This window comes from Streptomyces sp. NPDC058289, from assembly GCF_042880975.1.
Taxonomy (GTDB): Bacteria; Actinomycetota; Actinomycetes; order Streptomycetales; family Streptomycetaceae; genus Streptomyces; species Streptomyces stoeckheimensis.
In genome coordinates this window covers 1-50,558 of sequence record NZ_JBHVYI010000044.1, presented here as the reverse complement: position 1 = coordinate 50,558, position 50,558 = coordinate 1, and the positions used below count along the sequence as shown (strand labels likewise).

Annotated in this window: 44 protein-coding genes and 1 riboswitch; of the genes, 20 read left to right on the top strand and 24 right to left on the bottom strand. The window is 70.7% G+C overall.

What is annotated here, in order from left to right; translation table 11 throughout:
• Positions 1 to 179 precede the first annotated feature (179 nt).
• From ACFVX6_RS22645 to ACFVX6_RS22615, 7 genes are all read right to left on the bottom strand, one after another.
• On the bottom strand, positions 180 to 6,833 hold the full coding sequence (locus ACFVX6_RS22645) for an RHS repeat-associated core domain-containing protein (protein WP_389694125.1): 6,654 nt from the start codon (positions 6,831 to 6,833) through the stop codon (positions 180 to 182).
• A gap of 156 nt (positions 6,834 to 6,989) precedes the next feature.
• On the bottom strand, positions 6,990 to 8,261 hold the full coding sequence (locus tag ACFVX6_RS22640) for an ABC transporter permease (RefSeq protein WP_389694163.1): 1,272 nt from the start codon (positions 8,259 to 8,261) through the stop codon (positions 6,990 to 6,992).
• A 14-nt stretch (positions 8,262 to 8,275) separates the two neighbouring features.
• Entirely contained in the window at positions 8,276 to 8,977 is a 702-nt protein-coding gene (locus tag ACFVX6_RS22635) for an ABC transporter ATP-binding protein (protein WP_389694123.1), read from the bottom strand.
• A complete protein-coding gene (locus tag ACFVX6_RS22630; protein WP_389694121.1) occupies positions 8,974 to 10,458 on the bottom strand; it encodes a hypothetical protein in 1,485 nt (494 codons plus the stop codon). The genes ACFVX6_RS22635 and ACFVX6_RS22630 overlap by 4 nt, the downstream gene beginning before the upstream one ends.
• Complete coding sequence (locus tag ACFVX6_RS22625; protein WP_389694119.1) at positions 10,459 to 11,424, bottom strand: hypothetical protein; 966 nt, start codon at positions 11,422 to 11,424, stop codon at positions 10,459 to 10,461.
• A gap of 73 nt (positions 11,425 to 11,497) precedes the next feature.
• Entirely contained in the window at positions 11,498 to 11,965 is a 468-nt protein-coding gene (locus tag ACFVX6_RS22620) for a hypothetical protein (protein ID WP_389694118.1), read from the bottom strand.
• Between the two features lie 29 nt (positions 11,966 to 11,994).
• Complete coding sequence (locus ACFVX6_RS22615; RefSeq protein ID WP_389694116.1) at positions 11,995 to 12,474, bottom strand: hypothetical protein; 480 nt, start codon at positions 12,472 to 12,474, stop codon at positions 11,995 to 11,997.
• A gap of 457 nt (positions 12,475 to 12,931) precedes the next feature.
• Between ACFVX6_RS22615 and ACFVX6_RS22610 the strand changes: the two genes are divergently transcribed.
• The 5 genes from ACFVX6_RS22610 (at position 12,932) to ACFVX6_RS22590 (ending at position 17,877) form a co-directional block, all read left to right on the top strand.
• On the top strand, positions 12,932 to 13,321 hold the full coding sequence (locus ACFVX6_RS22610; protein ID WP_389694114.1) for a hypothetical protein: 390 nt from the start codon (positions 12,932 to 12,934) through the stop codon (positions 13,319 to 13,321).
• Between the two features lie 222 nt (positions 13,322 to 13,543).
• Positions 13,544 to 15,775, top strand: a complete 2,232-nt coding sequence (locus ACFVX6_RS22605; RefSeq protein ID WP_389694112.1) for a glycoside hydrolase domain-containing protein — start codon at positions 13,544 to 13,546, stop codon at positions 15,773 to 15,775.
• 49 nt (positions 15,776 to 15,824) lie between these two features.
• The gene (locus ACFVX6_RS22600; protein ID WP_389694111.1) at positions 15,825 to 16,568 is read left to right on the top strand and encodes a hypothetical protein; all 744 of its coding nucleotides are present in this window, start codon (positions 15,825 to 15,827) and stop codon (positions 16,566 to 16,568) included.
• Between the two features lie 253 nt (positions 16,569 to 16,821).
• Complete coding sequence (locus ACFVX6_RS22595; RefSeq protein WP_389694109.1) at positions 16,822 to 17,229, top strand: SsgA family sporulation/cell division regulator; 408 nt, start codon at positions 16,822 to 16,824, stop codon at positions 17,227 to 17,229.
• Positions 17,230 to 17,355: 126 nt separating this feature from the next.
• Positions 17,356 to 17,877, top strand: coding sequence for a hypothetical protein (locus tag ACFVX6_RS22590; protein WP_389694107.1), 522 nt, complete (start codon positions 17,356 to 17,358; stop codon positions 17,875 to 17,877).
• 28 nt (positions 17,878 to 17,905) lie between these two features.
• Here ACFVX6_RS22590 and ACFVX6_RS22585 read toward each other — a convergent pair whose 3' ends face one another.
• On the bottom strand, positions 17,906 to 18,637 hold the full coding sequence (locus ACFVX6_RS22585) for a flavodoxin family protein (RefSeq protein WP_389694105.1): 732 nt from the start codon (positions 18,635 to 18,637) through the stop codon (positions 17,906 to 17,908).
• Between the two features lie 238 nt (positions 18,638 to 18,875).
• Positions 18,876 to 19,070: riboswitch (cobalamin riboswitch) on the top strand.
• A 28-nt stretch (positions 19,071 to 19,098) separates the two neighbouring features.
• On the opposite strand from ACFVX6_RS22585, the gene ACFVX6_RS22580 reads away from it, so the two are divergent.
• From ACFVX6_RS22580 to ACFVX6_RS22555, 6 genes are read left to right on the top strand one after another with little or no spacing between them, the layout of a single operon-like run.
• Entirely contained in the window at positions 19,099 to 19,794 is a 696-nt protein-coding gene (locus tag ACFVX6_RS22580; protein ID WP_389694103.1) for an energy-coupling factor ABC transporter permease, read from the top strand.
• A complete protein-coding gene (locus tag ACFVX6_RS22575; protein WP_389694101.1) occupies positions 19,794 to 20,132 on the top strand; it encodes an energy-coupling factor ABC transporter substrate-binding protein in 339 nt (112 codons plus the stop codon). Before ACFVX6_RS22580 ends, ACFVX6_RS22575 begins: the two co-directional genes overlap by 1 nt.
• A gap of 3 nt (positions 20,133 to 20,135) precedes the next feature.
• The gene (cbiQ, locus tag ACFVX6_RS22570) at positions 20,136 to 20,885 is read left to right on the top strand and encodes a cobalt ECF transporter T component CbiQ (protein ID WP_389694099.1); all 750 of its coding nucleotides are present in this window, start codon (positions 20,136 to 20,138) and stop codon (positions 20,883 to 20,885) included.
• Complete coding sequence (locus ACFVX6_RS22565; RefSeq protein WP_389694097.1) at positions 20,882 to 21,730, top strand: ATP-binding cassette domain-containing protein; 849 nt, start codon at positions 20,882 to 20,884, stop codon at positions 21,728 to 21,730. Before cbiQ ends, ACFVX6_RS22565 begins: the two co-directional genes overlap by 4 nt.
• A gap of 18 nt (positions 21,731 to 21,748) precedes the next feature.
• Positions 21,749 to 22,738 carry a hypothetical protein gene (locus tag ACFVX6_RS22560; RefSeq protein WP_389694095.1) on the top strand — a complete coding sequence of 330 codons (990 nt, stop codon included), beginning with the start codon at positions 21,749 to 21,751 and terminating at the stop codon, positions 22,736 to 22,738.
• A gap of 9 nt (positions 22,739 to 22,747) precedes the next feature.
• Entirely contained in the window at positions 22,748 to 23,302 is a 555-nt protein-coding gene (locus ACFVX6_RS22555; RefSeq protein WP_389694093.1) for a PadR family transcriptional regulator, read from the top strand.
• A gap of 44 nt (positions 23,303 to 23,346) precedes the next feature.
• Here ACFVX6_RS22555 and ACFVX6_RS22550 read toward each other — a convergent pair whose 3' ends face one another.
• Positions 23,347 to 23,559 (bottom strand): EF-hand domain-containing protein, encoded by a 213-nt coding sequence (locus ACFVX6_RS22550; protein ID WP_389694091.1) that lies wholly within the window; start codon positions 23,557 to 23,559, stop codon positions 23,347 to 23,349.
• Between the two features lie 254 nt (positions 23,560 to 23,813).
• Here ACFVX6_RS22550 and ACFVX6_RS22545 point away from each other — a divergent pair, with 254 nt between their 5' ends.
• The gene (locus ACFVX6_RS22545; protein ID WP_389694089.1) at positions 23,814 to 24,596 is read left to right on the top strand and encodes a tRNA-dependent cyclodipeptide synthase; all 783 of its coding nucleotides are present in this window, start codon (positions 23,814 to 23,816) and stop codon (positions 24,594 to 24,596) included.
• Positions 24,577 to 25,815, top strand: a complete 1,239-nt coding sequence (locus ACFVX6_RS22540; RefSeq protein ID WP_389694087.1) for a cytochrome P450 — start codon at positions 24,577 to 24,579, stop codon at positions 25,813 to 25,815. The genes ACFVX6_RS22545 and ACFVX6_RS22540 overlap by 20 nt, the downstream gene beginning before the upstream one ends.
• A 116-nt stretch (positions 25,816 to 25,931) precedes the next feature.
• Here the strand turns inward: ACFVX6_RS22540 and ACFVX6_RS22535 are convergent, their stop codons facing one another.
• The 8 genes from ACFVX6_RS22535 to ACFVX6_RS22500 all read right to left on the bottom strand — a co-directional run bounded on the left by ACFVX6_RS22535 (position 25,932) and on the right by ACFVX6_RS22500 (position 35,788).
• A complete protein-coding gene (locus ACFVX6_RS22535; RefSeq protein WP_389694085.1) occupies positions 25,932 to 27,119 on the bottom strand; it encodes a YncE family protein in 1,188 nt (395 codons plus the stop codon).
• Positions 27,116 to 27,934, bottom strand: a complete 819-nt coding sequence (locus tag ACFVX6_RS22530) for a polysaccharide deacetylase family protein (RefSeq protein WP_389694083.1) — start codon at positions 27,932 to 27,934, stop codon at positions 27,116 to 27,118. Before ACFVX6_RS22530 ends, ACFVX6_RS22535 begins: the two co-directional genes overlap by 4 nt.
• 387 nt (positions 27,935 to 28,321) lie before the next feature.
• A complete protein-coding gene (locus tag ACFVX6_RS22525) occupies positions 28,322 to 28,825 on the bottom strand; it encodes an ATP-binding protein (RefSeq protein WP_389694081.1) in 504 nt (167 codons plus the stop codon).
• A 247-nt stretch (positions 28,826 to 29,072) separates the two neighbouring features.
• Positions 29,073 to 29,840 carry an enoyl-CoA hydratase/isomerase family protein gene (locus tag ACFVX6_RS22520; protein WP_389694079.1) on the bottom strand — a complete coding sequence of 256 codons (768 nt, stop codon included), beginning with the start codon at positions 29,838 to 29,840 and terminating at the stop codon, positions 29,073 to 29,075.
• A gap of 85 nt (positions 29,841 to 29,925) precedes the next feature.
• Positions 29,926 to 31,167, bottom strand: a complete 1,242-nt coding sequence (locus ACFVX6_RS22515; protein ID WP_389694077.1) for an Ig-like domain-containing protein — start codon at positions 31,165 to 31,167, stop codon at positions 29,926 to 29,928.
• 132 nt (positions 31,168 to 31,299) lie between these two features.
• Positions 31,300 to 32,094: a L,D-transpeptidase family protein gene (locus ACFVX6_RS22510; protein WP_389694075.1), complete on the bottom strand. Its 795-nt coding sequence runs from the start codon at positions 32,092 to 32,094 to the stop codon at positions 31,300 to 31,302.
• 109 nt (positions 32,095 to 32,203) lie between these two features.
• The gene (locus tag ACFVX6_RS22505) at positions 32,204 to 34,414 is read right to left on the bottom strand and encodes a choice-of-anchor A family protein (RefSeq protein WP_389694073.1); all 2,211 of its coding nucleotides are present in this window, start codon (positions 34,412 to 34,414) and stop codon (positions 32,204 to 32,206) included.
• A 177-nt stretch (positions 34,415 to 34,591) separates the two neighbouring features.
• Complete coding sequence (locus tag ACFVX6_RS22500; RefSeq protein WP_389694071.1) at positions 34,592 to 35,788, bottom strand: Ig-like domain-containing protein; 1,197 nt, start codon at positions 35,786 to 35,788, stop codon at positions 34,592 to 34,594.
• A 402-nt stretch (positions 35,789 to 36,190) separates the two neighbouring features.
• Here ACFVX6_RS22500 and glgX point away from each other — a divergent pair, with 402 nt between their 5' ends.
• Positions 36,191 to 38,383: a glycogen debranching protein GlgX gene (gene glgX, locus ACFVX6_RS22495; protein ID WP_389694161.1), complete on the top strand. Its 2,193-nt coding sequence runs from the start codon at positions 36,191 to 36,193 to the stop codon at positions 38,381 to 38,383.
• Positions 38,384 to 38,488: 105 nt separating this feature from the next.
• A complete protein-coding gene (locus tag ACFVX6_RS22490; protein ID WP_389694069.1) occupies positions 38,489 to 39,232 on the top strand; it encodes a CDP-alcohol phosphatidyltransferase family protein in 744 nt (247 codons plus the stop codon).
• Positions 39,233 to 39,308: 76 nt separating this feature from the next.
• On the opposite strand, the gene ACFVX6_RS22485 is transcribed toward ACFVX6_RS22490, so the two are convergent.
• Positions 39,309 to 39,782, bottom strand: coding sequence for an adenylyltransferase/cytidyltransferase family protein (locus tag ACFVX6_RS22485; protein ID WP_389694067.1), 474 nt, complete (start codon positions 39,780 to 39,782; stop codon positions 39,309 to 39,311).
• Positions 39,783 to 39,954: 172 nt separating this feature from the next.
• Between ACFVX6_RS22485 and ACFVX6_RS22480 the strand changes: the two genes are divergently transcribed.
• Genes ACFVX6_RS22480 through ACFVX6_RS22470 form a run of 3 tightly spaced genes read left to right on the top strand, consistent with a single transcriptional unit; the run spans position 39,955 to position 44,194 of the window.
• Positions 39,955 to 41,160, top strand: coding sequence for a glycosyltransferase (locus ACFVX6_RS22480; RefSeq protein WP_389694159.1), 1,206 nt, complete (start codon positions 39,955 to 39,957; stop codon positions 41,158 to 41,160).
• Positions 41,157 to 42,923, top strand: a complete 1,767-nt coding sequence (locus ACFVX6_RS22475; protein ID WP_389694065.1) for a lipopolysaccharide biosynthesis protein — start codon at positions 41,157 to 41,159, stop codon at positions 42,921 to 42,923. Before ACFVX6_RS22480 ends, ACFVX6_RS22475 begins: the two co-directional genes overlap by 4 nt.
• Complete coding sequence (locus tag ACFVX6_RS22470; protein ID WP_389694063.1) at positions 42,920 to 44,194, top strand: hypothetical protein; 1,275 nt, start codon at positions 42,920 to 42,922, stop codon at positions 44,192 to 44,194. Before ACFVX6_RS22475 ends, ACFVX6_RS22470 begins: the two co-directional genes overlap by 4 nt.
• A gap of 33 nt (positions 44,195 to 44,227) precedes the next feature.
• Here the strand turns inward: ACFVX6_RS22470 and ACFVX6_RS22465 are convergent, their stop codons facing one another.
• The gene (locus ACFVX6_RS22465) at positions 44,228 to 44,809 is read right to left on the bottom strand and encodes a TetR/AcrR family transcriptional regulator (RefSeq protein ID WP_389694061.1); all 582 of its coding nucleotides are present in this window, start codon (positions 44,807 to 44,809) and stop codon (positions 44,228 to 44,230) included.
• Positions 44,810 to 44,899: 90 nt separating this feature from the next.
• Positions 44,900 to 46,408 carry a hypothetical protein gene (locus ACFVX6_RS22460; protein WP_389694059.1) on the bottom strand — a complete coding sequence of 503 codons (1,509 nt, stop codon included), beginning with the start codon at positions 46,406 to 46,408 and terminating at the stop codon, positions 44,900 to 44,902.
• Positions 46,409 to 46,519: 111 nt separating this feature from the next.
• On the opposite strand from ACFVX6_RS22460, the gene ACFVX6_RS22455 reads away from it, so the two are divergent.
• Together ACFVX6_RS22455 and ACFVX6_RS22450 are read left to right on the top strand one after the other, a co-directional pair.
• A complete protein-coding gene (locus ACFVX6_RS22455) occupies positions 46,520 to 47,059 on the top strand; it encodes a WcaF family extracellular polysaccharide biosynthesis acetyltransferase (RefSeq protein WP_389694057.1) in 540 nt (179 codons plus the stop codon).
• Positions 47,056 to 48,183 carry a glycosyltransferase gene (locus ACFVX6_RS22450; RefSeq protein WP_389694055.1) on the top strand — a complete coding sequence of 376 codons (1,128 nt, stop codon included), beginning with the start codon at positions 47,056 to 47,058 and terminating at the stop codon, positions 48,181 to 48,183. Before ACFVX6_RS22455 ends, ACFVX6_RS22450 begins: the two co-directional genes overlap by 4 nt.
• 46 nt (positions 48,184 to 48,229) lie before the next feature.
• On the opposite strand, the gene ACFVX6_RS22445 is transcribed toward ACFVX6_RS22450, so the two are convergent.
• The 4 genes from ACFVX6_RS22445 to ACFVX6_RS22430 form a co-directional block, all read right to left on the bottom strand.
• Complete coding sequence (locus ACFVX6_RS22445; protein ID WP_389694157.1) at positions 48,230 to 48,628, bottom strand: hypothetical protein; 399 nt, start codon at positions 48,626 to 48,628, stop codon at positions 48,230 to 48,232.
• Between the two features lie 14 nt (positions 48,629 to 48,642).
• Complete coding sequence (locus ACFVX6_RS22440) at positions 48,643 to 49,119, bottom strand: hypothetical protein (protein WP_389694053.1); 477 nt, start codon at positions 49,117 to 49,119, stop codon at positions 48,643 to 48,645.
• A gap of 104 nt (positions 49,120 to 49,223) precedes the next feature.
• Positions 49,224 to 49,436, bottom strand: coding sequence for a hypothetical protein (locus tag ACFVX6_RS22435; protein WP_250744801.1), 213 nt, complete (start codon positions 49,434 to 49,436; stop codon positions 49,224 to 49,226).
• Between the two features lie 279 nt (positions 49,437 to 49,715).
• The gene (locus ACFVX6_RS22430; RefSeq protein WP_389694051.1) at positions 49,716 to 50,399 is read right to left on the bottom strand and encodes a hypothetical protein; all 684 of its coding nucleotides are present in this window, start codon (positions 50,397 to 50,399) and stop codon (positions 49,716 to 49,718) included.
• Positions 50,400 to 50,558 lie beyond the last annotated feature (159 nt).

Here is a 50,558-nt window from a genome sequence, read left to right as displayed (position 1 = left end):
CCCACGAGGACGCCTCACGGGCCCCCCCCCCCCCCCCCCCAAAAAACCAACGGGTCGGGGGGGCACAAGGCGTAAACCACGACCCCCCCCTACCCCCCCCCCCCCCCACCCCAAAACCCCCCGCCCCCCCCCCCGGGGGCAAGCGCGGGACGGGGCCACGGGGGTGTCGCGGGTGAGTGTCAGTTGCTGGCGCGCTTCTGCGCGTTGCGGTCACCCGCGAGCTTCTCGTTGAACTTCTTCTTCTGCTGGGCCGCCTTCAGCACCTTCGGGTCGAGGCAGGGCAGACCCGCGGCGACCCTGTCCAGCGCTTCCTGTTCGGCAGCGGACAAGGTCTTTCCACTGGACTGCTTGCCACCCTTCGACTGGGCCACGCTCGAACTCGTGTCCCACGAGGTGCTGTCGTCCGTGGTGGAATCGTAGGTCGTGCCGTAACTCTGGGAGTCACGCCAGCTGTTGATGCCCTCACTGATGGCATAGGCCACCGCGAGGACCACGACCACGACGACCACGGCCACCACGAAGACGACCAGCGCCTCGGGTGCCAGGAGCACGGCCGCGACACCGCCGAGGAGTGCTCCGAAGAACCTTCCGCTGGGGTCGGCGTGGTTGAGCGGGTTGTTGTCGACGTACCCGTAGGCGCTGAGCGACGTGCGCACCGCCGGGTCGACGGTGAGGAACTGCGCCGTCTTCGGGTCGTAGTAGCGGGCCCGGAGGTAGGTCAGGCCGGTCTCGGCGTCCGCGTACTGGCCGGAGTACTGCAGCGGGGTCGACGCACCGGTGTGCGCGCTGACCACGCCGTACGGCGTGTAGCCGTAGGTACCGGCGATCGCGCCGGCGGCGTCGGTCAGGGCGCGGGTGGAGCCGAGCTGGTCGTGGAAGTACCACTGGGTGCCGGTGGCGGCGATCTGCGCGACCGGGGTGCCGCCGGGACCGTAGAGGTAGCTGGTGGTCCCGTCGTAGAGCAGGTTGGGGTCCTGCTCCGCGTCCCATGAGAAGGCGGTGGTCGTGGACCCCACCGTCTTGGAAGCGCGCAGTCCGTTGCCGTCGTAGGCGTAGGTCGACGTGGCGCTGCCGATGGTGGCCTTGGTGAGGCGGTTGGCCTGGTCGTACGTGTACGAGCTGACGGCGCCGGCGCCGGTGGTGGCCTTGGTCCGGTTGCCCTGCTGGTCGAACTGGTACGTGGTGGCACCGGCCGCGGGGGTGCCGCAGACCGGGTTGACCGGTGCGGTGCCGGTGGTGGACCAGCACAGCTGGCCGGCCGCGTCGAAGACCTGGTTGGTGGTGCCGACCAGGGTCGGGTTGCCCGCGGCGTCGTAGCCGAAGCTCGTGGTCGCGGCGCCCGCCGTGGCGGTCTTCAGCTGATCGCGGGTGGTGTAGCCGAAGGTCTGGGCACTGCCCGGTACGCCCGTGGGCGTCTCGCCGCTGAGCTGACCCGCGAGGTCACGGGTGTAGGTCAGGGAGGCGAGGGTGGTCGTGCCCTTCTTGAGGGTGTCGGTCAGCCGCTGGCCTGCGTCGTTGAAGCCGCTGGTGGCGACGGTGCCGTTCGGGAAGGTGGTGGAGTTCCAGTGGCTCTCGGCGTCGTAGCCGAAGGTGGTGGACTTGGTGTTCCAGTCCAGCAGCCCGGTCAGCCTGTTGGCCTTGTCGAAGGTGCGGGTGACGGTGCGGCCGGTGCCGCCGGGGTAGACGATGGACGTCTGGTTGCCGTTGGCGTCGTAGCCGAAGGCGGTGGTCGCACCCGCTCCGTTGGTCTGCGAGGCCAGTCGGCCGAAGGCGCCGTAGGACCGGGTCGTGGTGCCCGTGCCGTCGGTCATCGACGTCTGGCGGCCCGCCGGGTCGTAGGTGATGGCGGTGATGTTCGGCGTGGTGCCGTCGGAGTACGTGGCCGAGACCGGCCGGCCGGCCGGGTCGTAGGCGTACGTGGTCACGCGGTTCTGCGGGTCGGTGGAAGTCACCAGGTTGCCCGCGGGGTCGTAGGCGACGGTCGTGACCCGGTTGTTCGGGTCCTTCCTGCTGGTCTGCCGCGCCTGGGCGTTGTAGCCGTAGACGGTCTCCTTGCCGGCCGCGTCGACGGTCTTGGCGACCGTCCCGTCGGCGTGGTAGACGGTCGTGAGCTTGCTGGTGTCCGCGAGGGTGACGCCGGTCTTCTGGTCGAAGTTGTCGAACGTGTTGACGGTCTTGTTGTTGTTGGCGTCGGTGGACGAGGTCAGGTTGCCGTTGGCGTCGAAGGAGGCCGACACCGTGCGGCCGAGCGGGTCCACGGTCTTGGTGTGGTGGCTCCACGCGTCGTAGGTGAAGCGGGTGCAGCCCTTGGCGGGCGGCGTGCAGCCGGTCACGATGCCCGCGGCGACACCCGCCGGGCTGACCGTGGAGGTCAGCAGGCTGCGGTTGGCGTCGTAGCCGTAGAGCGTCTTGTTGCCCTCGCCGTCGGTGGCGCTGGTGACGTCGCCGGCCGCGTTGTAGGTGTTCGTAGTCGTGTTGCCGCGGGCGTCGACCGTCCGGGTGGCGTCCGCGGGGTGCGCGGCGTCCTCGTAGTGGATGTTCACCTGGTTGGCGGGGGCGGAGCCGCTCACCGGCACCTGGGTCACGCTGGTCAGGAGACCGAATCCGCTGCCCGCAGCGGCGATGTGCCCGGCCTCGTCATAGGCGTAGCCGGTCTTCAGGCCCGCCGGGTCGATCTTGGTGATCAGGTGGTCCGCGTCGTCGAACGCCTGGCTCGTGGTGAAGCCGCGGGCGTCGCTCGCCGAGATCTGGTTGCCGTGGTCGTCGTAGGCGAAGGTCTGGAGGTTCCCCTTGGGGTCGCTCGTCGACGTCAGGCCCATGCTGATCGGGTCGTAGGTGTACGTCCACGTCCCGGCCTCGGGGGTGCCCTCGCCGCGGATCTCCGACGTCAGCATTCCGCTCTGGTAGGTGTAGAGCGTCTTGTGACCGACCTGGTCGATGACCCGGGTCTGCCCGGCCGTCAGGCCCTTGGCGGCGTCCGGACCGTACTCGAAGACGGTGAGGCCGCCCAGCGGGTCGGTCTGGCGCGTGACGCGCTCGGCGGCGTCGTACACGTTCGTCGTGATCGGGGTGGGCGTCGCCGTGGACCCGAACTGCGCGGGCTTGCGCATCGTGGTCATCAGGTGCGCCGCGTTGTAGCCGAACGTGGCGTGGTCGTCGTCCTTGAGCGTCGGGGTGCGGGTGGTGCCCGCGCCGTAGACGTCGGTGAGGTTGCCGGCGGCGTCGTAGCCGTAGGTGACCTTGCGGCCGGCCGTGTCCGACAGGCCCGTGATGTGGGTGCCGGTCCAGGTCAGCGTGTACGCGCGGCCGCCCGGGTCGGTGATCGTGCTCAGCTGGCCGGATCCGTTGTACGCCATGGTGGTGGCGTACGGCGGGGTGGCCTTGCTGCCAGCCAGGTCGGTCGCCGAGAGCACGCGCCCGGTGGCGGTGTCGAAGGTGAAGACGTCCTTCGACTTGCGGGTGAAGGTGTACTTCGTCCCGGACTTGGTCAGGGACGCGTTGTAGCGGGGCGCGCTCGGGGCGTAGGTACCCGCGGTGTTGATGAAGGTGACCTGCGAGCCGTCCTCCTGGCTCACCGTGACGTTGCCGCTGGTGGCGTCGGTGGCTGCGGAGATGTTGTAGGAGTAGGTCCAGCCCCAGCCGAAGGGGCCGTTGACGGCCAGGGAGGCGTTCGGGCCGGCCGGGCTGGACAGGGGGGAGGCGTAGGTGCGCGAGAAGTTCAGCGGCGCGCCGCGGCCGGGGGTGGTCAGGTCGGTCATGGTCTCGCCGAAGAAACCGGTGCTGGTGTCCACCGGGTCACCGGCGGTACGGCGCACGCAGCCGCACTGGGTCCAGGCCGGGTTGCTGCCCTTGGGCGCGTCCTTGATGCCGGGCGGTCCGCCGATCGGCTGGCCCGGGGTGCCGCCCATCGGGATGAAGGCGACGGCGTCGTACGCGACGTCGTAGTCCGCGTAGTTGATGTTGCCGGAGCCGGTGATCTCACTCTGGTTGGTGAGCTTGACGTTTCCGCCGTTCTGCATGGCGAACGTGCCGACCGTGACCCACTCTTCGGTGCCCCAGTCCTGGTTCACCCGGATCTTCCACGGGCTCACTCCGCCGCCCGGATTGATGGTGTAGACGACGTTGGTCGCCGACGCCGCAGTCGACGGGAAGTGCAGCTTGATCTTGTAGTACTGCAGCTTGGGCAGGTTGGGCGTCCAGGTACCGGTGTTGATCTGGTCCGGGTTGGATCCGTCCTCGGTGTGCGTGAACAGCACGTGCCCGCCGAAGCCCACACCCAGCTGGTGGGTGTCCAGGGCGCCGATCGGATCACCTGCGGCGTTGGTGCCGTAGGAGTACGTGAAGGTGCCGCCCTGCGACCAGTTCGGCGCACCGCAGCCCACCCGGTTCAGCGGGGGCTGGCTCTGGGACTCGTCGACGATGATCGGCGCGCCGTAGCCGGCGCTGCCGACCTTGGCGGAGTCCAGGGTGCAGGTCGGCGGGTGCGCGTACGGCTTGACCATGGCCGGCTCGGTCGACCCGGCACCGGCGGTGTAGGCGCTGGTCGCACATGTGGTGGCGCAGTCCGAAATGAACGTCACGGGACTGTGCCACCAGCACTGGAGGCTGGCCAGCGTGCAGTTCTTGGGGTTCTGCTGACCGGTCGGGTCGCACAGGTTGTCGGTCGTGCAGAAGCTGCCGGGCGCCGGGATCTGCAGCCAGGTCTTGCCGCCGTGGTAGTCGGGCTTGGCGTAGGCGGGGTTGTTCCAGCGCAGGATGGGCTGGCCCATCCAGCCCATGATGCGCTCCTGGTACGGCCAGCTCGACGGGTGAGAGGCGTCCGCGTAGGAATTGCGCAGGTACGGGGCACGGGTGGGCGGGTAGTCGGGGTTGGCCGGGTTGTTGGACCAGCCCAGGCCCCAGGTGCCGTCCGCTCCGACGCAGGTGGGGCTGGGAGTGCAGCCCGTGGTGTTGCCGAACTTGGCGTTGGGCTGGATGCCGGAGTTGTACGCCCAGGCGGCCAGGTACCAGTTCTCCAGGTAGCGGGGGTTGGCGCCGTTGACGGTGATGCCCGCGTCGTAGAGCTGGTTCCAGGTCCTCTGCAGGATCTGCAGGCCCGCGGACACGTTCTCCTGGTAGTCGACCGCGATCTTCGTCTGGCCGTTCACCGAGTAGGTGGTGTCGCCCTTGGACATGCCCGTGGTGACCTGGCCCAGACCGTAGCCGCAGTCGGCCTTGGTGTAGTCCATGTGGCTGATGCTGCCGCCGGCGCCGTAGTAGTCGCCGACCAGGACTCCGCCCGCGATGCCGGGCAGGGCGTGCCAGGAGGCCTGGCTGTAGTTGCTCTCCTGCGCGACGATCGCCTGGTAGAGCGAGCGGGGCACCGTGTCGTAGGTGTCCCCCGCCGGGTGCTTGAGCGGCACCCGGGCGAAGTCGCCGTTGGGGGCGTACGCCGCCAGGCCCAGGTTCGCGTACCCGGCCGGGCGGGTGTAGGCGGAGCCGGTCAGCAGACCCTGCTCGGCCATCTCGATGGCCCAGGAGACCTGCGCCGTACCGGGCTGCAGGACCTGCCGGTTCTCGGCCAGTCGGTCCACCGCGCACTTCGGCGGGGTGTCGGCGGCCAGGACCATGGAGTTGACCGCTGCCTGCGGTTCCTTCGTCCACTGGACGCCGGAGCCCGCACTCGGCGCCGCGCTCGGGGACTTGGATCCGGAGGAGAGCGGGACGACCGGCTTCGTCAGCGGGGCCGGCAGCGTGGTGTCCGCACCCTTGGCGGACTTCGCCGCCGGGCGGTTGAGGAGCCTGCCGTCCTTGGTGGCCAGGAGCAGCGGCGCGTCCGCTTTGCTCTCGGCGCCGTCGCCGATCAGGGCGCCGCCGTCCAGGGAGACCGCGGTGACGCCGTTCGGCAGGCCCTTGGCCTGGGCATGAGTGATCCCCGAGCCGGAGGCGACCTCACTGGCGCCCACCGCGATGGAGCGGCCGGAGCGGCCCTGCATCAGGCGCAGCGACTCCTTGGGGCCCTGCCCCACGGAGGAGACCTTTCCGGAGCGCAGCCGCATCAGCTTGGACGGCTGCCCTGCGCGGTCGGACTGGACCGCGAAGTCCACCGTCCCGCCGCCCGCGGGCCGCAGGTCGTACGGGTTGCCCTCGACCTTCGCGAGCACCTTCGGGGCGTCCGAGCCCGCCACGGACGGGGGAATCCGTACGAGAGAGTCGCCCATCACGCCGACCGGGCCCTCGGGGGTGGGGACCACGGAGGTCACCTGCCCCTGCACGGTGACCTTGCTGCGGATCTTGCCCGTGGGCAGATCCACCGAGAAGACCTGCGTACTGCGCTGGTTCTCACCGGGGTTGACGACGAACGTCGCCTCCGTCGCGAGGCCGCAGCCCGGCGAGTGGTACTTCATCGCGACGCCAGTGGCGACCGGCTTGACCGCGCCGCTGCGCAGATCGACCGAGTACGCGAACGCCCCGTGGTCCCGGGCCTCGGCCCGGTTGACGGCGGACGCCGGGAGGACCGTGACGGCCGCGTAGCGTCCGTCGCCCGAAACGCACTGATAGCCCGTCCAGGAGGAATCGTCGATCCCTCCCGGGCGTACGACCGCCAGCTCGCGCCAGGCGTAGCCGCTGGCGCCGGTGCCCACCGCCAGGTGGTAACCCGCGCTGTCACCCCACCCGTTGAGCAGCACATCCGCGGCAGGACCGACCGATTCGGCGGGCGCCTGCACGCCGGGGGCCTTCGCGGCCTTCGGACCGGAAGCCGCGGACGCGGGGCCCTGTGCGGCCGCCAGCAGGGACATGGCCAGGAGCAGCGTCCCTGGTATGCCCAGCTTCGGCCATCTGTATCGCGACACAAAGAACTCCCCATGAAGGAGTACGCACAATGCGCACTCCACGCGCCGCGCTGGATCCACCAGCACGGCGAAACCCCTGCCGGTCCTTGGAACGGACGGACCGGCAGGGAAACCTTTGGGCGGCCGCAAGGCCGGGGGTGGATCCCGGGTCTTCCGTCAGCGCCGCAGTGCTTCTACGGGCTGGATGCGGCTGGCGCGCCAGGCCGGGTAGATGCCGGCCGCCAGGCCCGTGGCCAGGCCGAGTGCGGGGGCGGCGGCGACGATGCCGGGGTGCAGCACGGGCGTCCAGTCGCGGACCAGGGCCACCGCGACGACGGTGATCGTGCCGAGGGCGGTGCCGATCAGCCCGCCGAGGCTGCCGAGGGCAGCGGATTCCGCGAGGAACTGTGCGGTGACGTGCCGGGTACGGGCGCCCAGGGCACGGCGCAGCCCGATCTCGCCGGTACGTTCCATGACGGCGACGAGGGTGGTGTTGGCGATGCCGACCGTGCCGATGAAGAGGCAGATGAACGCGAGGAGGAGGAACAGCTGGTCGAGGTCGGCCGTGACGTTTCCGCGCAGGGTCCTCGGGTCGGGCGGCGGGACGGTCTTGAAGTACTCGGGATGGGCGGGCGAGAGGGCCGTTGCCGCTTCCGTGCCGACCTGGGGCGCCGCCCCCAGCTGGGTGGAGATGAGCATCTTGGCGTTCTTCGGGGCGCCCCAGATCTCCTGGGCGGTGGAACGCGGGACCACCACCGACATCAGCAGGTCGGCCTTGCGCTCGACGTCCTCGACGATCCCCACGACGGTGAAGCCCTGGTCGCCTATGAAGACGGCCGGCTGTGTCTCCAGCGTGGTGATGCCGAGCCGGGAGGCCATGCCGCTGCCGATCACGGCCACGCGCTGCTTGGTGGCGTCGTGCCAGGCATCGTAGACCCGGCCCTGGGACAGGGTGGGACCGGCGGCTTCGAGTGCTCCGGAGGAAGCGGCGACGACCTGGAGGCCCGTACCGCCCGCCCCGCCGCCGACGGGGGTGGACCGGACCGCGTCGCCCTCGCCGAGCCGCACGCTCCAGTAGACGCCGGCGTGCCGTACGCCGTTGAGGCGGGACACCCGTTCGTCGGCGTCGGGCGGGAACGCGAGTTCCACGAACTCGTTCGTCTCCGTGGCCACGTCCTCGACGGTCACCTCGGTCGCCGTCAGGGTGTTGAACCGCTCGTCGATCTGCGAGGAGGCCGTCGCCGTCAGCCCCAGGATGGCCACGAACGTGCCCACGCCGAGGACGGTGCCCACGGAGGTGAGCGCCGATCGGGCGGGGCGTTGCAGGACTCCGGCCAGACACTCCGAGACCAGCTCCCGCCAGGCGAACCGGGACCGCGGCACGGGCCTCACGTACCGGGGGGCGCGACGCAGGGCCGCCGGGACCTTCACGGCCTTCACGACTCTCATGGCCTTCGTGTTCTTCACGGACGCACCAGCTCGCTCAGCGCACCGTCTCGGATGGCCACGGTGCGGTCGCCGCGGGCCGCCACGGCGGGGTCGTGGGTGATGACCACCACCGTCATGCCGTCGCGATGGAGCTCGTCGACGAGTTCCAGGATCGACTCGGCGGTGGCGGAGTCGAGGTTGCCGGTCGGCTCGTCGCACAGCAGGAGCGAGGGGGCCCCGACCAGGGCCCTGGCGATGGCCACGCGTTGGCGCTCCCCGCCGGAGAGGGTGGTCGGCAGCGCGTCCGCCCGGTGGCCGAGGCCGACCCGGTCGAGCGCTTCCCTGGCCTTGGCCCGTCGCTCCGCGCGGCCGCTCCCCCGGTAGACCAGCGCCAGGGCGACGTTCTCCCAGGCGGTGCGGTGCGGGAGCAGGTGGAACGCCTGGAAGACGAAGCCGATGCGCTGGGCGCGCAGGGCCGTGCGGTCGGCGTCCCGCAGTGCGCCGGTGTCGACCCCGTCCAGCAGGTAATTGCCGCTGGTGGGGGCATCGAGCAGCCCCACGATGTTGAGGAACGTGGACTTGCCCGCTCCGGAGGGGCCCACGACGGTCAGGAACTCTCCCCGTCCCACCATCAGGTCGCAGGACTTGAGCGCCTCCACCGGCGGCGTCCCGGGGTAGGTCAGGCCTGCCCGGCGCAGTTCGACCACCGGAGGGACATCGGAGGGCGGGGATGTCACTTGCCTCCCCCCTGACCGGAGTTCGCGCCGGTCCGTACGCCGACGACGACGCGCTCGCCCTTGGACAGGTGCTCGCCCGCGGTCGGCCTGACCTCCACGTGACCGTCACCGGTCGTTCCCGTGGTCACTTGCACCCGACGGCGGGTGCCGTCCGCCTCCAGTACGGTCACGTAGGTCCTGCCGTTCACCGCGGCGGAGACCGCCGAGACGGGAACCACCAGTACCTCGCCTCCGGTCGAGGCCGCCTCGATGGTCAGACGTACGTCCTGTCCGGCGAGCTTGGGGTCCAGGGGCTCCTTGGGCTGGACCACCATCAAATAGCCGTTGGATCCGCCCGGTTGCGGCCCGGCGGGCTGCCCGCCGCCGTCGGCCGGCTTTTCCTGTCCGGCATTTTCGGCGACCGAGACGACCGAAGCGGTCGAGGCGCCGCCCGTGACCTCGGACAGGACCTCCACCTGCCGCCCCGGCTGGACCAGACCCTTCTGGTACTCCTGGAGATAGCCGTTCACCACGAGGGCTCCGGCCGACACCGTGAGCACCTTGCCGGACACCTGCGCCCCGACCTTGGAGGCGATCGAGTCCACCCGGGCCGGGAAGCTCGACAGGAAGACCAGCTCCGAGACGGGCAGCATCGGACCGGCCGTCGCCAGGACTTCCTTCAACTGCTCCCGTGCGGTGCGCAGATCCTCCTTCGCACGCTCCACCTGCTTGCGCAGATCGCTCAGGTCCCCCGCGGAAGCGGAACCCGCCGAACCCTTCTCGTCCGTGGCCGGCGGCTTGGTGGCGGCGGAACCCGGCGGGGGCGCAGTGGACTTGCCGGCCCTGTCCACGGAACGCTGCGCGTCCTCCACGGCTCGCTCCGCCGAGGTCACGGCCTTCTGTGCGGTGGCCACCGCGGTCTTCCCGTCGGGCAGCGCGGGGCGTGCGTCGTAGCCGACGGAGGCGTAGAGCGCCGACAGGGCCGTCTTCGTACCCTCGCCGAAGTATCCCGCCCGGTCTGCGCCCACTCCGTGGCCCAACCCGGCGAGCGCCTTCTGCAGTTGGGCGACGTCGCCGCCCTCGGCGCCGGGCTTGAAGTCCCGGTACGCCGGCAGGGTGCCCCGTAGCGCGATGACCGGCCGTCCCGAGACCTCGAGCAGGACCTGGCCCTCCTTGACCTTGTCCCCCACATTGACCGGCAGCTTCGTGATGACGGAGCCGGCCGCGTCGGAACCTCCGCCGACAGGAGCCACGTCCACGGACTGCTCCGCGGTCACGGTCCCGCGCACGACCACCGAGGCCACCAGCACCCGTTGCTCCACGACGGCGGTCAGCACGCTCGGCGGCGGAGCCGCGGAATCCGCTGCGGCTTGCGCGGGCGACTTGATCACCTGGGCGACCGCCACCCCGACGCCGGACAGCAGCACGGATCCTGCCGCCACCCCGACAACCCACTTGCGCCGACGCGAGAGACCCGCGGACGGCGGCTGCTGCTCAGTCATCTAGAGGTTCCCCCGGAGGGCTTCGGAGGCGTTCTTCACGGACCGCTCGGTCTCTTTCCGGGCGTCCTGGAGAACTTCCTCCTTCTTCCCGATCATCGCCTTCTGGATCTCCGACTCCACGGCCACCCAGATACCGAGAAGGTTGGTGCGGTACTTGCACTGGATGTCGGCCTTGGCGGTCGCCAGCTCGTTGGGCGTCACGCCATCGGCGGCCAGTTCGTCGAAGGGCTGCAGCGGCGACTCGAACTTGTGCCCCGAATCGCCCATGCACTTCGACCAGGCGGCAATGGCCGTTTTGACCTGGTCGTCGTCCAGGGAGAACTTGAAGCTGGCCATGTTGATCTCGCGCGCCGCGGAATCGTCCAGCCCCTTCCCGATCTTCCTCTTCGCCTCGCCGGCACAGCCGCCCTTGGGTATTTCCTTGCCCCCGACCTTTTCGCCCTCGCTCACCTTGAGGAGCGGGTCGGAATCCCCGAGGAAGGTGCGGTTCGCCGCTTCGCTCATCTCCACTCCGGGAGCCTCCGGCGCTCCGCTGCCGTCGACAGGGAGTCCGTAGCCGTACTTGGAGGCGGATGCTTCATCGACGATTCCGTAGCGGCGCTGCCGGTTGGCGGCATTGTCGTCGCCCGCAGTCTTCGTTCCGGAGTCGGTCCACGCGTAGTCGAATCCGTACCGGGCCATGCAGTCCTTGGCGGCGAGGCGGGAAGCCTTGAGTATCTGCTTGCGCTCGTCCTGTGACGCCAGATAGGCCTCGATCGGCAGAGCGGGGACAGCGGCGGATTTGACGTCCGGGACGCTCTGCGGGACCGAGTAGCTGGGAGAATCCGGAGCGTCGCCCTCACGCGCAGACTTCGCACCGTCCTCAGTGGCGCTCGAGCAGCTCACCGCGAGGGCGACCAGCGCCAGCGCCAGCGGGAGGATCGTGCGGGAATACGTGCGAAGCCTACGGTTTTCCATTGAATCCACCTTTGGAGAAATTACGAGAAGAGATCGGGGCCGACCGACCACTGACAGCAGACGATCGACCCCACTCACTCATTTAGCACTCGCCGCACAGACGGTCCTGCGACGCGTTGTTGTTGAAGGTGTAGTTCAGGTTTCCGAAGTAGGTGCCCCAGCCGTACGGGTCCCACTGGTCCGCGGGACCGGACCAGCCGCTGTTGTAGTACACGCGGGTGCTCGTGTCGTTGTAGTTGTACACAAACTCCGCGTGGTTCTTCAGCAGGGTGCCGTATCCACCGAGGGTGCTGCCCTCTTCGAAGCGGTAGGGAAGGCATCCCTGCGAGGAACAGGCGTAGGGGTTGGCGGCATAGTTGTGAACCTTGCCGAAGATGCCCGTCTTCGAACCCTTGGCGTTCGCGTAGTAGTAGATGCACAGGGGGAAGTTGCCGTAACGGCCACACTTGTAAATGGTGCCGTCGGCCGAGTTGGCCGAACTGGGCGCCGCGCTCATGAACAGAGCAGCGACAACGAGTGCGAAGACAGCACTCAGCGACTTGAGGCGCACGATCTCTCCTTGTTGGTTACTGACGGATGTCAGTGGTTGACGTCGACCACGATGCGGTTCGGAGCCGTGAGCTTGAAGACCCGGTACGAGGAGTGGTTGCCCAGGGCCAGTCCGATGTGGAAAGCCCTGGCCTCGGGGTCGACGATGTCGGTAAGGCCCTGCCCCTTGAGGCTCGGGAAGCCGTACGTCTGGTAAGCCGGGCTGGTGTACACCTTGGTGAGGGTGCTGAAGTCGAACCCCGTCGCCGGCGACAGGTAGAGCTTCAGGTACTTCTGACCCGTGATCGGAACGACGTGCTCGTTCGTCTCGTCGCCACAGCACGTCAGCGGAGTCGTCTGCGTCGTCTCCGTCCACCCCGGGATGACGCCCTCGCCCAGGTCGATCACGAACCGGTCGAAGGTGGGATGCGTCGCGGCACGTACACCGAGAACGCAGATGCCCTGACAGTCCGGAGTCGCAGTGGTGGCGGCCTGAGCCTGCGGAGCGGTCACGCACATGGCAATCGCCATCGCCGCAGTTGCAACTGCGGCCTTGCCGAGGCGAGATATTGCAAAACGCATCGAATCACCCTTCCCGGGCGCACCCTTAAGCGGGTGAAACGGCTCGGATGGAGACGATCGGGCGCCCAAAATCGCCCGTTCCACCCGAAGCGCCCAGACCCCCGTGAGTGCGCAGCTTTCGCGAGTTGCCCATACCTGGCTCACCGAAGGGATTTTCGAACCCTTCGCGGCAACGCGATCATTAGAACATCATTACAATCCGACAAATAAGACAGTCCAGGACATGGAGATAGTCACAGTTGGGTAAAACGGACGGCCCCCACCGGCACCCGTGAAAGTGCGGACTCACCGCCCGATTAAGGGACTTACCGCCGCGGTCCGATAGGCGCGCACCACACCCGGCGAGCCTTCCGGGACCCCGCCGGCACGGGCCCCGCAGCACTGAGGGAGGGCGTACGGTTCGTCCATGCCGTCCAACGATTCCGCTCCGGTCGACAGCACCCCGTCCGGTCGCCCGGCCACCGTCTCCTCCTCCGTCTCCGCCAAGCGGGTGATCACCGGGGTTTCCCTGTGGTGGATGGCATCACCCGTCGCCTTCATCCTTTCCGCGGTCATCGGCCTCGGCTCGCGCGATCGCGATCCCTTCTGGGAAGGGGTCTCCGTCGTGCTGCTGTGGTCGGGCATCGGCGGCGTGGTGGTCGCCCCCGCCGTCGGGCTCCTGGCGGCCCTCCGCGTACCGCAGCGGCCGGCTCGTCGGCGCTTCGCGATCATGGGCGCGATATCCCTCCTCGTGTGCGTACTCGCCGTGCTCTTCTGGGAGTTCGCCATGGAGTGCGCGCCCGGCCAAGCCTGCTGACTTTTGCGGTCTCTGCCGTCAACCGGTTTTTTCGGGCCAACTTCCCCGCCAGTAGCTTTCTGGTCTGCCATGCGCATGATCCGGCCGTTAGGTTGATCGAACGCGACGCTGTCCCGCCTGGTGCCGGAGCGCGCGCCAACCAATGCCGGGGGGGCATTGAGGTCATGGGGGCCCATCGCCGAGCCGTGACGTGCCTCTGCCGCGACCAACAGGAGTTGCCGCATGGCCGACGAGATGGTGCTCAGAGCTCAGAAGTTCATCAACCTCACGTACCCCGGAATGCTGGGCATCGCTCCCCTCGCCGAGAACGGAGTCACCAGCTGGAACGTGATGTTCGCGCTGACCCGCGCCCTCCAGTACGAGCTCGGCATCGCGACCCTTTCGGACACGTTCGGCCCCACGACCCTGAACACCCTCCAGTCGAAGTACCCGGCCCTCAACGCCGGCACGGTGCCGTCCGCGAACTTCGCTCGGATCATCCAGTCCGGCCTGTACTGCAAGGGATACGACGGCGGCGACATCGACGGGAAGTACAACTCCCGGGTGTCGGCTTCCATCGCCAAGCTCAAGCTGGACATGGGGGTTGATTCCACCTTCCCCGGCGACTCCTTGGTGCCCAAGGTCTTCAAGGGCCTGCTCAACATGGACGCCTACGTCACCGTCAACGGTGGCTCGGAATCCATCCGTGCCGTGCAGCGATGGCTGAACGGGTCGTACCTGAACCGCCGGGACTTCAACATCATCCCGGCCGACGGCCACCACTCGCGCGACGTGGCCAAGTCCATGCTGTTCGCCGTGCAGTACGAGCTGGGCATGGCCGACGGTACGGCGAACGGCGTCTTCGGACCCGGCACCCAGAGCGGGTTGAAGAGCCATTCCGTCGCCACGGGCGACTCCGGCACGTGGGTGCGGCTGTTCTCGGCCGGCATGATCCTCAACCAGCGGCCCGTGGAGTTCACCTCCACCTTCACCAGCAGCCTCTCCTATGCCGTCAGCGCATTCCAGTCGTTCGCGATGCTTCCCGTCACCGGCACCGGGAACTTCTCGACCTGGGCTTCCCTTCTGGTCTCGTACGGCGATCAGTCCCGCAACGGCGAGGCCTGCGACGGCATCACCCTGATCACCCCGGCGCGGGCGGCCACGCTGAAGGCGAACGGCATCTCGTACGTGGGGCGCTACCTCACGAACCCCGTGCCGCCGGAGAACGACCAGGACCCCTTGCGCCACAAGGCGATCCAGCCCGGCGAACTGAAGACCATCGCCGACAGCGGCCTGCGCTGCTTCCCGATCTACCAGACGTTCGGCCGCAACGCCTCCAACTTCAGCTACCCCCAGGGACGTGCCGCCGGCCAGTCCGCCATCAACGCGGCACTGGACCACGGCTTCAAGACGGGGACGCGGATCTTCTTCGCCGTGGACTTCGATGCCCTCGACGCGGACGTCTCCAGCAACGTCCTGCCCCACTTCAAGGGCATCGTGGACGCGGTCGCCGACGACGGAAACCGGTTCGGCATCGGCGTCTACGGGCCGCGCAACGTCTGTACGCGCGTCGGCGAGGCCGGGCACGCCACGGCCTCGTTCGTCTCCGACATGTCGTCCGGATTCTCCGGCAACTTCGGCTACCCGCTGCCCGCGAACTGGGCCTACGACCAGATCGTCACCCGCACCATCGGCTCCGGCGACGGCGCGATCAACCTCGACGTCAACATCGCCTCGGGGCGCGACATCGGACAGGCCTCGTTCGACCCTCCCCGTACTCCCCTGCCGGACACCAACCTCGCCTCCAGCGTGATCTCGGCGATGCGCACGGACGTCGGCAAGTACATGGAGTCGATCGGCTTCCCCAATGACGGCGGCCTCAGGTCGCACACCCACGAGGAGTGCTTCCGGAGGGTCGTCCTCGAATGGGACACCGTCACCACCTACCTCGCCTACAAGTACAAGATGCGCAAGGCCCTCATCCAGACGACCGCCTACTGGGAGATGCGGCACATCGACCCGATCGACCTGTCCGTGGACGAGGTGGTCCGCGACACGTTCCTGACGACCGGTTACTTCAAGGACAGCTCCACCGGAATAGCCCAGCAGTTCGGCCTGACGGCCGCCCTGGCATGGAACTACGCCATCCAGAACGGCTACGAGACGGGTGAGATCCGCGACGTCACCAACTCCGAGACCAAGTACAACATCTGGAACAAGTGCCGCTTCGACGAACAGTTCGCCATGTCCACCGTCCCCCTGATCCACATCTGGAACGCGGGCGGGGCGCCGGGCAACGTGATCACGGAGAAGCCCCTGCGCCCCATCAGCCTGGACTACACGGAGAGCGAGATCTACCAGATCCTGCGCCGGTACCAGGGCCCCGAGGGCTCGGAGGCGACCGAACACGCAAAGCAGCGGACAGCCCTCTACCAGATCATGGAGAAGTACAACTCCATCTCCCGGAACGTCTGACGTGGCCGTGCGACCCACCATTGGTACGAGGATTCGAGGAGACGAAGAAGTGACCGTGGACATCTCTCGCCGCGCCGTCCTGCGACGCGCCGCCTTCGTGGCGGTCGGCGTCGCGGCCGCATCGCAGGCGCTGTCCCTTCCCGCCTTCGCGGCGGGCAAGACCCCGGATCCCGACAAGGTCCGCGAGGAGATCCGCAAGGCGCAAGAACGCAACAAGCGCGTCCTGACGGGCATCCCCTCGAAGAACGGCTGGGAGATGGAGAAGACCGCGGACGACCACGGTCACATCTACACCAGGCCGGTCCCCGGCACCCCGCTCGACGGCGTCCGGATGCGCATGGCCGACGTGGAGACCGTCCTGGTCCACGTGGTCACCCGCTTCCACTACGAGATCGACGCCCTGCGCGCGGGCGAGGTCGTCGGCTGGCGCAGCCCCGGCTCGGTGCGCAAGGGTCTGGCGGAGTCCAACCTGGCCTCCGGTACGGCGGTCCAGATCCGGCCCGGGTCCTATCCCTCCGGGGCTCGCGGCGGCTTCTTCCCCCTGGAGGAGCTGGTGATCCGGGACATCCTCGCCGACTGCGACGGTGTGGTGCGCTGGGGCGGTGACGACGCCAAGCCGGACGAGTCGCTGTTCTCCATCGACGTACCACCCGGCGACGATCGCCTCGCCAAGGCCGCGGCGAAGATCCGGGGCTGGAACCACACTCCCGGCAAGGGCTCGGGCGTCCTCGTGGACCCCCTCCAGCCCCAGCGCCGAGAAACGGCCAAACGGCTCGCCAGCCGGCAGTCCTGACACCATCCGCCGGTCCGCGCCCCGGATCAGACAGCGTCGGGCAGGCGGGTTGCACCAGCAACTCACACCCTTCCGCCGAGCCCCGACCTCCCCCGGAGGCCGGGGCTCGGCGCGTCGGGCGAAGTCGGGTCGAGAGGCCCGGTCGGACGGGACCTTTGGCCGCGGGAAGGCGGCCCGGAGGTGGGCTAGCTTGCCCGAGTGGGCATGTCGCGCGTGCGCCGGCGAGACCCCACCCCGAGAGAGAGGCGCCCGCATGACCGGCACCGAACACCGCGTCCTCCCGCTCCGCCTGGAGGCCGCGCCCGCGCCCCTGCCGGTGCGGGGCGTCTTCGTGTACCGCACCGAGCGGCCCTACGAGATCTCCCTCGACTTCGAGGGTGCCGGCATGCACATCGCCCGCTGGGTCTTCTCCCGGGAACTGCTGCTCGACGGCCAGGTCTGCGCCACCGGCGAGGGCGACATACAGGTGTGGCCGCGCTGGAGGGGCACCGAGCCGCGGGTCTTCTTCGCCTTCAGCAACGGCGAGCAGTCGTGCGTGGTGTCCGCCCGGGCCAAGGACGTACAGGCGCTGTGCCGCCGGATGACCGAGCTGGTGCCGCGCGGCCAGGAGCACCGGCACTACGACCTCGACGCCGAGCTGAGCGCCCTCCTGCCCAGCTGACCGGGGTGAACCCGGCGGGATCCTGCGAGACCCGGCAGACCGGGTGAACCCGTTGCAACCACGGCCGTACCGGGAGCGTCTTCACGGGTGACACCGTTCCCCGTCTCTCGGAATCGAGGGGACGCAATGAACCGTCCACGCCGCCGGCAGGCCACCGCACTGGGGTTGGGCGCACTGCTCACCGCCACCCTGGCCTTCGCCGCCCCGGCCTCCGCCGCAGCCACGACCGCCACCGCCACCACTACCACCGCCACCCCGCTCGTCGTCGATGCCCGCTGGGGCGGGCACTGCACGTACGACCGCGTGGTCATCGACCTGCAGGGATACATTCCCGAGGTCACCGTCACCCCCGTCCCGTCGCTGGTCTACGACGGGTCCGGCAAGCCCGTCCCGCTGGCCGGCCGGTACTTCCTGGAGATCCGCCTGCACCCCGCCGCCGGACACGACGACGCGGGCACCAACGTCTACCGCGGGCCCAAGCTCCTCAAGATCTACCTGCCCAAGCTGAAGGGCATCGCCCTGACCGGCGACTACGAGGGGTACGTCACCTTCGGGGCCGCCTTCGACACCAAGCCCGCCTACACCTCCTTCAAGCTGCACGCCCCGGAGCGCTTCGTCCTGGACGTCGCGCACCCGAACGTCTGCTGAGCACCCGCCGGCGGGAGGTCGGGCCCGTCTACCGGTGCTCGGGATTCGGGAAGTCGAAGCGGCAGCCCGCGTCCCACGAGGAGCGCTGGTTGCCGTGCGCCGGCATCCCGCCGGACCGCTTGAGCAGGGCGGCCAGGTGCATGAGGTTCCAGCTCATGAAGGCCGTGTTCCGGTTGGTGAAGTCGTTCTCCGGGCCGCCGGAGCCGGGGTCCAGGTACGAGGGCCCGGGTCCGGCTTCGCCGATCCATCCGGCGTCGGCCTGCGGGGGGATCGCGTAGCCGAGGTGCTGGAGGCTGTAGAGGATGTTCATGGCGCAGTGTTTGACGCCGTCCTCGTTGCCGGTGATCAGCGCCCCGCCCACGCGCCCGTAATAGGCGTACTGGCCCTGCTCGTTCAGGATCGAGGAGCAGGCGTAGAGCCGCTCGATGACCTGCTTCATCACCGAGCTGTTGTCCCCGAGCCAGATCGGGCCGCACAGCACGAGGATGTCGGCGTCCATGATCTGGCTGTAGAGCACCGGCCACTGATCGCTCTCCCAGCCGTGGTCGGTCATGTCCGGCCAGACTCCGGTGGCGATGTCGTGGTCGACGGCCCGGATGAGCGAGGTCCGGGCCCCGGCCGCCTCCATCACCGCGCGGCTCTTGTCGATCAGGCCCTCGGTGTTGCTGGGCTCGGGCGATCGCCTGAGCGTGCAGTTGACGTACACGGCGGTCAGGTCGGAGTAGTCGAAGGCGGGCGCGGCATCGGATTCGGCGGTCACCCCACCAGCCTGACCCCCGCCGGACGGGCCCGCCAGCGGACCGCACCCGTCCGGGTGCGGAACCGTGCGGAGGCTCGGGGTGACCATGGCCCGTCGGGCCGCTCCTCACGGAACTCCCTCTTCGATCAGCGCAATTGGGGTGAAGGGTCGGCCGACCGACGCGGAGAGTCGCCATAAATCGGAATCCGGCCACCTGTCGGCGCAATGGGGGCGGGTTGTTACCGCTCCGCGCGGCCGACTAGGGTCAGCGAGCCTTGGTGTTCGGGAAACCGGTGGGAAACCGGTGCGGCCCTCGCCACTGTGATCGGGAAGTCCGGCTCCACTCCTGCGGGAAAGCCACTGGGCTGCGCGGGAGGTTCCGCGCTGCCCGGGAAGGCGGAGCATGGACGTCAACCCGTGAGCCAGGAGACCGGCCGGGGCGCGTTGTCCATCCACGAGGTGCTGGAGAGGTCTCCCTACCCATGCATATAGCCGAGGGGTTCCTGCCCCCTTTGCACGCGGTCGCCTGGGGCGCCGCGTCCGCCCCCTTCGTCGTCCACGGCGTCCGCTCGCTCACCCGCGAGGTGAAGGCCAACCCGGAGAGCACCCTGCTGCTCGGTGCGTCCGGGGCCTTCACGTTCGTCCTGTCCGCCCTGAAGATCCCCTCCGTGACGGGCAGTTGCTCGCACCCCACGGGCACCGGGCTCGGGGCGATCCTGTTCCGGCCGCCGATCATGGCGGTGCTCGGCACGATCACCCTGCTGTTCCAGGCCCTGCTGCTGGCGCACGGCGGGCTCACCACCCTCGGCGCCAACGTCTTCTCGATGGCCATCGCCGGCCCGTGGGCGGGCTACGCCGTCTACCGGCTCCTGCGGAAGTTCGAACTCCCGCTGATGGTGACCGTGTTCTTCGGCGCCTTCTTCGCCGATCTGATCACCTACTGCGTCACCAGCGTGCAGCTCGCCCTGGCCTTCCCGGACCCGGCCTCCGGGTTCGCGGGCTCGCTCGCGAAGTTCGGGGGGATCTTCGCGGTCACGCAGATCCCGCTGGCGGTGAGCGAGGGGCTGCTGACCGTCCTCGTGATGCGGCTGCTGATGGCGTCGAGCAAGTCGGACCTGGTCCGGCTCGGTGTTGCGAAGCTGACGGGCACCCGTACCGGAGAGAAGGCGGCGGCGTGATGAGCGGGATGTCCAAGAACGCGAAGATCAACACCCTGCTGCTGCTCCTGGTGGCGGCGCTGGCCGTGCTGCCGATCGCCCTGGGGCTGGGCGATGGCAAGGAGGAGCCCTTCGCGGGCGCCGACGGGCAGGCGGAGGCGGCGATCACCGAGCTGAAGCCGGATTACGAGCCCTGGTTCTCCCCTCTGTACGAGCCCCCCTCGGCCGAGATCGAGTCCGCGCTGTTCGCCTTGCAGGCGGCCCTGGGGGCGGGCGTGCTCGCGTACTACTTCGGCGTCCGCAAGGGCCGCCGCCAAGGGGCGGCCGCCGCCGCTGCCGCCACCGCCCCGGAGGCCTAGGCGGTGCTGCCGATCGACGTGGCCGCGCACAGCAGTCGCTGGCGCGGCCGGCACCCGCTGGAGAAGGCCCTGCTCGGGATCGGGCTGACGGTCACCGCCGTGTGCCTGCCGCCCTGGCCGGGCGGGCCCCTGGTGGCCGCCGCCACCCTCGCCGTGCTGCTCGGCCCGGCCGGGGTGGCCGGCCGGCAGCTCTGGCGGGCCTTCCGGATCCCGCTCGGCTTCTGCTTCACCGGGGCGCTGCCCCTGCTGTTCGCGGTCGGCGGCCCGGCAGGGCCGGTGTCCCTGGCCCCCGACGGCCCCCGGCTCGCCGCCGAACTGCTGCTGCGCACCTCGGCGGCCTCGCTCGGGCTGCTGCTGTTCGCCTTCACCACCCCGGTCTCCGACGTACTGCCCCGGCTGGTGCGGGCCGGGGTGCCGGCCCCCGTGGTGGACGTGGCCCTGGTCATGTACCGGATCGGCTTCCTGCTGCTGGACTCCATGGCCCAGGTCCGCCGGGCCCAGGCGGCCCGGCTCGGGCACACCGGCCGGGCGGCGGTGTGGCGTTCCCTGGCCGGACTGGCCGCCACCTCCTTCGTACGGGCCTTCGACCGTGCGGCCAAGCTCCAGGCCGGTCTGGCCGGACGCGGCTACGACGGCGCGCTGCGGGTCCTCGTACCGGAGGCGGCCCTGTCGTGGCGCTTCCTGGCGGCCACCGCCGGCCTGCTGGCGGCCCTGATCACCCTGACCCTCACCCTGAAGGGGCTCTACCTGTGAACCCGTCGCTGCCCCTCTCCTCCCACCCGCCGGTGGTGGAACTGTCCGGCGCGGGCTACGCCTACGAGGACGGCCCGGCGGTCCTGACCGGCGTCGACTTCGCCATCGCGCCGGGCCGGGCGCTGGCCCTGCTGGGCCGCAACGGCAGCGGCAAGACCACGCTGATGCGGCTGCTGAGCGGCGGCCTGCGGCCCGGCGCGGGATCGCTGTGGCTGGACGGCACGGAGGTCTCGTACGACCGGGCCGGACTGACCCGGCTGCGCACGTCCGTCCAGCTGGTGGTGCAGGACCCCGACGACCAGCTGTTCGCGGCCTCGGTCGAACAGGACGTGTCCTTCGGCCCGATGAACCTGGGGCTGCCCGCTCCGGAGGTCCGCGCCCGCGTGGACTCGGCCCTCGCCGCCCTGGACATCACCCGGCTCCGGGACCGCCCCACCCACCTGCTCTCCTACGGCCAGCGCAAGCGCGCGGCGATCGCGGGGGCGGTGGCGATGGCTCCGCGGGTGCTGATCCTGGACGAGCCGACGGCCGGCCTGGACCCGGACGGCCAGGAGCGGCTCCTCGGCGTCCTCGCGGGACTGCGCGCCTCCGGCACGACGGTGGTCATGGCCACCCACGACGTGGACCTGGCGGTCCGCTGGGCCGACGACGCGGCGATCCTGACCCCGGCGGGCATCCGCTTCGGCCCGGCCGAACCCCTCCTCTCGGAGCCGTCCCTCCTGACCGCGGCGGGCCTGCGCCCGGCCTGGTCCCCGGCGGTGACCGCGCTGATGCGGGCCCACGGACTGCTGGCGGCGGACGCCCCCGGGCCCCGCAATCCGGAGGCGCTGGCCGCCTGGCAGTAGGTAGGTTCGCGGTTCGTGATGATGATCGAGACATCGAGCGAGCCACTGTCCCTCCGGTGGGACGGCGAAGAACTGGTCGACGCGGTCGGCGGGTTCCGCCGCTGGACCCCGGACGGGGCCGAGCACTCCAGCGGGTTGCGGTACCCGTACGAGTTCGACAGGGCCGCACACTCGCCCTCCGGCCGCTGGACGGCGATCTACACAGAGCGCGGCACGAAGGCCCTGCTCCTAGACGGCGAGCGGATCGCGCGCGAGCTGAACCGCAGCTACTACCAGGCCGAGGCCTACGACTACCCGATCGTGCTCGGCACGCTGCCGGACGGCCGCGACGTGCTGGTGCACTGCCCGGACGAGTACAACGTCCTACAGATCGAGGACGCGGCCACCGGCGAACGGCTCACGGCAGCGGCCCGCGAGCCCCGGGACTTCTTCCATTCCCGACTCGCCGTGAGTCCGGACGGACGGCGCCTGCTCTCCGCCGGCTGGGTGTGGAGCCCGGTCGGCCTCGCGAGCGCGTACGAACTGCAGGAGGCACTGACGGACTCCTCGGTCCTCGACCGGGAAGGGGCGCCGGGGAACATGGCGCTGGACGCCGAGGTGGCCTCGGCCTGCTGGCTCGACACGGACCGGTTGGTGGTGGCGGCGACCGCCGAGGACCTGGGCGACGGCGAGGAGCGCCGGGCGCTGCGCACGGGCGAGCTGGGCGTCTGGTCCTGTGCCCAGGGGCGCTGGACGCACCGCAGCGGCGGTGGCGACTGGGGAACCGTCGTCCCGTGCGGCGGGAGCCGCGTCATGTCCCTGTACGGTCACCCGCGGTTGGTCGAAGCCACTGACGGCACCGTCCTCGCACAGTGGCCCGACGTGGCGGTCTCCCGACGGGACGGGGCGTACGGGGTCACCCACGTCCCTTCGCCCGTGACGGCCCTGCACCCCGACGGGACCCGGCTGGCCGTGGCTACGCACCGGGGGATCGCGATCCTAGAATTCCCGGGGCTGCCGCAAACCTAGGATGGCCGCATGTCGCTCCCGCACGCCATCCTCACCGCCCTGCTCGAGAAGCCCTCGTCGGGGCTGGAGCTGACGCGGCGGTTCGACAAGTCGATCGGGTACTTCTGGTCCGCGACGCACCAGCAGATCTACCGCGAGCTCGGCCGGCTGGAGGAGTCCGGGCTGATCCGGGCGCTGCCCAGCGAGGGTCCCGTGCGCGGGCAGAAGAAGGAGTACGAGGTGCTGCCCGCCGGGAGCGGGGAGCTGGCGCGGTGGGTCGGGGAGCGTCAGGATCCCAAGCCGGTGAGGGATCCGCTGTTGCTGCGGATCCGGGCGGCCGCGGTGGTCGGGCCGCAGGGGCTGGCCGCGGAGCTGCGGCGGCATCTGGAGCTGCACCGGGCCCAGTTGGCCGTGTACGAGGGCATCGAGGAGAAGGACTTCCCGGCCGGCCGGGACTCCGACGAGGACCGGCTGCGGCGTGTCGTGCTGCACGCGGGAACCGGGTTGGAGACGTTCTGGCTGCGCTGGCTGGAGGAGGCCCTCGCCGAGGTGGAGGGCATGGCCGGCGGGCAGCGGCAGGCCTGACGCGCACCCCCGGCCCGGCAGGGGCCAGGGGGCGGCGCGGGTGCTTACTTGTCCAGGGAGGCCCAGAACTCGTCGAAGCTCAGCAGGCCGTCCTCGTTCGAGTCCTTGGCGGCGATCACGGCCTCCGCGACCGGGCCGGTGACGAACGGGTCGCCCATCTCCGCCATCGCCCGACGGAACTCGTCGGCCGTCACGAAGCCGTCACCGTTCACGTCGAACTTGCCGAACGTCGTCCGTGCGCTCTCGATGTCCGCCACTGGGTCCACCCCTTCTTGGTGCTTGTTGACCGGCTCAGGGTAGCGGCACGCCCGGCCCCCTCACGCCCCGGGTCCCGTTCGAGCGGCAGATAGAAATTCAATTACTCTTCCGTAGTGCGGAAGCGATAATTCCAGCCAACAATTCAAGCCCCCACTTGTCACGCTCCGGGATCACCGCATAACGTAGCGACATTGCCGCCACACCGGGAGCGCAGGGCTCCCAGGGACAAGCGGCAACAAGGGCGATCACACAGGTGACGATCACAGCTGACGCATCATTCGAAGTTCTGCCCTTCACCCGTACTTGCCACCACATCTGGGAAGACGGCGACCATGTGCTCATCGGAGTGAGTCCCGGCAACAGCTACTTCAGCTCCGAGCGCATATCCAGCCTCACCCGATGGGCCACGACCCGCTTCGCACAGGTCGACTTCGTCTACGCAGACCTCCACGTGGACGGGATGTTCGCCGCCTTCGGCTACACCCGGGAACACGCAGAGAAGCGCGCGACGAAGGAAATCAAGGCAGTCCGGCGGAGGATTCTCAAGGGCGTGGAGGAATCAGGACCTCCGAACGCCGAGATCCGAGTGAGGGCACTTTCGGAGTTCCAGACGAACCCCGTCTACCAACTTCTGCACCGACGCGTACTCCATTTCCTGGAGACCGACGACGAATTCCGCAAGGGCTGCGAGGAAATGGCCCTGCACTTTGTCGGCTCCAAGTTGCCGGAAGGTGAATCCATCACCGACGCACAGTTGCAGGTGTGTTTCGATTACATGGCGGCCGAGCTGCCGTTCTTCATCGACACCCCGAGCATTCTCGACGTGCCGTCCTCCGTGGCGGCCTACCACGTCAAGATGCCGATGACCGACGTCCTCTTTGCGCGCGGTGGGGGACTCCGCGCGACGAGGAACCAGGCATACGCCGTGGTACGACCCGAGGCGGCCGAAAACGCTCAGAGCGACCCGAACCACCCGATCACGCACACGCACACCGCACCAACCGAAGGGACCGTCGATGAGCGTCGAGCAGCTTGAGGGCACCGGACGGACCACCGGGCCCCTCATCGACTTCCCGCTCTCGCGGCGCGGTGACGTGCTCCCCGAGGAGTGCACCTGGCTGCGCGAGAAGGCGCCGGTCGCGCAGGTCCGCACCCTCACCGGGGACCCGGCCTGGCTGGTGAGCAGCTACGCGCTGGCCAAGCAGGTGCTGGAGGACGAGCGCTTCAGCCTGAAGGACACGGCCAATGCCGGCGTCCCGCGGCAGTACGCACTGACGATCCCGCCCGAGGTCGTCAACAACATGGGCAACATCAACAGCGCCGGACTGCGCAACGCGGTCATGAAGGCGCTCAACCCGCGCCAGAAGGGCCTGCAGGACTGGCTGCGCGCGAAGGCCGGCGAGCTCATCGACCAGCTCGTCGCCGAAGGGGGGCCCGCCGACCTGCGGGCCGGGTTCGCCGACCCCTTCTCCGCGGCCATGCACTGCCAGGTGCTGGGCGTGCCGTTCGAAGACTGGCGGCGGCTGATGTCGGGGCTGGACGTCGCGTTCATGACCGCTCGCGAGCCGTTCGCCGACTCCGCGCTCAACTGGTACAAGGACGTCGGCTACTTCGAGGAGCAGTTGAAGGCGCAGCTGGCGCTGCCTGCCGAGGAGCGTACGGGGCTCCTCGGCAAGTTCGCCGAGCTGAAGGAACTGGACCCGGAGTCGGCGCACCTCACCGACGACATGTTCGCCACCGTCGCCGTCTCGCTCTTCGGGGCCGGCGCCGTCTCCACCTCCGCGTTCCTGACCCTGGCCGTCCTGGCGCTGCTGCAGAAGCCCGAGCTCATCGGGTACCTGCGCAAGCACCCGGAGCGCATGGGCAAGGCCGTGGACGAGCTGCTCCGCTGGAACCTGTCCGTCGGCGACGGCCTGCCGCGCATCGCGATGGCGGACATCCAGGTCGGGGACGTGCTGGTCAAGGAGGGCGAGCTGGTCCTCGTCCTGCTGGAGGGGGCCAACTTCGACCCGGAGGCCTTCGAGAACCCCGACGAACTGGACCTGGAGCGCGAGAGCTCCAACGCCAACCTCGCCTTCGGCGCCGGCCGGCACTTCTGCCCGGCTTCCGCGCTGGGCCGGGCACACGCCGAGATCGCGCTGGAGGTGCTGGTCGAGCGGCTGCCCGAGCTGCGTCTCGCGGTGCCGGCGGAGAACCTCGTATGGCGGACCGGCTTCATCAAGCGGCTTCCCGAGCGGCTCCCCGTCGCCTGGTGAGGAGGCGTCGGTGAGCCGTTGAGAGTGCCCCGGGAGCTGTGCGAGCTCCCGGGGCACGCCCGTTTCCTGCGCGCTCACGTCATGCGCGCTGCCCGCCCGTGCGCCCGCCTCGTCTCCTACCGGAAGATGCCGGTGTGGCCGAGGGAGTAGCGGCCGGGCTGCGGATAGACGGCGAGGCCGTGCGGTCCGCCGCCCACCGGGATCTTGGCGAGCTGCTTGCCGGTGGTGGTGTCGATGGCGTAGACCTCGGAGTTGTAACGGCCCGAGAGCCACAGCACCTTGCCGTCGGCGGAGACGCCGCCCATGTCGGGGCTGCCGCCGTCGGGCAGCTCCCACTTCTTCGTCAGCTTGTTCTGGGTGAAGTCGAAGACGGAGACGGACCCTTCGCCCCGGTTGGAGACGTACATCTCCTTGGAGTCGCGGCTGACGTACAGGCCGTGGCAGCCCTTTCCGGTGGGCAGCAGCTTGGGGGTCTCGAACTTGTCGCCGCCGAGCACCCACATGCCGTGCGCCATCATGTCCGCGACGTAGAAGGTCTTTCCGTCCGGCGAGACCTTGACGTCCTGCGGCATCGCGCCCTCGAACGGCAGTTTCTGCTGGCCGACGACCTCCATCTTCTCGGTGTCGACCTTGAGCAGTTCACCGGAGAACTCGCAGCTCACGATGAAGTAGCGGCCGTCCGCGGAGAAGTCCGCGTGATTGACGCCGAAACAGGTCACCGGGACGGTTTTCACGCGGTCCATCGTGTGCGGATCGCGGAAGACCAGTTCCTTGTCCATCGAGGCCATGACCACCGCGTACTTGCCGTTGGGCGTGAAGTACAGGTTGTACGGGTCGTGCACCTCGACGGGCTTGCCGGCCTCGCCGGTGGCCGGGTTGATCGGGGTGAGCGTGTGGCCCCGGTTGTTGTTGACCCAGAGGGTCTTCATGTCCCAGGAGGGGACCACGTGCTGGGGCTGGATGCCGACGGGGATGGTGTCGATGACCTTGTACGTGACCGGGTCGATGACGGACACCGTGTTGGAGGAGGTGTTCGGCACGTAGACGCGGGACGGGAAGTCCTTGACCACCGGGGAGAGCTTGTTCGGCCGGTCGGCGGCGTAGACGTCGTTCGGGTCGAGGAGCGGCGGCATTCCGGCCAGGCCCGGCGGCGCCGCCGGCACGACCTTGGCGGGCGCGGCGGGCCCCTTCGTGCCGAGGGCCTCGGCGGGTCCCTTGTCGGCCGCTCCGCAGCCGGCGAGGGCGGCGAGGACCAGACCGGCCAGCAACGCGGTGGCCTTCCGGGGAAGGCGGGTGGTCGTCATGGGGTCAGCAGCTCCGTGGTGGTCACCGCGCGCAGTTTGCGGCGTGCGAGTTCTTCGAGGAGGGGTGGCATCGCGTCGACCGTGTCCGCGTAGCCGAAGTGCAGGCTCACCACCGATCCGCCTTGGATCGGGCCGATGACGGTGCGGATGACGGCCGCCGCACCGGGCGAGGTGAAGTCGAGGGAGTCCACGTCGTACGAGAGGACGTGCGGGTAGCCCGCCCGCTGGGCCAGCTTTCGGACCAGTGGGGTGGCGTACTGCGTCTGGGACGGGCGGAACCAGGTGCCGATGGATCCGGTCAGCCGTTTGAGCCGGTCGGCGCAGCCGGTGATCTCGGCGTACGCCTGCTCCTCGGGCATGGTGTTGATCGCGAGGTGGCGCTGGGTGTGGTTGCCGAGCTCGTGGCCGCCGTCCAGGATCCGGCGGGCCATCTCCGGGTGGGCGTCGAGCCAGGCGCCGATGGCCAGGACGGTGACCCGCGCGCCCGCCCGCTCCGCCTCGGCGAGCACCGCCTTGGCGATGGCGGGGTCGCCGTTGCCGTGGAAGGTGAGCGCGACGCCGGGCCGGCCGCGGGGACCGTGCCCGATCTCCACGGGCTGACCGGCGAACCGGCGCGGGGCGGGGGCCGCCTTGGCCCGGACCGCCGGTTTGTCCGGGGCGGGCTTCGCCGGGACGGCGGGGCCCGGCGGGGCCGTCCCGGAAACGGACGGCCCGGCAGGGGTGCGGGCACCCGTGCCACAGGCGGCGGTGAGGGCGCCGGCGGCGACCGCCGCGCCGGCACGGAGAGCGGATCGGCGGTCCGGGTAGCAGAGCACCCGCCCATTTAAGGGGTGGATGCCCGTGTAGGTATTGATTGACCCAATTCGGGACCTTCGGCCGAACCGGTGCCACCCGGCGACTGTCCGCTATGTGATCAACGATTCACCCAGAGCGGTCGATATTTATTCAATGATTACGAGGCCCGTGGTCCATCTCACCTAAGATTTAGGTAGAAAGTCTTAGGATATGCACACTTATGTCCAACTTGGGACTTTTGGCATTTGGTCCCTCTTCTGCCATAGTCGGAACCACGGCTTCCCGTTGACCCGAGCGAAGTCCCTGCCGAGGATCACACCCCCTTCGATCCTCGGCACACCCATGAAACCCCCGCAGCGCCCCACAACGGCGACAGGGGGTTTCTGGCGTTCCGGGGGTCGGTCCGCTCAGCGGTCGGCCACCCGCATCTCGAACCAGGTGATCTTTCCGCGCGGCAGCAGGTCCGCGCCCCAGCGGTCCGAGAGCTTGTCCACGAGGAAGAGCCCCCGGCCGGTGGTGTCCATCTCGTGCACCGGCATCAGGCAGGGCAGTCCGCGCGAGGGATCGCGCACCTCCACGCGGATCCAGCCGCGCCGCCTGAGCATCCGTAAACCGAAGGAGCGGGCCCCCGTGTGCCGGACGGCGTTGCCCACGAGCTCCGAGACCAGCAGGACCGTGTGCTCGGCGATCTGCGGCGAGAGCCCCCACAGGCGTACGACCACGCACTGCGTGAGCCGGCGGGCCGTGCCGGCCGACTCGGGCATCGAGGGCAGCGTCACTTCCGCCTCGGCCGGGTTTCCGTACAACTCCAGCGCTTTGAGGCCCAGTTCGTCCTCCATGGCCGCAGTGAGCCGTACGGCGGAAGCGCTACTGCGCTGCCGCGGCTGTTCCACACCCTCCAGACCCGCCATGCACCCATCATGGAGGGCCGGTACGGCCGTTCGGGCCGTTCCGCAGGAAAAGACCCCCCGGGATCGTGGACTCCGAGGGGCCGTACTGGCATATGCAAGCGGCAACCCGGAGGCCGCCGTACACCCTTGACCTGCGGTGACGCACCGCGCAACGATGGTCACCCAGAGTGGATCAATGATTCGCCTTAAGGCTGCCTTAAGGCCCTGCTAATCCACCCACAGGGATGATCTACGAGTCTGACGAGAGCTACGAGAACTTCGCCTTGCCCGGCCCCTCCTCGACGAAGCTGCGCATCCCGCGCTCGCGGTCCTCGGTGGCGAACAGGCCCGCGAACCAGCCCCGTTCGATGGTCAGCCCGGTGTCGATGTCGGTCTCCAGCCCCGCGTCCACGCACTCCTTGGCGGCGCGCAGCGCGAGGGCCGGGCCCTGCGCCAGCTTCGCGGCCCACGCGTACGCCTGCTCGTAGACCTCGGCGGCCGGGACGATGCGGTCCACGAGGCCGAGGGTCAGCGCCTCGTCGGCCTTGACCATGCGGCCGGTGAAGATGAGGTCCTTGGCCTTGGAGGGGCCGATCAGCCGGGACAGCCGCTGGGTGCCGCCCGCGCCGGGGATCAGCCCGAGCAGGATCTCGGGCTGGCCGAGTTTCGCGTTGTCGGCGGCGATCCGGTAGTCCGCGCACAGGGCCAGCTCGCAGCCGCCGCCCAGGGCGTAACCGGTGACGGCCGCGACCACGGGCTTGGGGATCCGGGCCACGGCGGTGAAGGCGTCCTGCAGTCCGCGGGACCGGGCGACCATGGCCGCGTGGTCCATCGTCTGCATCTCCTTGATGTCCGCGCCGGCCGCGAACACCTTCTCGCCGCCGTAGATGACGACCGTACGGACGTCGGCCCGGTCGGTCGCCTCGACGGCGAGCTCGCGCAGCCGGTCCTGGGTGGCGATGTCCAGGGCGTTCATGGGCGGCCGGTCCAGCCGGATGACGCCGACGCCTTCGGAGACTTCGAGAGAGATGGTCATACGGGAAGGTTAGCGCCGGTTAACGCAAGGTGGCCCGGTGCTGTGGGTCACAGCACCGGGCCACCCGACTACGTACCGACCGGGGTTACTTGATCCACTCCGCCCAGTCCATGTTCCAGCCGTTGAGGCCGTTGTCGGGGGCGACGATCTTGTCCTTGGAGTTCTTCACGATGACCACGTCGCCGATCAGCGACTCGTTGAAGAACCAGGCGGCGGGCTGGCTGCCGTCACCGGCGCCGCGGACGTCCTTGAGGCCCACGCAGCCGTGACTGACGTTCTCGGAGCCGAACGTGCCCGAGGAGGCCCAGTAGTTGCCGTGGACGAAGGTGCCGGAGGTGGTCAGCCGCATCGCGTGCGGGACGTCGGAGATGTCGTACTCCCCGCCGAAGCCGACGGTGGCGCCGTTCATCCGGGTCACCTTGTACTTCTCGCTGATGACCATCTGCCCGTTGTACGTGGTGTTCGCGGGGGCACCGGCGGTGATCGGGATGTTCTTGATCTCCGCGCCGTCGCGGACCACGCTCATCTGGTGCTCGGCGGCGTCGACCGTGGTGACCTGGGAGCGACCGACCTTGAAGGTGACCGTACGGGTCTGCTTGCCGTAGACCCCCGGGCGGCCTTCGACTCCGTCGAGCGCGAGCTTCAGGGTGACCGTGGTGCCCGCGGCCCAGTACTTCTCGGGGCGGAAGTCCAGGCGGTCGTTGCCGAACCAGTGGCCCTCGACCGGGACGGCCGGCTCGGCGGTCACCGTGATGGCCTTCTCGACGGCCTCGGGGTTGGTGATGCCGCGGGAGAAGTTGATCGAGACCGGCATGCCCACGCCGACCGTCGACCCGTCTTCGGGCGTGTACTGGCCGATGAAGGTGTTGGCGGGCGTGAGGGTGGTGAAGGTGGTGTCCTTCGCGGACTCGCGGCCGGCCTCGTCCTTGGCCACCGCGTGCACCTTGTACTCGGTGGCGGAGGCGAGGTTGCGGGCGGGCTCCCAGCTCGCGCCGTCCTCGGCGAGCTTGCCCTCCACCGCGTTGCCCTTCGTGTCGGCGACCGTCACCGTGGTGAGCTTGCCGCCGGTGCTGGTTATCTTGAGGATGCCGCTGGTCGCGACCTCCTTGGCCCCGTCGTCCGGCTTGACGCTCACGACGGCCTTCGACGCCTCGGTACCGGTCGTGCCGGTACCCCCGTCTCCGCCACCGCTCCCGCCGGCGCCGCCCCCGTTGCCCCCACCGCTGCACGCGCTGGTGAACAGCAGGGCCGCGCCCAGCAGGAGGGCCGGCAGGCCTGTGCGGGCGCGGCCGCGTATCGGCTGCAGGTTCACTCTCGTTCTCCCCATGTCCCCCGCGCGCGGACAGTCGCGCGCTTATCGCCAGGAAATCACATGGGGGATCACGAGACAGTACGGTCGTGTCACCGTTCCGTCCCAAGAGTGGCCCGCGCGCGGGGAGTCGGCCCTCCGCGCCGGGAGTCAGCCCTCCGTGCCGGGCTTGGTGCCCCAGACGTAGACGGCGTCGCCCTCGGTGAGCAGGTCCCACAGGCGCCGCGCGGCGGGAACGGTGAGGTTGACGCAGCCGGCCGAGCCGCCGTGGGCGTACAGGTTGCCGGGGCGGCCGTGCAGGGCCTGGCCCTCGTCGAAGAACTGGGCGTAGGGCATCGGGGAGTCGGCGTAGAGCGTGGACACGTGGTCCTCGCTGCGCCAGTAGATCTCGTGCCAGCCGGGACGGGTCTCCTCGTCGTCGCGTCCGGTGCGGACGGGCACGGGCGGGAAGACCACCGTGCGGCCGCGCTGCACCCACAGGATCTGGCGCTCCAGGTCCACGCAGGTCACCCGGTGCGAACGGACCGGGCAGTCGCCGGCGACGTTGGGGTTCTTACGGGCGGCGACCGCGACCATGGTCCGGAAGGTGACCAGCCCGGCGTAGCCGTTGGCGGGCCGGATCCCGTTGGCCCGCTGGAAGGTGCGGATCGCCTCGCAGTCCCCGGCGTCCTGCGTCCCGTCGGCCTTGCGGCCCACGTGGCCTTCCAGCTCGCGCTGGTAGGGCCCGGTCCCGGCGGTGCAGGTTTCCGCGGCCGGGGACGGGGCCGGAGACGGGGCTGCGGCCTGGGCTGCGTCCGGGGACGACGGGGCCGGGGACGACGGGGCCGGGGACGGGGCCGCCATTGCTGCGGGCGGCGGGGCGAGGGCGGCCGCCGCGAGGATCGCGGCCGTTGCGGCCGCCCTGCCGATCGCACCGATCGCGCCTGCCACGTCCCCTGTGGTCATACGGGCCTCCTCGCGCCCGCCGGCCGGGCCGTCGGCTCCGAGCCAACCGGATCCGCCCGACCCCGGCGCGCCGGGTGGGCCGGCAGGGTCACCGGCCCACCCGGGCGGCCTATGCGCGCGGCCGCTTCGAATCCTTGCCCTTGCCGCCCTTGTCCTTGTCCTTGCCCTTGCCGCCCTTGCCGTGGTCGGCGCGCTTGTTCTCCAGGGTGACCACCAGGCGGTGGTCCGGGGTGTTCTCGTCCAGGTGGAGCGGACCCGTGACCCGGTTGCGCGGGAGGGCGTAGCCCTCCGGTACGGCCGTTTCGACCACGTAGTACCAGCCCTCCTCCAGGCCCGGGAACGCGCACTCCCCGGCCCGGTCGGTCGCGCAGCCCGCCGTCACCTTGCGGTCGGGGTTGATGCCGCGCGTCTGGAGGCCGCTGGTGCTGTTGGTCTCCTTCCACACCTCGAAGACCGCCCCGCGCAGCGGGCGCTTCGTCTTCGCGTCCTTCTTCAGGACCTCGATCGACCCCTCGTAGCCGGGGTCCTCGGTCCGCTCGTCCGTGACGCCGACGACGAGGCCCGTCGTCGCGTGGCCCGCGTCGAGGTCGAACGGCGTGACCGGGTCCGCCGGCAGGTCGTAGCCGGCCGGTGCCTGCGTCTCCCGCCAGTAGTACCGCTCGCCGACCGGGAGCTGGACCGTGCAGCTTCCCTGCGCGTCGGTGGTGCAGGACCCGGCGAGCTGCTCGTCGGGGCGCGTTCCGTCGGTCTGCAGGCCCGTACGGTCGTTGGCCTCGCGCCACAGCTCGAAGCGGGCGCCGGACAGCAGCGCCCCGCCGTCCGCGTCGGACTTGCGCAGCACCACCTGGGCACTGCCGGGAAGCTTCGCGTTGCTCATGCTCGCGCTCGCGCCGGCGGCGGCGTTCCGCTCCGTCAGCGTCAGTTCGACGACGGGGTTCTCCGCGAGCCGGTAGCCGTCCGGAGCCTGCGTCTCGCGCCAGTAGTACGTGCCGAGGGGGACGGTGCGGGAGCAGATGCCGCTCGCCGGCGTCACGCAGTCGTCGACCTTGGTGTCCCCGCCGGGGCTCGTGAACTGGGCTCCCGGGGTGCCGTTGGTCTCATGCCACAACTCGTACGTGGCCCCGGCCAGCGGGTTGTCCGCGTCGTCCTGCTTGGTGACGGAGACGTTGCCCGTGACCGGGCCCGGGGGCTGGTTCCCGCAGTCCGGCAGGTCGCCGTCGAAGGGGTACGCGTGGAACTCCTGGCCGCCGCCCGCGGTGCTGGTGTGGACGAGCTCGCCGGTGGTGAAGAAGCGGCCGTTGGTCCCGGGCAGGGTGACGGTGGTGCGCGAGGCCTGCTCGCCGACGAGCACGCTGCCCTGGAACTGCCCGGTGCCGACCAGCTGGACGGTGGTGGCGTCGGGGAAGTTCCACAGCAGCCGGGTGCGGTAGCCGTTCCAGGGGTCGGCGCCGGGCCCGACGTCGTTGATGCTTCCGCCGTAGGTGCTGAACGTACGACTGGCGCCCAGGACGTTGACCAGGACGGTGGCGTCGGCCGGGATCCGCTCGAAGCGGATGCCGATGGCACCGCCGGTCGGGCCCGCCAGGTCGAAGTTCACGTTGAAGACCTGGAGGGGGGAGGCGTTGTCCCCGGTGAAGACGGCGGCGCCGTCCTGGATGACGGCGGTGCCCGTGGCCGGGCGCGGGCTGCCGTCGACCCGGGCGTAGCAGCGGCTGGCCGAGGTGAGCTGGTCGCGCAGGCCGGCGTACGGGGTGATCGCGGCGGGGTCGGCCACCAGCGGGCCGGTGACGGTGCCGGGCCCGGGGGCGGTGCCCGCGTGGCGGACGACGCCGCCGTCCGAGATCAGCTGCTGCCGGGCGGCGATGGTGACGTTGCGGCCGGTGGTGAGGAAGTCCGAACCGGCCGGGGGCCGCACGAGCGAGCCCGCCCCGACGATGCCGATGTTGTACCCGCCGCCGGTGGCCGCCAGGTTCTTGTTCTGGTCGAAGCTGCCGAGGACGACGACCTTGCCCTCGGCCTCGGCGGCGCGCTCGCGGACGAGGAAGTCGGCTCCGACGAAGATGTTGATGCCCTCGTCGTAGCCGTTGGGTTCGGTGTCGACCTCGATCGGCGGGAACGGGTCGGGGCACCGGGCTCCCAGGCAGGGACCGAGCCCGCCCGGCAGCGGGGCCCGCAGGGCGGCGGCATGCCCGGCCGGCGCCGGCTGCTGTCCGCCGGGGCCCGGCGCGGCCGGCGCCGCGAGGGCCGCCGGGGCGCCTGCGGCCAGTACGGCCCCGAGGGCGAGCCCCAGGGGCCCGAGGGTCCACTTCCTTGCTGACATGACGCTCCGTCCGTTGCCCGCCGCCGCGTGCGTGCAGGCCCGTACAGGCTGGCGGCGGGCTCCGGCGAGCCGGGCGGACCGACACTCCCCCGCTACGGCATTCCGGTACGACAATCACTCGACTGGGGTGTCGGGTGCAGGGAACGGCAGGTGAGGGGAAGGGCCGGTGACGGCTGGTCAGCCGAGGGCGGAGCCGGCGACCCAGGTGGGCCAGGACATGTTCCAGCCGCCCAGCCCGTTGTCCGGGGCGACCGTCTTGTCCTGCGAGTTCACGACCTCCACCACGTCGCCGACCAGGGTCCGGTCGAAGAACCAGCCGGCCGGGGTGTCCGAGCCGCCGCCCTTGTTGTCGCGCAGTCCGATGCAGCCGTGGCTGACGTTGGTGGAGCCGAAGGTGTCCGGGCTCGCCCAGTAGTTGCCGTGCAGGAAGGTCCCGGAGCGGGTGAGGCGGATGGCGTGCGGGACGTCGGGGATGTCGTACTCGCCGCCGAAGCCGACGGTCTGCCCGTTCATCCGGGTGACGTCGAAGAGCTCCATCACCACCATCTTCCCGTTGTAGGTCATGTTCTTCGGCGCCCCCGCGGTGATCGGCACGGTGGACAGCAGCTCGCCGTCGCGCCGGACCTCCATGGTGTGCGCGGCCGCGTCGACGGTGGAGATCTGGGAGCGGCCGACGGTGAAGCGCAGGGTCTTGTCCTGGATCCCGTAGGAGCCGGGGGCGCCCTCGACGTCCCGCAGGCCGATCTTCACCGTGACCTCGGTGCCGGGCTTCCAGTAGGTCTTGGGCCGGAAGTCGAGGCGCTCGTCGCCGAACCAGTGGCCCACCACCTCCACGGCCGGGTCGGAAGTGATCGTGATGGCCCGCTCCACGTCGGCGCGGCGTTCGATGGACCTGCTGAACCCGAAGGAGATGATCATGCCGGTGCCGACGGTCGAGCGGTTCTCGGGCTTGAAGTAGCCGATGAACCGCTCCTCGGGAACGTAGGTGGTGAAGGTGGTGTGCCGGGCCTGGCGGCGGTTGTGCCCGTCGAGCGCGACCGCGTCGACGGTGTACTTGGCCGCGAGCGCGAGCCGGCCCGACGCCGGGTCGGGGCTCCAGCTGAGCCCGTCGACGGCGATGGCGCCGGGGACCGTCTCCTGCTGGGCGTCCTCCACCTTGGTGACCACGACCCGCTCCAGGCGGCCCTCGGGCACGGTGATCCTCAGCGGCCCCTCGGCCGGCACCCCCTTGGCGTTGTCGTCGGGGGTGATCCTGATCGCCTCGTCCGGTGACCGGGGTTTGCCGGGCAGCTGGATCTCGATCGGGGAGCCGCCGTTCTCGGTGCATCCGGCCAGGCCTCCGAGGAGGCCCGCCCATACCGCCACGGCGGCCAAGCCCGCCCCTGCCCGCCTCGTCAGAAGAGTCACGTTCCTCCAACGACCGGGCCCCTCCGGGGGAAACGTGGGCGCGGCCCACGTTCCAGGCAGGACAGTCCGGGCAGAACAGTGGGAAGGACCAGACGGGGGCGGGCCTCGGCAGGGACGCCGGGGCCGCAGTTCCCCCACCCCCGCAGGTACCGAGAGCCGTGGAGGCGGGCAGTGTCGAGCGCAGCCGAGCAAGAGGCGGTGGAAGCCGTCGCGGGGACCGGACATCCGAACGGGACGGGCCACCCCGACGTGACCGGACACCCCGACGGAACGGGACACCCCAACGGAACCGGAAACGGGAACGGCGACGGGACCGGAAACGGGAACGGGGCGTTGAACGGGGCGTCGAACGGCAAGGTCAGAGCCCATGTGGCGGCGGTACGGGAGCGGACCCTCCCCGGACCGCCCGTGTGGCCCGGCTCCTCGCATCCGCTGGGGGCCCGGTTCCACCAGGGGCCGGGCGGCACGGTGGGGACCAACTTCGCGCTGTGGGCCCAGGGCGCGGAGGCGGTGGAGGTCTGCCTCTTCGCGGAGGACGGGTCCGAGAGCCGCTGCGCGCTGACGGAGCTGACCCACGAGATCTGGCACGGCTTCCTGCCGGGGGTGCGCCCCGGGCAGCGGTACGGATTCCGGGTGCACGGGCGCTGGGACCCGTGGACGGGGGCCCGCCACAATCCGGCGAAACTGCTCCTGGACCCGTACGCGCGGGCCGTGGACGGGGACTTCCTGCTGCCGCCGGAGGTGTACGGGCACGTCCGCGACTGGCCGCAGCAGTACATCGCGGACACCGTGCGCGACGACCGCGACTCGGCGCCGCACGTCCCGAAGGGGGTCGTGGTCCACGATGACGACGACTGGGCGGACGACGTCCGACCGAAGACCCCGTGGGCCGATTCGGTCATCTACGAACTGCACGTGCGCGGCTTCACGATGCGCCATCCCGGCATCCCCGAGCACCTGCGGGGCACGTACGCGGGCCTCGCCCACCCGGCGGCGATCGAGCACCTGACCGGGCTCGGGGTGACGGCGGTGGAACTGCTGCCGGTCCATCAGTTCGCCCACGAGGACCACCTGCTGCGCCGGGGCCTGCGCAACTACTGGGGCTACAACTCGGTCGGCTACTTCGCCCCGCACGCGGCGTACTCCTCGAGCGGTACGGCCGGCCAGCAGGTCGGCGAGTTCAAGCGGATGGTCAAGGCGCTGCACGCCGCGGGGATCGAGGTCATCCTCGACGTGGTCTACAACCACACGGCGGAGGCCGGCGAGCTGGGCCCGACGCTGTCGCTGCGCGGGATCGACAACCGGGCGTACTACCGGCTCCAGTCGGACCAGCGCCGGTACGCGGACTACACCGGCTGCGGCAACACCCTGCACGCCGGGCGGCCGCACGTGCTGCGCCTGATCACCGACTCGCTGCGGTACTGGGTGACGGAGATGGGGGTGGACGGCTTCCGTTTCGACCTGGCGGCGGCGCTGGCCCGCTCGATGCACGACGTGGACATGCTCTCGCCGTTCCTCGCGGTGATCGCCCAGGATCCGGTGCTGCGGCGGGTGAAGCTGATCGCCGAGCCGTGGGACGTGGGCTCGGGCGGGTACCAGGTGGGGGCGTTCCCGCCGCTGTGGACGGAGTGGAACGACCGGTACCGGGACGCCGTGCGGGACTTCTGGCGCGGCGCCCTGCCCGACGTACGGGACCTCGGGTACCGGCTGTCGGGATCGAGCGACCTGTACGCCTGGGGCGGGCGGCGGCCGTACGCCTCGGTCAACTTCATCACCGCGCACGACGGTTTCACCCTGCGCGACCTGGTGTCGTACGAGTCCAAGCACAACGAGGAGAACGGCGAGGCGGGACGGGACGGGACCAATGACAACCGGTCCTGGAACTGCGGGGTCGAGGGCGAGCCCGAGGAGGGCACGGATCCGCGGATCGCGGCGCTGCGCCGGCGGCAGCTGCGCAACCTGCTGACCACGCTGCTGCTGTCGACCGGAGTGCCCATGCTGGTGGCGGGCGACGAGTTCGGCCGGACGCAGGGCGGCAACAACAACGCGTACTGCCAGGACAACGAGACGAGCTGGGTGGACTGGTCGCTGCTGGAGGACCCGTCCTGGCAGGCGCTGCTGGCGCTGGCCCGGCGGCTGCTGGCGTTGCGCCGGGCCCATCCGGTGCTGCGGCGGCGGGCGTTCTTCTCGGGACGCTCGCAGGGGGCGGACGGGCTGCGGGACCTGGCCTGGTTCACCCCGGCGGGGATGGAGATGACCGAACGGGACTGGTACGCCCCGGCCGGGTCGGTGGGCCTGTACCTGTCGGGGCAGGACATCCCGGGCCGTGACGAGCGCGGGCGGCAGGTCACGGACGACAGCTTCCTGGCGCTGCTGCACGCCGGGGACCGGCCGGTGGCGTGGATGCTGCCGGGGGCGCCGTGGGGACGCGCGTACGAACTGGTCCTGGACACCTCCCGGGAGGACCAGGCGGCGGCGCCCGCCACCGTGCACCGCGGGGGCGAGAGGGTGACCGTCCCGGCCCGTGCGGTACTGCTGCTGAAGGTGGTGGGCCCGGCCTGATCCGAAAGACACGCCCTGAGCCGGTCGGGAGCCCTCGGGACACCCTGCGATGATGTGGCCTTCGTACGCACGCACGCATATACGGATGTTCGAGGGGTTGTGTCGATGGCGAGTGTCGGGACCGCGTTGCGGGAGCTGCGCGGGGCGCAGAAGTCGGCCAAGGGGGTGTCGCTCTACTCCCGGTTCGTCAACCGGCCCGTCGGACGGTACCTGGCCGCCGGGTCGTACGCGCTCGGGCTCACCCCGAACCAGGTGACGCTGATCAGCGCCGCCCTGAGCTTCGCGGGCGCGGCCGCCGTCGCCCTGGTCTCGCCCTCGTGGGGGCTGGGGATCGCGGTGTGGGCCCTGCTCGCCGTCGGGTTCGCCTTCGACTCCGCCGACGGGCAGCTCGCCCGGCTCCGCGGGGGCGGCAGCGCGTCGGGCGAGTGGCTGGACCACGTCGTGGACTGCGCGAAGCTCACCGCGCTGCACACCTGCGTGCTGATCGCCTTCTACCGCTTCCCCGAGTCCTACGGGATCGCCGGCGGGTCGGACGGAGCCGCCTCGGCCGGCTGGCTGCTGGTGCCCCTGGGCTTCCAGCTCGCCGCGGTCGTGACCTTCTTCGGGGGGCTGCTGACGGAGAAGCTCAAGCCGAAGCCGGCGCCGGGGAGCGCGGCCCCCGCGCCGTCGACCCTGCGCGCGGTGGCGCTGCTACCCGTGGACTACGGGGTGTTCTGCGTGGTGTTCCTGCTCCTCGGCGGCAGCGGCGTGTTCCGCTGGGCCTACGCCGGGGCGGGTGTGATGGCCGCGCTGTTCCTGGTGGCGTTCCTCGCGAAGTGGTACCGGGAACTCAGCGCCGTACCGAAGTGACCGGGGTCGGCGCCCGCCGCCGGGCCGCGGCCGGGTCGGCCGCCCGGCCGACCGCCCGGCCCTGCCGTCGCGCCGCTCAGCCCCGCTGTTCCGTGGCGAGCGGTTCCGACAGCACGTCCAGAGCCCGGCGCAGCTGGGTGCTCGAGGTGTGGACCGTGTACGGGAAGTAGACGACCTCGACCCCGTGCACGGCGAAGTCCCTTTCCAGCTGGTCGCCCTTGGGGGTGCCGCGCCAGTCGTCGCCCTTGAATATGACGTCGAACCGGACCTGCTTCCACGTTTCGACCTTGTCCGGAACGGTCTCGACGACAGCGGCGTCCACGTACTGCACGCTGCGCACGATCTCCAGCCGCTCGACGAGCGGGATCACCGGGCGCCGCCCCTTGGCGAGTTCCGCCATCTCGTCGGACACGACACCGGCCACCAGGTAGTCGCACTGACTCCGTGCGTGGCGAAGGATGTTGAGGTGTCCGATATGGAACAGATCGTAGGCACCCGGTGCATAGCCGATGCGGTGCGGCCTACGTCCAGGCTCGGCAAATTCCGACATGTCCTGCTCCGTCACGTGTTATCCCCCAGAAGCCGCACACCCCGGTGTGGCGGATTAGCAGACAATAGCGTGCACGTTCCCCGTGTTGCCGGTGAACGAATAGGGTGACGTGCGCATCATCCTGGTGAGAGGGGGACGTCCAGTGTCGAAATCCGGTCAGCGACGCCTACTGCTGGTTTCCACGAATTACGCCCCCGAGCACACGGGCATCGGCCCGTACGCCACCCAGATCGCGGAGCACTGGGCGGATATCGGTCACGAGACCCATGTCCTGGCGGGCATGCCCCACTACCCGGCCTGGTCCGTCGAGCCGGAGTACAAGGGAGCGCTACGGCGCACGGAACAGCGCGCGGGTGTCACCGTGCACCGGCGCGCGCACACCGTTCCCCCGCGCCAAACCGCCCTCCGTCGGGCCCTTTTCGAAGGATCGATTCTGCTGCACGGCTCCGTGGCCCCGCCGCGGATGGCGAAGCCGGACGCGGTCCTCGCCCAGATGCCGAGCCTGGCCGGCGGCCTGGTGGCCGCCCGTCTCGCGGCACGCTGGAAGGTCCCCTTCGTCCCGGTCGTCCAGGACCTGATGGGCGCCGCCGCCGCGCAGAGCGGGATCAGCGGCGGGGACAAGGCGGCCGCGTTCGCCGGGCGGGCCGAGGCCCACGCCCTGAAGCGGGCCTCCCTGGTCGGTGTGATCCACGAGACCTTCGTCGACCGGGTCGTCGGCATGGGCGTGGACCCCGAGCGGATCCGGCTCGTCCCCAACTGGTCCCACGTGGCGCTGCCCACCAAGCCGCGCGGACGGACCCGCCACCACCTCGGGTGGGCTCCCGACCAGACCGTCGTCCTGCACTCCGGGAACATGGGGCTCAAGCAGGGGCTGGAGGTCCTCGTCGGCGCCGCCCGGCTGGACCCGAGCGTCCGTTTCGTGCTGATGGGCGACGGAAGCCAGCGCTCCGCCCTCGCCGACCTGGCGGCCGATGTTCCCAATCTCGACATCATCCCCCCTGCCGCCGACGGCGAGTTCCCGGATATCCTCGCCGCGGCGGACGTGCTCGCGGTCACGCAGCACGCCGCCGTGATGGACATGAGCGTGCCGTCCAAGCTGACCTCGTACTTCCAGGCCGGCCGTCCCGTCGTCGCCTCCGTCGCGGCGCTGGGCGGGACCGCCCAGGAAGTGGAACGCTCGGGCGCCGGGGTGCTCGTACCGCCGGAGAACCCGGAGGCCCTGCTGAAGGCCGTACGGGCGCTGGCCGAGGACCCCGCGGGCGCGGACGCGCTGGGGGCGGCAGGTCCGCGCCACGTGGCGGCGCACCTGAGCCGTGAGGCGGGCCTCGCCCGCATCGACGCACTGATGGACGAAGCACTTGGGGGTCCCCGGCCGTGATCGAGACCAACCGCCCGGCCGCGGCTCCGGCCGAGGACGAACCGGACCTGCTCCGGGACCAGTTCCGCCAGCTCCTGCGCTACCGCCGGCTCATCGGCGCGGGCGTGGGCATCGGCCTGCTCGGCGGGGTCTACCTCGGCGTCTCCACGGCGGACACCTACGTGGCCACCGCCGACATCGTGCTGCGCGCACCCACCGACGACCCCTTCAACCCGAGCCTCGCCCCCGACAAGGCGATCAACATCGGCTCCGAGCGGCAGGTCGCGCTCTCCAGCTCCATAGCCAACGAGGCCGCGAAGAAGCTCGGGGTCTCGCCCACCGACTTCTCGGCCCTGCGCGCCGGTCTGCAGGTGACCAACCCCCCGCAGACGATGGTGCTGCGCTTCACCTACACCGCCTCCTCCCCCGCCGAGGCCGCCAAGCGCGCCAACGCGATGACCGAGGCCTACCTGCTCAAGCGGCAGGAGGCCCTCGACGTCACCCGCGACAAGATGGTCAAGGGCTACCAGGAGCAGCGCGATCCGGTGGCCAAGCAGCTCGAAGACCTGTCCAAGCAGATCACCGGCATGCCGGCCGGTCCCGCGCGGGACGCCGCGTACTCCGCCAAGACCGACCAGCAGAGCAAGATCAACACCCTCAACGGCAACATCGCCAAGCTCCAGGCCCTGGACATGACCCCGGGCCGGGTCACCAGCTCCGCCGTCCCGCCGCACGGGGCCGACGGCCCCGGACTGCCCATGTCGCTCGCGCTCGGCGCGGCCGTGGGCCTCGCCCTGGGCCTGCTCGGCGCCTGGGTGCGCCTCGTCTTCGACCCGGCTCCGCGCTCCGAGGGCGACGTCGCCCGGGCCCTGCGCGCGCCCGTACTGGGTTCCCTGCCGCGCGGCAAGGCCGACGGCGGGCCGCTGCTCGCGGCGGGCGAGGAAGACCCCCGGCTGGCCGAGGAGTTCCGCTCGGTGGCCTTCCGGCTCGCCTATGACGCCCGCTTCGCCGACCGGCGCCGCCTCCTCGTGGTCGCCCCGCGCGGCAGCAGCGAGATCGCCGCCGCCGTGGCGGTGAACCTGGCCGCCTCCTTCGCGGAGACCGGCAAGGACGTGCTCCTCATCGAGGCCGACCTGCGCACCCCGGTGCTGGCCAGCCAACTGCCCACCGACGCCGCGGGCCGGCCGCGCTGGAGCCAGTCGCAGGGCGGCGCCGGCGCGCAGCACGGGGACACCGAGTGGCCCGACGGCCGCCAGCTCCTCGTGGATGCCGGGGAATCGGGCACCTTCGACCTGATCCCGGGCGAGCGGGTCCGCAACGTGCCCCGCGCACTGACCTCGCAGCGGGCCTCCCGGCTGATCTCCGAGGCCGACTCCCCCAACTCCACCGTCGTGGTGCTCGCCCCGCCCGTGCTCTCGTACGCCGACGCCCTCGCACTCGTCGACCGCGTCGACGGCGTCCTGGTGGTCTGCAACCCCGGCGCGGTGCGCCGCACCGACCTCTCCCGCATCCGCGAGCTGATCAGCGGGGCCGGCGGCACGGTGCTGGGCGCCGTACTGCACGCGCCGCTGCCGGGCGAGAAGAAGCGCGGCCTCGGCCGGGCCCCCAAGGGCGGCGGCCCCGCCGCCGAGGAGCCCCGGCCCGCGCCACCCGCGCCCTCGCCCGGTTCGCGGGAACCGCAGCCGATCCCGTACGAGGTGGCTGCCGCCGACGCCGCCCAGCACATCCCGGGCGACGGCACCGACACGGTCGCCCTGCGTACGGTCCGTACGGGCCGGCGGTGAGCCGGCGCGGCCTCGCGGCGGTCGCCTCGGTACTGGACCAGGCCGCGTCCAGCGCCACGAACATCCTGGTCCTGGTGCTGGCCGCCCGGCTCTCCTCGGCGGCCGGCTTCGCCGACTTCACGATGGTCTACGTGACCTTCACCGTGCTGCTCGGCCTGAACATGGCCTACGTCGGCCAGACCCTGGTGCTGGAGAAGGACGACCCGGGCTCTGCCCGTCTCGCCACGGCCTGCCGCTCGGGCCTCGCCTTCACCGGCGCCGCCTCGGTCGCGGCGGGAGCCGTACTGGCCCTCCTGGGGCTGCTGTTGCCCGGGGACATGCGGCCGACCGGGGCGGCGTTCCTCGCGCTGGGACTCGTACTGCCCCTCGTGCTGCTTCAGGACGGGCTGCGCTACTGCTTCTCCGCCCTGCGGGCGCCCGAGCGGGCGCTGGCCGCCGATGCGCTGCGCCTCGCCTGCGTGGTGACGGCGCTGCTGCTCCAGCCCGAAGGCGCCCCGGCCTGGCGGCTGGTGCTGGTGTGGGGCCTCTCCGCGCTGCCCGCGCTCGCGCTCGGCCTGTGGCTGCTGCGGCCCTCGCTGCGGGGCGCCGCAGGCGGCGCCATTGACCTGCGCCCGTACCTGCGGCGCGGGTACCTGGGGCAGCGGTTCGTGGTCGAGTTCGCCGTGGGCAACGGCTCCAGCCAGCTCGCCGTCCTGGGGCTCGGCGTCTTCGCGACCCCGCTGGCCGTGGGCGCGCTGCGCGGCGCCACCACCCTCTTCGGGCCGCTGAACGTGCTGTTCAACTCCGCGAGCTCCTTCGGCCCGCCGGTCGTCGGCCGGGCGTCGGGGAAGCGGGGCGTGGTCCGGCTGACCGCCCTGATGGGCGGCGCGCTCGCGGTGACCGGCGCCGCGTGGGGAGCCGTGCTCTACGCGCTGCCGGAGCGGGCCGGCCGCGAACTGCTCGGCGACACCTGGCAGGCGGCGGCCGCGCTGCTGCCCGCGACCGGCGCCCAGTACGCCGTCATGGGGCTCGGCACCTGTGCGCTGCTGACCCTGCGGGTGCTGAACCCGAAGGCCACCCTCTCGCTCCAGGTGGTCTTCTCGCTGCTGTCGGTCGGGCTGCTGCTGGGCGGGTACGCCGTCTGGGGCGTGGCCGGGGCCGCCTGGGGCCTCGCCCTCGGCTCCGCCTCGAAGGCCGCGGCGGGCTGGCTGCGCGTGGCCCGACTGCCGGCCTCCGCACCGGAACCCGAACCGGCCGCCGCGGGCCCCTCGGACCAGGTCCGGGCGGCTTGAAGCCTGAGGCCTGAGGCCTGCCTGCTCCCCGGGTCAGGCCGGGGTGTCGCCGAAGCCCGCTTCGATCAGGGCGAACAGTTCCCGCATGGCCTGGCGCTGGTCCTCCTGACCGCGAATGAGGCTCGCGGTGTCCATCACGAAGCGGGCCAGCGCGGCGGACCTGAGGTCGCCTTCGGGAGCGCCGGCCGCCTCCGCGATGGCGGCGGCGAGCGCGAACTCGTGGCGCCGCCACATCCGGTCCCAGTATTCCTGCAGCTCCGGCGTCTCCCGGACCAGGCCGATGTGCGCGATCACCGCCGGGTCGTCGATCCGCCGGCTCGACCGGGTCTCCACGAAGTGCTCGCGCAGGGAGTGCAGGACCGACTGCCCGGGCGCGCGGTCCCGTACCGCCGAGACGAGCGCGGCCTCGATGTCCTCGTCCTCGTCGAAGACCAGGGCTTCCTTGCTCGGGAAGTGCTTGAACAGCGTGGTCACCGAGACGTCGGCCGCCTCCGCCACGTCACGGACGCCGACCTTGTCGTACCCGTGCTCCAGGAACAGGCTCAGCGCGGCATCGGCCAGGGCCTTGCGGGTCTGGGCCTTCTTGCGCTCACGGCGCCCCACGGTCTCGGTCATGACACCACTGTACCGGCGGTGCGTATTCGGTGCACAAGTTGAGTGGATGCACTTATGGAGCGATGGCGCACCCTCACGTTCGCCCGCACATCAGCGCAGGGCGGTGGCCTTGTCCTGCCGGTACGTGGCCACGAGCGCCAGGCACATCCCCGCGATGGCGATCCGGCCCGAGGCCTGGAGCAGCGGCCCGCGCAGCAGGATGAAGGAGTACCCCGCGACCAGCGGGACCACCGTGGAGATCAGACTGCCGGGCGGCGAGCTGCGCCGGGCGCGCTTCGCGTAACGCCGGTCGACGCGGGCGGAGGCGTACCCCATCCCCAGGAGCCCCGCCCCCATGCCCAGCGGTCCGAAGTCGATCCACAGCTCGGCCCAGATCGGCGAGGAGAGGTTGGTGTTGACCGTGCCCATCCACTGGCCGACCATCACGCCGGTGTCGCGCGCCTTGCCCGGCCACACCGAGCGCGGCACCGCGAAGAAGACCGATCCCGCGAGCTGGCGCCCGTAGGAATGGCCGGGACCGGATTCGGCGAAGGTGATGGTGTTCGCGAACATGCCGATCTGGTCGTAGTCCTTGAGCGCCATGGGCTCCAGGAACGAGGTCGTCTCGACCGGCTTGTAGTTCTTCTCGTCGTAGCGGAAGCGGTCCGCGAACGGGAAGACCAGCAGGGCGATCACCACGGCCATGGACAGCGCCACCCGGTACATCGCGGCGCTCACCGGGAAAACGGTGAAGAGCATCGCGAACATGACCGTGAGGAACCAGTAGCGCGGGTTGGAGATCGGGTTGTTGACGATCAGGTTGAGGACCATGAGCGCCGACCAGGTGACGATGATCGACACCTTGCGGCGGGCGAACTTCGAGGTGATCAGCCAGCGCGTGTACAGCAGCAGGGCCAACAGCGCGGGGACCGTGCCGAATCCGCGCAGCAGGGCCTGCCCGGCCTGGCCGTCCTGGGAGACGCCCGCCTCCTCGATGCCCGCGATGATCTCCTGGCGGCTGGAGAAGAACACCGCCGGACCGCCGAGCTTCACGATCAGGGCCGCCCCGCCCAGGAACGCCACGCCGGTCAGCACGTAGAGGCGCCTGCGGTGCGCCATGACCGGGCGCGGCTCCTTCAGCGAACCGCCCGCGCGGCCGGCCGGCCGGTGCCGGGCCAGCAGCACGCCCACGTCGAAGGCGGCGCAGCCGAGCAGCACCAGGCCGATGGCGGCGGTGAGGTCGGAGCGCGGACCGACGACGGGGGTCGGGACCTGGCCGAGCACGGCCTGCGCGAGGGGGGCCACGCCCATGGCCATGTAGACGAAGAGCCAGAAGGAGCCCTGGAGCAGCTTGCGGCGGCTGGTCAGGACCATCGCCGAGAGTCGGGCGCCCGCGTACATGGTGAGCAGGAGCTGGAGCCAGAAGGCGGCATCGTGCTGGCCGGCGCCGGGCTGCACGGCGACGAAGAGGGGCAGGAAGACGGTGAACCCGAGGGCCAGCGGCACGGAGAGCGCCCGCGAGAGCAGGGTCCGCGGCGTGGTGACCCGGCCCCAGGTCTTCTCTTCGCCCGGCAGTGGCGGCGCCGGCCTGGCGGCGGTCCCGCGTATGTCGATCGCCACGCTTGCCCCCACCCCCTGTGCCTGATCCGGGCGCAGTCTAGTCTGAGCGATCGGCGCCCGGGGAGGCGCCTTCGAAGGCGCCGTCGGGGGCCGCAGTGCGAGGGGGTGCCTGTGCGTGATCTTCCTGCATTCACGCTGGCCGGATACGACAAGGGGCGCGGGCGGCTGACGCAGGCGCTCTGGTTCGCCGTGATGAACACGCTCTTCATGAGCTGGCTGTGCCCCGCGCGGCTGCGGGTCGCGCTGCTGCGCGCCTTCGGGGCGCAGATCGGCGAAGGGGTGCTGATCCGCCACCGGGTCCGGGTGCTGTGGCCCTGGAAGCTGACCGTGGGCGACCACGCGTGGATCGGCGAGGGCGCCTGGATACTCAACCTGGAGCCCGTCACGATCGGTGCGCACGCCTGCGTCTCGCAGGAGGCACTGCTGTGCACCGGCTCGCACGACCACCGGGCCGCCGACTTCCGCTACCGCAACGCGCCGGTCACCGTCGAGGACGGCGCGTGGGTGGCGGTACGGGCCACCGTGCTGGCCGGGGTGACCATCGGCCGGTGCGCGGTCGCCGGCGCCGGGTCCGTGGTCCACAAGGACCTCCCCGCGCTGACCCTGCAGACCCAGGACGGGCACCGCCGCCCGGTCGAGGAGCCGAAATGAACGCCCCTTTCAGAGTCCTGCACGCCGTCACCCTGCACTCCCCCACGCACGCCTTCGGCGGGCCCGTACGGGTCGCGCTGAACCTGGCCAAGGGGCTGCGGGCCCGCGGTCACGAGGCGAACCTGCTGGCGCTGGGCGAAGGCTTCCCGGAGCCCTGGCCCACCTCGGTGGAAGGGGTCCCGGCGAAGCTCTTCCCCGCCCGGCGCCTGCTCCCCCTCGGCTTCAGCGGGATGACCTCGCCTGCCCTGCTCGCCTCCGCGGGCCGCCTGGTGCGGGGCGCCGACGTGGTCCACGTCCACCTGGCGCGGGACCTGGTCACCCTGCCCGTCGCCCTGGCGGCGCTGCGGGCCGGCACACCGCTGGTCCTGCAGACCCACGGCATGGTCGACCCGAGCGGGAAGCTACTGGCCAAGGTGCTGGACGCGGTGGCGGTACGCCGCCTGCTGCGCCGCGCCGACGCGCTCCTGTACCTCACCCCGCACGAGCGCGAAGGCCTCGACACGGTGGCCGGGGCCCCCCTCCCGAACGCCGTCCGGCTGGTCAACGGCACCCCGGCCCAAGAGGAGCGCCCCGCCCCGTCCGGACCCCCGCGGATCCTCTACTCGGCCCGACTGCAGGCCCGCAAACGCCCGGTGGACTTCGTGGACGCCGCCCCGGCCGTCCTGGCGGTGCACCCGGACGCGGAGTTCGTGGTGGCCGGCCCGGACGAGGGCGAACTCGCGGCGGTGCGCGCCCGGATCACGGAGCTGGGCCTCTCCTCCCGCTTCACGGTCCCGGGCGCGCTGTCCGGCACCGAGGTCCTGACGGAGCTGCGCCGCGCCCACGTCTACGTACTCCCCTCGGTGGAGGAGCCGTTCCCGATGTCGGTCCTGGAGGCCCTGTCGGTGGGCGTCCCCTCGGTGGTGACCCACTCCAACGGCCTGGCCCGCGACATCGCCCGCGCGGGCGCGGGCCGCGCGGTAGACCCGGGCCCGGCGGGCGTCGCGGAAGCGATCCTGTCCCTCCTGGACCCGGCCGAGAACACCACGACCTCGAAGTCCGCCCGCGAACTGGCCTCGTCCGCCTTCTCGATGGACACGGTCCTGGACACGCTGCTACGGGTCTACGAGGACATCTCCCACTGAGGAGGCCGGCCCGCGCGCACCAACAGGGCGTCGGGTCGCTGGGCCCTCAGGCCCGGGCGGCCGGGTCCCGCTTGTCCTCGACGTGGACGACGCGAAGATCGGTGCCGTCCTGATGGCGCTTGGCGCGCCCGCACAGGCCGACGGCGAGCTCCGACGGGTCTCCCACCTCATCGGGGCCGACGTAGGTGAGGACGTCGTTGTGGTGGCCGGTGACGACCCACCCCTCGGTGTCCTTCAGATCGATCACCCCGAAGTCTCCTGCCGAGGATCCGGCATGCACCGGGCCGAACCCCTTCAGGATGTCCGTGGCCTGTTCGGCAAGCTCTCCGTCCGGAGCGGTCAGCACGACACACGTGCCCTGCTCGAACAGCACCCACGATGCGCGAGGGTTGACGAGGATCCGCTGCCAGACGGCTATCAGCATCTCGGTGTTCACGGCCGCCATCATGCCTCAGAGCTCTACGGACGGGCTGCGAGATTTCGAGCCACGGCCATGACCTCGGCATCGACTTCGTCCGTGGTCCTGTCGCCGTACTCGAGGGTCTCGTACTCGTCGTCGAGCTGGGCGAGCCGCTCGGTCAGGGGGAGCGCGTGGCCGTAGCGGCGGTGGATTCGGAGCGTGAACTCCGACGGTGTGAACTCGCCGGCGAGCATGCGGCGTGCGAGCGCCGGGACCGCGGCTTCACGGCCGGCCTCGCCGTCGAGCGGGTAGAAGGTGAGGCCGAGCTCGTGGAGTGCCGCGGGGAGCAGGTCGTGGACGTCGTAGTCCGCCTCGGCGCGCGTGCAGGCGGCGAGGACTCGGAGGCCGGGGGTGTCGAGTCCGGCGACCAGCGCGTCGCAGGCGGCGCCGACGACATCGCTCCCGCTGACTTCGCCGACGCTCCAGAGGGCGACATGGTCCTGTAGGGCGATCGCTGCTGCTTCGGTCGGCGTCATCGGCCCATGGTGCCTTCGCGGCCCGTACGGGTCGAGTCGGTTTCACCGAAGGTGCTGTTCAGCGGTCCGTTCCGCACTGCCGCCGGCCGGCTCCGCGCCCCGGTTCAGAGGCCGCGGCGGGTTTCGTCGACCACCGGGAGGGCGCCGACGCGGCGGCGCTTGAGGACGCTCGCGTAGACCGCGAGGCCGATGGCGCCCGCGACCATCATGATGACCCCGACCAGGTCGAGGTTGACGCTCTGCAGCTGCCAGTCGCTCGCGAAGGTGAGGATGGCCCCCACCACGATCAGGCCTATGCAACCGCTGATGCCCCTCATGGAATTCGCCTCCAGCATCGTGGACGGGGTGCAGCCCCGCCCTGTGGAGGCTCGGATGCCCCCGATGCGGGAACGAAAACGCCTCCGCGGCGCGGAGGTTCGGGCGGCGGGGGCGTGACGCCCGGGCCGCGCGGGCCACCGCCGGACGGAGTCCGGCGCAGCGCGTCGAAGCCGGGGAGGCCCTCCAGGGCCGAGCCGCGCGAGGGGCGCGTCGGGAAGAGGGGCCGCCCCCGCGGCCCGGGGGTTCGGACGGCGGGGGCGTTTGCGGTCGGCTCGGGCTTACGCCGGAATCCAGGCGTAGCAGCCGTTCGAGACGAACTGGGCCGTGCCGGCCGGGATCTTGGCGGTGATCTTGTCGCCCGGCTTCAGCGGGGTCTCCGGGCCCGAGGCGAGGGCGGCGCCGTCCTTGCCCTTGGCCTCCCAGGTGCACGTCGTGCTCTGGGTCAGCGCGCGGTAGCTGCCCGCCGCCGGGGATTCCTTCGTACCGTCCGGGAAGCCCTTCGCCGACGCGTCGAGGACCGGCTTCTGCTCCGGGCAGAGGAAGGTGATCGCGTCCTTCGCGCCCGGGATCTCCCCGGCGACGAGGGCGCCGACCGCCGCGTCCTTGTCCCGCTTCGCCGTGCGCTCCACCCGCTGGCAGGCCTCCTGGCCGCTCTGCAGGACGGCGGCCGGGTCCATCTTCTCCGGGACCCTGCCGCTCAGGTACTGCTTCTGCGGCGCGGTGAAGCTGCCCGTCTTCGGGACGAGCTTCGCGTCCGGCAGGACGGGACCCGTCGGCTTCGCGTCCGGCGAGGCCGGCGCCGGGGCGTCCGTGGCGTCGGCCGGGTCGGGGGCCGACGAGGCGGCCGGCGGCTTGGGCGAGGCGGCCGAGGCTTCGGCCTTGCCGTCGCCGCCCGAACTGCAGGCCGTCAGCGTCAGGGCGGCGGCGAGCAGGACGGCGGCCGCTGCGGAGCGTCGGTACATGAGGTGGCTCCCGTACGTATGAGATGGGTGTGCGGGGCCCGGCCGGCGGATCGGCCGGGCCCCGCCCTCCCTGAAGAGGGTTCTTAGCCCCGAAGGTGAGGGTGAGCGGCGGCTTTGCGTGCAACGGCGGGGGAAGCCACGACCCAAACAACCACCGGT

What these genes read in the sequence shown, in the direction of transcription:
- ACFVX6_RS22640 (WP_389694163.1), bottom strand. Translation starts at nt 8,261, where the DNA reads ATGAGAGTCGTGAAGGCCGTGAAGGTCCCGGCGGCCCTGCGTCGCGCC.
- ACFVX6_RS22630 (WP_389694121.1), bottom strand. Translation starts at nt 10,458, where the DNA reads ATGACTGAGCAGCAGCCGCCGTCCGCGGGTCTCTCGCGTCGGCGCAAG.
- ACFVX6_RS22615 (WP_389694116.1), bottom strand. Translation starts at nt 12,474, where the DNA reads ATGGCGATTGCCATGTGCGTGACCGCTCCGCAGGCTCAGGCCGCCACC.
- ACFVX6_RS22610 (WP_389694114.1), top strand. Translation starts at nt 12,932, where the DNA reads ATGCCGTCCAACGATTCCGCTCCGGTCGACAGCACCCCGTCCGGTCGC.
- ACFVX6_RS22605 (WP_389694112.1), top strand. Translation starts at nt 13,544, where the DNA reads ATGGCCGACGAGATGGTGCTCAGAGCTCAGAAGTTCATCAACCTCACG.
- ACFVX6_RS22595 (WP_389694109.1), top strand. Translation starts at nt 16,822, where the DNA reads ATGACCGGCACCGAACACCGCGTCCTCCCGCTCCGCCTGGAGGCCGCG.
- ACFVX6_RS22590 (WP_389694107.1), top strand. Translation starts at nt 17,356, where the DNA reads ATGAACCGTCCACGCCGCCGGCAGGCCACCGCACTGGGGTTGGGCGCA.
- ACFVX6_RS22580 (WP_389694103.1), top strand. Translation starts at nt 19,099, where the DNA reads ATGCATATAGCCGAGGGGTTCCTGCCCCCTTTGCACGCGGTCGCCTGG.
- ACFVX6_RS22575 (WP_389694101.1), top strand. Translation starts at nt 19,794, where the DNA reads ATGAGCGGGATGTCCAAGAACGCGAAGATCAACACCCTGCTGCTGCTC.
- ACFVX6_RS22560 (WP_389694095.1), top strand. Translation starts at nt 21,749, where the DNA reads ATGATGATCGAGACATCGAGCGAGCCACTGTCCCTCCGGTGGGACGGC.
- ACFVX6_RS22555 (WP_389694093.1), top strand. Translation starts at nt 22,748, where the DNA reads ATGTCGCTCCCGCACGCCATCCTCACCGCCCTGCTCGAGAAGCCCTCG.
- ACFVX6_RS22540 (WP_389694087.1), top strand. Translation starts at nt 24,577, where the DNA reads ATGAGCGTCGAGCAGCTTGAGGGCACCGGACGGACCACCGGGCCCCTC.
- ACFVX6_RS22535 (WP_389694085.1), bottom strand. Translation starts at nt 27,119, where the DNA reads ATGACGACCACCCGCCTTCCCCGGAAGGCCACCGCGTTGCTGGCCGGT.
- ACFVX6_RS22525 (WP_389694081.1), bottom strand. Translation starts at nt 28,825, where the DNA reads ATGGCGGGTCTGGAGGGTGTGGAACAGCCGCGGCAGCGCAGTAGCGCT.
- ACFVX6_RS22520 (WP_389694079.1), bottom strand. Translation starts at nt 29,840, where the DNA reads ATGACCATCTCTCTCGAAGTCTCCGAAGGCGTCGGCGTCATCCGGCTG.
- ACFVX6_RS22515 (WP_389694077.1), bottom strand. Translation starts at nt 31,167, where the DNA reads ATGGGGAGAACGAGAGTGAACCTGCAGCCGATACGCGGCCGCGCCCGC.
- ACFVX6_RS22510 (WP_389694075.1), bottom strand. Translation starts at nt 32,094, where the DNA reads ATGACCACAGGGGACGTGGCAGGCGCGATCGGTGCGATCGGCAGGGCG.
- ACFVX6_RS22505 (WP_389694073.1), bottom strand. Translation starts at nt 34,414, where the DNA reads ATGTCAGCAAGGAAGTGGACCCTCGGGCCCCTGGGGCTCGCCCTCGGG.
- ACFVX6_RS22490 (WP_389694069.1), top strand. Translation starts at nt 38,489, where the DNA reads ATGGCGAGTGTCGGGACCGCGTTGCGGGAGCTGCGCGGGGCGCAGAAG.
- ACFVX6_RS22485 (WP_389694067.1), bottom strand. Translation starts at nt 39,782, where the DNA reads ATGTCGGAATTTGCCGAGCCTGGACGTAGGCCGCACCGCATCGGCTAT.
- ACFVX6_RS22465 (WP_389694061.1), bottom strand. Translation starts at nt 44,809, where the DNA reads ATGACCGAGACCGTGGGGCGCCGTGAGCGCAAGAAGGCCCAGACCCGC.
- ACFVX6_RS22450 (WP_389694055.1), top strand. Translation starts at nt 47,056, where the DNA reads ATGAACGCCCCTTTCAGAGTCCTGCACGCCGTCACCCTGCACTCCCCC.
- ACFVX6_RS22445 (WP_389694157.1), bottom strand. Translation starts at nt 48,628, where the DNA reads ATGGCGGCCGTGAACACCGAGATGCTGATAGCCGTCTGGCAGCGGATC.
- ACFVX6_RS22440 (WP_389694053.1), bottom strand. Translation starts at nt 49,119, where the DNA reads ATGACGCCGACCGAAGCAGCAGCGATCGCCCTACAGGACCATGTCGCC.
- ACFVX6_RS22435 (WP_250744801.1), bottom strand. Translation starts at nt 49,436, where the DNA reads ATGAGGGGCATCAGCGGTTGCATAGGCCTGATCGTGGTGGGGGCCATC.
- ACFVX6_RS22430 (WP_389694051.1), bottom strand. Translation starts at nt 50,399, where the DNA reads ATGTACCGACGCTCCGCAGCGGCCGCCGTCCTGCTCGCCGCCGCCCTG.